The sequence below is a fragment of the Streptomyces chengmaiensis genome, assembly GCF_029846775.1.
In the GTDB taxonomy this organism is placed as follows: Bacteria; Actinomycetota; Actinomycetes; order Streptomycetales; family Streptomycetaceae; genus Streptomyces; species Streptomyces chengmaiensis.
In genome coordinates this window covers 111436-168291 of sequence record NZ_JARWBG010000008.1, presented here as the reverse complement: position 1 = coordinate 168291, position 56856 = coordinate 111436, and the positions used below count along the sequence as shown (strand labels likewise).

The 56856-nt window shown below is 71.7% G+C and carries 49 protein-coding genes and 2 pseudogenes (2 of these 51 cut by a window edge); 19 read left to right on the top strand and 32 right to left on the bottom strand.

All coding sequences use genetic code 11. The features are described 5' to 3' along the window. A protein-coding gene (gene ppc, locus QCN29_RS10180) for a phosphoenolpyruvate carboxylase (protein WP_279927448.1) crosses the window boundary here: on the bottom strand, window positions 1–1919 show its 5' portion. The gene continues 829 nt to the left of window position 1, outside the view; only the first 1919 of its 2748 coding nucleotides appear in the window; it begins with the start codon at window positions 1917–1919; its stop codon lies off the left edge, out of view. Between the two features lie 248 nt (window positions 1920–2167). Between ppc and QCN29_RS10175 the strand changes: the two genes are divergently transcribed. Beyond that, on the top strand, window positions 2168–3205 hold the full coding sequence (locus tag QCN29_RS10175) for an acyl-CoA desaturase (protein WP_279927447.1): 1038 nt from the start codon (window positions 2168–2170) through the stop codon (window positions 3203–3205). Beyond that, window positions 3202–3873 carry a TetR/AcrR family transcriptional regulator gene (locus QCN29_RS10170; RefSeq protein WP_240140113.1) on the top strand — a complete coding sequence of 224 codons (672 nt, stop codon included), beginning with the start codon at window positions 3202–3204 and terminating at the stop codon, window positions 3871–3873. Before QCN29_RS10175 ends, QCN29_RS10170 begins: the two co-directional genes overlap by 4 nt. Before the next feature lie 398 nt (window positions 3874–4271). On the opposite strand, the gene QCN29_RS10165 is transcribed toward QCN29_RS10170, so the two are convergent. Further along, window positions 4272–5093, bottom strand: coding sequence for a trans-aconitate 2-methyltransferase (locus QCN29_RS10165; protein WP_279927445.1), 822 nt, complete (start codon window positions 5091–5093; stop codon window positions 4272–4274). 132 nt (window positions 5094–5225) lie between these two features. On the opposite strand from QCN29_RS10165, the gene QCN29_RS10160 reads away from it, so the two are divergent. Further along, the gene (locus QCN29_RS10160) at window positions 5226–5723 is read left to right on the top strand and encodes a MarR family winged helix-turn-helix transcriptional regulator (protein ID WP_240140115.1); all 498 of its coding nucleotides are present in this window, start codon (window positions 5226–5228) and stop codon (window positions 5721–5723) included. Here the strand turns inward: QCN29_RS10160 and QCN29_RS10155 are convergent. The 14 genes and pseudogenes from QCN29_RS10155 to rsmI all read right to left on the bottom strand — a co-directional run bounded on the left by QCN29_RS10155 (window position 5682) and on the right by rsmI (window position 23714). Continuing rightward, entirely contained in the window at window positions 5682–6581 is a 900-nt protein-coding gene (locus QCN29_RS10155; RefSeq protein ID WP_279927444.1) for a response regulator transcription factor, read from the bottom strand. The genes QCN29_RS10160 and QCN29_RS10155 overlap by 42 nt on opposite strands. A 349-nt stretch (window positions 6582–6930) precedes the next feature. Then, window positions 6931–7908, bottom strand: coding sequence for a UDP-glucose 4-epimerase GalE (gene galE, locus QCN29_RS10150; protein ID WP_240140118.1), 978 nt, complete (start codon window positions 7906–7908; stop codon window positions 6931–6933). Then, a pseudogene (locus tag QCN29_RS37070) lies at window positions 7905–8836 on the bottom strand (galactose-1-phosphate uridylyltransferase). The gene galE and the pseudogene QCN29_RS37070 overlap by 4 nt, the downstream one beginning before the upstream one ends. A 112-nt stretch (window positions 8837–8948) precedes the next feature. Then, the gene (locus QCN29_RS10140) at window positions 8949–9674 is read right to left on the bottom strand and encodes a helix-turn-helix transcriptional regulator (protein ID WP_279927442.1); all 726 of its coding nucleotides are present in this window, start codon (window positions 9672–9674) and stop codon (window positions 8949–8951) included. A 254-nt stretch (window positions 9675–9928) separates the two neighbouring features. Then, window positions 9929–11860 (bottom strand): outer membrane protein assembly factor BamB family protein, encoded by a 1932-nt coding sequence (locus QCN29_RS10135; protein WP_279927441.1) that lies wholly within the window; start codon window positions 11858–11860, stop codon window positions 9929–9931. A gap of 46 nt (window positions 11861–11906) precedes the next feature. Then, window positions 11907–13799, bottom strand: coding sequence for an outer membrane protein assembly factor BamB family protein (locus QCN29_RS10130; RefSeq protein WP_279927439.1), 1893 nt, complete (start codon window positions 13797–13799; stop codon window positions 11907–11909). Window positions 13800–14069: 270 nt separating this feature from the next. Further along, on the bottom strand, window positions 14070–15890 hold the full coding sequence (locus QCN29_RS10125; RefSeq protein WP_240139920.1) for an ABC-F family ATP-binding cassette domain-containing protein: 1821 nt from the start codon (window positions 15888–15890) through the stop codon (window positions 14070–14072). Window positions 15891–16293: 403 nt separating this feature from the next. Next, window positions 16294–17649 carry an acyltransferase family protein gene (locus QCN29_RS10120; RefSeq protein WP_279927437.1) on the bottom strand — a complete coding sequence of 452 codons (1356 nt, stop codon included), beginning with the start codon at window positions 17647–17649 and terminating at the stop codon, window positions 16294–16296. A gap of 124 nt (window positions 17650–17773) precedes the next feature. Then, window positions 17774–18667, bottom strand: coding sequence for a 4-(cytidine 5'-diphospho)-2-C-methyl-D-erythritol kinase (locus tag QCN29_RS10115; protein WP_279927435.1), 894 nt, complete (start codon window positions 18665–18667; stop codon window positions 17774–17776). Further along, window positions 18664–19500, bottom strand: a complete 837-nt coding sequence (rsmA, locus tag QCN29_RS10110; RefSeq protein ID WP_279927473.1) for a 16S rRNA (adenine(1518)-N(6)/adenine(1519)-N(6))-dimethyltransferase RsmA — start codon at window positions 19498–19500, stop codon at window positions 18664–18666. Before rsmA ends, QCN29_RS10115 begins: the two co-directional genes overlap by 4 nt. Window positions 19501–19691: 191 nt before the next feature. Beyond that, window positions 19692–21032, bottom strand: coding sequence for a resuscitation-promoting factor (locus tag QCN29_RS10105; protein ID WP_279927434.1), 1341 nt, complete (start codon window positions 21030–21032; stop codon window positions 19692–19694). 246 nt (window positions 21033–21278) lie between these two features. Next, a complete protein-coding gene (locus QCN29_RS10100) occupies window positions 21279–22148 on the bottom strand; it encodes a TatD family hydrolase (protein ID WP_279927433.1) in 870 nt (289 codons plus the stop codon). A 45-nt stretch (window positions 22149–22193) separates the two neighbouring features. Further along, complete coding sequence (locus QCN29_RS10095; RefSeq protein ID WP_279927432.1) at window positions 22194–22682, bottom strand: hypothetical protein; 489 nt, start codon at window positions 22680–22682, stop codon at window positions 22194–22196. Between the two features lie 153 nt (window positions 22683–22835). Continuing rightward, window positions 22836–23714 carry a 16S rRNA (cytidine(1402)-2'-O)-methyltransferase gene (gene rsmI / locus QCN29_RS10090; protein WP_279927430.1) on the bottom strand — a complete coding sequence of 293 codons (879 nt, stop codon included), beginning with the start codon at window positions 23712–23714 and terminating at the stop codon, window positions 22836–22838. Window positions 23715–23843: 129 nt separating this feature from the next. On the opposite strand from rsmI, the gene QCN29_RS10085 reads away from it, so the two are divergent. Further along, a complete protein-coding gene (locus QCN29_RS10085) occupies window positions 23844–25568 on the top strand; it encodes a dolichyl-phosphate-mannose--protein mannosyltransferase (protein ID WP_279927429.1) in 1725 nt (574 codons plus the stop codon). Between the two features lie 142 nt (window positions 25569–25710). Beyond that, a complete protein-coding gene (locus tag QCN29_RS10080) occupies window positions 25711–27357 on the top strand; it encodes a penicillin-binding transpeptidase domain-containing protein (RefSeq protein ID WP_279927427.1) in 1647 nt (548 codons plus the stop codon). 65 nt (window positions 27358–27422) lie between these two features. Here QCN29_RS10080 and QCN29_RS10075 read toward each other — a convergent pair whose 3' ends face one another. Beyond that, window positions 27423–27800, bottom strand: coding sequence for a hypothetical protein (locus tag QCN29_RS10075; protein WP_279927426.1), 378 nt, complete (start codon window positions 27798–27800; stop codon window positions 27423–27425). Beyond that, window positions 27797–28384, bottom strand: coding sequence for a TetR/AcrR family transcriptional regulator (locus QCN29_RS10070; RefSeq protein ID WP_240138020.1), 588 nt, complete (start codon window positions 28382–28384; stop codon window positions 27797–27799). The genes QCN29_RS10075 and QCN29_RS10070 overlap by 4 nt, the downstream gene beginning before the upstream one ends. A 91-nt stretch (window positions 28385–28475) precedes the next feature. On the opposite strand from QCN29_RS10070, the gene QCN29_RS10065 reads away from it, so the two are divergent. Then, window positions 28476–28763 carry a hypothetical protein gene (locus QCN29_RS10065; RefSeq protein ID WP_279927425.1) on the top strand — a complete coding sequence of 96 codons (288 nt, stop codon included), beginning with the start codon at window positions 28476–28478 and terminating at the stop codon, window positions 28761–28763. Continuing rightward, complete coding sequence (locus QCN29_RS10060; RefSeq protein WP_279927424.1) at window positions 28760–29617, top strand: DMT family transporter; 858 nt, start codon at window positions 28760–28762, stop codon at window positions 29615–29617. Before QCN29_RS10065 ends, QCN29_RS10060 begins: the two co-directional genes overlap by 4 nt. 79 nt (window positions 29618–29696) lie before the next feature. Here the strand turns inward: QCN29_RS10060 and QCN29_RS10055 are convergent, their stop codons facing one another. After that, the gene (locus tag QCN29_RS10055; RefSeq protein WP_279927423.1) at window positions 29697–30854 is read right to left on the bottom strand and encodes a GDSL-type esterase/lipase family protein; all 1158 of its coding nucleotides are present in this window, start codon (window positions 30852–30854) and stop codon (window positions 29697–29699) included. Window positions 30855–31136: 282 nt separating this feature from the next. On the opposite strand from QCN29_RS10055, the gene QCN29_RS10050 reads away from it, so the two are divergent. The 3 genes from QCN29_RS10050 (at window position 31137) to QCN29_RS10040 (ending at window position 32444) form a co-directional block, all read left to right on the top strand. Beyond that, window positions 31137–31370: a hypothetical protein gene (locus QCN29_RS10050; RefSeq protein WP_240138024.1), complete on the top strand. Its 234-nt coding sequence runs from the start codon at window positions 31137–31139 to the stop codon at window positions 31368–31370. A gap of 82 nt (window positions 31371–31452) precedes the next feature. Further along, complete coding sequence (locus QCN29_RS10045; RefSeq protein WP_279927421.1) at window positions 31453–31581, top strand: hypothetical protein; 129 nt, start codon at window positions 31453–31455, stop codon at window positions 31579–31581. Between the two features lie 80 nt (window positions 31582–31661). Beyond that, the gene (locus QCN29_RS10040; RefSeq protein ID WP_279927420.1) at window positions 31662–32444 is read left to right on the top strand and encodes a DUF817 domain-containing protein; all 783 of its coding nucleotides are present in this window, start codon (window positions 31662–31664) and stop codon (window positions 32442–32444) included. Here the strand turns inward: QCN29_RS10040 and QCN29_RS10035 are convergent. The 5 genes and pseudogenes from QCN29_RS10035 to QCN29_RS10015 form a co-directional block, all read right to left on the bottom strand. Then, window positions 32377–32652, bottom strand: a pseudogene (locus QCN29_RS10035) (SDR family oxidoreductase); the annotation flags it as partial. The gene QCN29_RS10040 and the pseudogene QCN29_RS10035 overlap by 68 nt on opposite strands. 43 nt (window positions 32653–32695) lie before the next feature. Then, the gene (locus tag QCN29_RS10030) at window positions 32696–33898 is read right to left on the bottom strand and encodes a serine hydrolase domain-containing protein (RefSeq protein ID WP_398859167.1); all 1203 of its coding nucleotides are present in this window, start codon (window positions 33896–33898) and stop codon (window positions 32696–32698) included. A 44-nt stretch (window positions 33899–33942) separates the two neighbouring features. Continuing rightward, a complete protein-coding gene (locus QCN29_RS10025) occupies window positions 33943–34731 on the bottom strand; it encodes an energy-coupling factor ABC transporter ATP-binding protein (protein WP_279927419.1) in 789 nt (262 codons plus the stop codon). Continuing rightward, the gene (gene cbiQ, locus QCN29_RS10020) at window positions 34728–35492 is read right to left on the bottom strand and encodes a cobalt ECF transporter T component CbiQ (protein ID WP_279927418.1); all 765 of its coding nucleotides are present in this window, start codon (window positions 35490–35492) and stop codon (window positions 34728–34730) included. The genes QCN29_RS10025 and cbiQ overlap by 4 nt, the downstream gene beginning before the upstream one ends. 9 nt (window positions 35493–35501) lie before the next feature. Further along, window positions 35502–36707 (bottom strand): energy-coupling factor ABC transporter permease, encoded by a 1206-nt coding sequence (locus tag QCN29_RS10015; protein ID WP_279927417.1) that lies wholly within the window; start codon window positions 36705–36707, stop codon window positions 35502–35504. Window positions 36708–36962: 255 nt separating this feature from the next. Between QCN29_RS10015 and QCN29_RS10010 the strand changes: the two genes are divergently transcribed. Beyond that, a complete protein-coding gene (locus QCN29_RS10010; protein WP_240138028.1) occupies window positions 36963–37310 on the top strand; it encodes an SsgA family sporulation/cell division regulator in 348 nt (115 codons plus the stop codon). Window positions 37311–37442: 132 nt separating this feature from the next. On the opposite strand, the gene QCN29_RS10005 is transcribed toward QCN29_RS10010, so the two are convergent. Further along, entirely contained in the window at window positions 37443–39692 is a 2250-nt protein-coding gene (locus QCN29_RS10005) for an MMPL family transporter (RefSeq protein WP_279927416.1), read from the bottom strand. 128 nt (window positions 39693–39820) lie between these two features. Continuing rightward, a complete protein-coding gene (locus QCN29_RS10000) occupies window positions 39821–40396 on the bottom strand; it encodes a TetR/AcrR family transcriptional regulator (RefSeq protein WP_279927415.1) in 576 nt (191 codons plus the stop codon). A gap of 1265 nt (window positions 40397–41661) precedes the next feature. Between QCN29_RS10000 and QCN29_RS37065 the strand changes: the two genes are divergently transcribed. Next, entirely contained in the window at window positions 41662–44148 is a 2487-nt protein-coding gene (locus QCN29_RS37065) for a S41 family peptidase (protein ID WP_398859169.1), read from the top strand. Between the two features lie 141 nt (window positions 44149–44289). Here QCN29_RS37065 and QCN29_RS09985 read toward each other — a convergent pair whose 3' ends face one another. The 4 genes from QCN29_RS09985 to QCN29_RS09970 all read right to left on the bottom strand — a co-directional run bounded on the left by QCN29_RS09985 (window position 44290) and on the right by QCN29_RS09970 (window position 47989). Further along, window positions 44290–44481 (bottom strand): hypothetical protein, encoded by a 192-nt coding sequence (locus QCN29_RS09985; protein ID WP_240138032.1) that lies wholly within the window; start codon window positions 44479–44481, stop codon window positions 44290–44292. Window positions 44482–44583: 102 nt separating this feature from the next. Beyond that, window positions 44584–45486 carry an SDR family oxidoreductase gene (locus QCN29_RS09980; RefSeq protein ID WP_279927414.1) on the bottom strand — a complete coding sequence of 301 codons (903 nt, stop codon included), beginning with the start codon at window positions 45484–45486 and terminating at the stop codon, window positions 44584–44586. After that, entirely contained in the window at window positions 45483–46439 is a 957-nt protein-coding gene (locus tag QCN29_RS09975) for an alpha/beta fold hydrolase (RefSeq protein WP_279927413.1), read from the bottom strand. The genes QCN29_RS09980 and QCN29_RS09975 overlap by 4 nt, the downstream gene beginning before the upstream one ends. Beyond that, window positions 46436–47989, bottom strand: coding sequence for a flavin-containing monooxygenase (locus tag QCN29_RS09970; RefSeq protein ID WP_279927412.1), 1554 nt, complete (start codon window positions 47987–47989; stop codon window positions 46436–46438). Before QCN29_RS09970 ends, QCN29_RS09975 begins: the two co-directional genes overlap by 4 nt. A 178-nt stretch (window positions 47990–48167) precedes the next feature. Here QCN29_RS09970 and QCN29_RS09965 point away from each other — a divergent pair, with 178 nt between their 5' ends. Next, window positions 48168–48794, top strand: a complete 627-nt coding sequence (locus QCN29_RS09965) for a MerR family transcriptional regulator (protein WP_279927470.1) — start codon at window positions 48168–48170, stop codon at window positions 48792–48794. Window positions 48795–48989: 195 nt separating this feature from the next. Here the strand turns inward: QCN29_RS09965 and QCN29_RS09960 are convergent, their stop codons facing one another. Continuing rightward, the gene (locus QCN29_RS09960) at window positions 48990–49559 is read right to left on the bottom strand and encodes a DUF4291 domain-containing protein (RefSeq protein ID WP_279927411.1); all 570 of its coding nucleotides are present in this window, start codon (window positions 49557–49559) and stop codon (window positions 48990–48992) included. A 419-nt stretch (window positions 49560–49978) separates the two neighbouring features. Here QCN29_RS09960 and QCN29_RS09955 point away from each other — a divergent pair, with 419 nt between their 5' ends. The 3 genes from QCN29_RS09955 to QCN29_RS09945 all read left to right on the top strand — a co-directional run bounded on the left by QCN29_RS09955 (window position 49979) and on the right by QCN29_RS09945 (window position 52184). Then, complete coding sequence (locus tag QCN29_RS09955; RefSeq protein ID WP_279927468.1) at window positions 49979–50506, top strand: SMI1/KNR4 family protein; 528 nt, start codon at window positions 49979–49981, stop codon at window positions 50504–50506. Window positions 50507–50723: 217 nt separating this feature from the next. After that, window positions 50724–51905 carry a helix-turn-helix domain-containing protein gene (locus QCN29_RS09950; RefSeq protein ID WP_279927410.1) on the top strand — a complete coding sequence of 394 codons (1182 nt, stop codon included), beginning with the start codon at window positions 50724–50726 and terminating at the stop codon, window positions 51903–51905. Between the two features lie 78 nt (window positions 51906–51983). Then, window positions 51984–52184 (top strand): hypothetical protein, encoded by a 201-nt coding sequence (locus QCN29_RS09945; protein ID WP_279927409.1) that lies wholly within the window; start codon window positions 51984–51986, stop codon window positions 52182–52184. 254 nt (window positions 52185–52438) lie between these two features. Here the strand turns inward: QCN29_RS09945 and QCN29_RS09940 are convergent, their stop codons facing one another. Then, a complete protein-coding gene (locus QCN29_RS09940; protein WP_279927408.1) occupies window positions 52439–53236 on the bottom strand; it encodes an exodeoxyribonuclease III in 798 nt (265 codons plus the stop codon). A 64-nt stretch (window positions 53237–53300) separates the two neighbouring features. On the opposite strand from QCN29_RS09940, the gene QCN29_RS09935 reads away from it, so the two are divergent. The 3 genes from QCN29_RS09935 to QCN29_RS09925 form a co-directional block, all read left to right on the top strand. Further along, window positions 53301–53786 (top strand): GNAT family N-acetyltransferase, encoded by a 486-nt coding sequence (locus QCN29_RS09935; RefSeq protein WP_279927407.1) that lies wholly within the window; start codon window positions 53301–53303, stop codon window positions 53784–53786. Between the two features lie 297 nt (window positions 53787–54083). Beyond that, window positions 54084–55091 carry a trypsin-like serine peptidase gene (locus QCN29_RS09930; RefSeq protein ID WP_279927406.1) on the top strand — a complete coding sequence of 336 codons (1008 nt, stop codon included), beginning with the start codon at window positions 54084–54086 and terminating at the stop codon, window positions 55089–55091. Between the two features lie 617 nt (window positions 55092–55708). Further along, window positions 55709–56856, top strand: partial view of an RNA-guided endonuclease InsQ/TnpB family protein gene (locus tag QCN29_RS09925; RefSeq protein WP_279927466.1) — the 5' portion only. It continues 76 nt past the right edge of the window; 1148 of the gene's 1224 nt are visible here — the first part of the coding sequence; it begins with the start codon at window positions 55709–55711; its stop codon lies off the right edge, out of view.

Below are 56856 nucleotides of genomic sequence, written 5' to 3'. Positions count from 1 at the left end.
TGCTCGGTCACCTTGATCTCGCCCTCCAGCGTGCCCCAGGGCTGCGCGAGGATCGCGTCGTGCGTGGGGCCGCCGCCGCGGCCGACGGTGCCGCCGCGGCCGTGGAAGAGCCGCAGCCGCACACCGTACCGGTGGGCGACGTCCCGCAGCCGGCGCTGGGCCCGGTGGATCTCCCACTGGCTGGTGGTGATGCCGCCGAACTTGGAGGAGTCGGAGTAGCCGAGCATGACCTCCTGCACATCGCCGCGCAGGGAGACGAGCCTCCGGTAGGAGGGGTCGGCGAGCATCCCGTCGAGGATGACGTCCGCGGCGCGCAGCTCGTCGGTGGTCTCCAGCAGCGGCACGATGCCGATCTTCGCCCAGCCGGCGTGCAGATCGATCAGCCCGGCCTCGCGGGCCAGCACGGCGGCGGCGAAGACGTCGTCCGCGCCCTGGCACATGGAGATGATGTACGACTCGATGACCTCCGGGCCGAACCGCTCGAAGGCCTCCTTGACGGTGTGGAAGACGCCGAGGGTCTTGGCGCCTGCGGCGTCCAGCGGCGCGGGGGTGGGGGCCAGCGGGCGGCGCGAGCGGAGCTCCTTGGCGAGCAGCCTCTGCCGGTACTCGCGCGGCATGTCCGCGTATCGCCAGGACTCCTCGCCGAGCCGGTCGAAGAGCTGCCCCAGCGCGTGGTGGTGGGCGTCGGCGTGCTCGCGGACGTCCATGGTGGCCAGCTGGAGGCCGAAGGCCGCGAGGGTGCGGATGGTGCGGTCCAGCCGGCCGTCGGCGAGCAGCCCGCCGCGGTGCTCGCGCAGCGACGTCTGGATCAGGGTGAGGTCGTGCAGCAGCTCGGCGGTGCCCAGGTAGTCGCGGCCAGGCTCGTGGACGGTGCCCCTGGCGAGCCGCTCGCGGGTGTTGACGAGCTTCTGCCGGACGCAGGTGGCCTTCAGCCGGTACGGCTCCTCGGCGTTGAGCCGCTTGTAGCGGGGGCTGATCTCGGGGAGCCGCTCCAGGTCGCTCTGCAGCGAGCTGAGCAGCTCCTCGGTGGCCCCGGCGTAGCGGATGGAGTTGGACAGCAGCCCGCGCAGCTCGTCGGTCATCTCGATGGCGTCGGTGATGCCGTGCTCGTGCTGGAGGATCAGCACGTCCCAGGTCACCTGGGGGGTGACGTTGGGGTTGCCGTCGCGGTCGCCGCCGATCCAGGTGCCGAAGGTGAGCGGGCGGGTGCCGGGCGGCAGCTCGACGCCGACGCGCTCCAGCTCGGCGGCGAGGTCCTCCAGGACGTCGCCCACGGCGCCCGCGTGCAGCTCGTCCAGGTAGTAGATGGCGTTGCGGGCCTCGTCCGCGGGCTCCGGGCGGACCACGCGCAGCTCGTCGGTCTGCCAGATCAGGTCGATGTTCTCGGCCAGCCGCAGATCGTGGCGGCGGCGGTCGGCGGCGTTGGTCGGCTCCTCCAGCAGCTCGGCGATGCGCCGGAGCTTGTTGAGGACGGAGCGGCGGGCGGCCTCGGTGGGGTGGGCCGTGAAGACGGGTCGTACGTTCAGATGCTTGACGGTCTCCCGCAGATGGTCGGGGTCGGCGTCCTTGAGCCGGTCCGCTGTGCGGGCGAGGAGTCCGCCCTCGGCGGCGCGGCGGCGGCGCATTTCATGGCCGCGGTGCACCTGCTCGGTGACGTTGGCGAGGTGGAAGTAGGTGGAGAAGGCGCGCACCAGCTTGGCGGCGGTCTCCAGGCCGGTGTCGCCCAGCAGCGCTGCGGCTGCTTCGCCGTCCTCCCGGGTCAGATGGCGGACCCGTTCCACGAGCTCGAGCAGCTCGTGCCCTTCCTGGCGGACGAGTGTCTCGCCCAGCAGGTCGCCCAGTCGGCGGATGTCGGCGCGCAGTCCGGCGTCGACAGCGGGGGTCTCGGAGGCGGCGGAGGTCTGGTCGGCACTGCTCACAGGTGCGGCTCCTTGCAGTGTTCTAGCACGTCTGGAGGGGTACTGGAGGCTTGCGGACCGCGCTGTCCGACGTCACCCAGGATAGGTGTCCATTTCCCCGACGTTATCCACAGGTCTCTTGCCCGCGTCCTGCGCGCTGACATACTTACGACGGCGTAGGTTACGGAACCGTAGCCAGGACACCCGTATGTCTCTCGGGTGTCTTGCGCCCCGTCCCCCGCCCGTTCGCACCCCACAGGGGATTCTTCATGACGACAAGTCCCGAGCTGCTGGACGACGCCTCGAAGCCTCCGTCGGCCGCCGCCGCGCCACCGAGCGGCGGCACACCCCTCCCCACCGCCACCCTGGGTGGGGACAGCAAACGCTCCATCGAGCAGATCGCTCTGCTGCTCTTCATCACCGTGCCCTTTCTGGCCCTGGTCGCGGCGGTGCCGCTGGCCTGGGGCTGGGGGGTGAGCTGGCTGGATCTGGGCCTGCTGACGGCGATGTACTTCATCGGCTGCCACGGCATCACGATCGGCTTCCACCGCTATTTCACCCATGGCTCCTTCAAGGCGAAGCGGCCGCTGCGGATCGTTCTGGCGATCGCGGGGTCGCTGGCGGTGGAGGGCCCGCTGGTGAGGTGGGTGGCCGATCACCGCAAGCACCACAAGTTCTCGGACGCGGAGGGCGACCCGCACTCCCCGTGGCGGTTCGGCGAGACGGTGCCGGCGCTGCTGAAGGGGCTGTGGTGGGCGCACATCGGCTGGATGTTCGACGAGGAGCAGACGCCGCAGCAGAAGTACGCACCGGACCTGATCAAGGACCCGGCGATCCGGCGGATCTCGCGTGACTTCGTCTTCTGGACGGTGCTGTCCCTGGCGATCCCGCCGCTGGTCGGCGGTCTGGTCACGATGTCGTGGTGGGGCGCGTTCACGGCGTTCTTCTGGGGGTCGCTGGTGCGGGTGGCGCTGCTGCACCATGTGACCTGGTCGATCAATTCGATCTGCCATGCGGTCGGCAAGCGTCCGTTCAAGTCGCGGGACCGCTCGGGCAACGTGTGGTGGCTTGCGGTGCTGTCGTGCGGCGAGTCCTGGCACAACCTGCACCACGCGGACCCGACCAGCGCCCGGCACGGGGTGCTGAGGGGCCAGGTGGACTCCAGCGCCCGGCTGATCCGCTGGTTCGAGAAGTTCGGCTGGGCGTACGACGTGCGCTGGCCCGACGCCTCACGGATCGACTCGCGACGCGTCGAGGCCCCCGCCGGGCAAGCCCGGGGCAGGAGCGAGGCCGCCGACGCGGCATGATGGAGGACGTGGCGATCGACGGCAGTACCAGCAGCGAGAAGCCCCGGCGGGGGCGCAGGGTCCGGATGACGGGCGCGGAGCGCCGTGAGCAGCTGCTGGACATCGGCCGCACGCTCTTTGCGGAGAAGGGCTTCGAGGGCACGTCGGTGGAGGAGATCGCCGCGAAGGCGGGCGTCTCCAAACCGGTGGTGTATGAGCACTTCGGCGGCAAGGAGGGGCTGTACGCGGTCGTGGTGGACCGGGAGATGCGCCAGCTGCTGGACATGGTGACGGGGGCGCTGACGGCCGGGCATCCGCGGGAGCTGCTGGAGCAGGCGGCGTTCGCGCTGCTGGACTACATCGAGACGTACACCGACGGCTTCCGCATCCTGGTCCGCGACTCGCCGGTCGCCCAGTCGACGGGCACGTTCGCCTCGCTGATCAGCGATATCGCCACGCAGGTCGAGGACATCCTGGGCCTGGAGTTCAAGGCCAGGGGATTTGACCCCAAGCTGGCCCCGCTGTACGCCCAGGCGCTGGTGGGCATGGTGGCCCTGACGGGTCAGTGGTGGCTGGACGTCCGCCGTCCGAGGAAGGCGGAGGTGGCGGCGCACCTGGTGAATCTGGCGTGGCACGGCCTGGACGGCCTGGAGCAGAAGCCGCGTCTGATAGGCCACCGCAAGAACTGAATCCGGGGTCTCCGCCCCCGGCCCCCGCGCCTCAATCTCCCCCAGCTACCTCCCCCAGACTCCTCCCCCAGACTTCGTCCGGGGGTGCCCCCACGGAGGTGCCACCAGGGGTACCACCACGGAGGTACCCCCAGGCAAGACTGGATGAGGCACTTCGTCCTCAATCGCCGGGCGGGCTGGATTTTTCAGCCCGCCCGGCGATTGAGGACCGGGGGTCCGGGGGCAGAGCCCCCGAAAGCGCGGGCCCGCGGGTGCCCCTGGTGACGAAAGACCACCGGCGCCAGACCACCGGCGCCCCGCCGCGCTCGTATGGGCGGCGGGGCGCCTCTTATGTCCTCACCGGCTGCGGGGCCGCCGGCCTCGGCGGCGGATATGGCCGCGGCGGCTAAGCCGGCCAATCAGGCCGCCTTCCGCGCGATCGCGAAAACACGGCGGAAGGGGAACACCGTGCCGTGCGGGCCCGGCGGATACGCCTTGCGGAGCAGATCGCGGTACTGCGCGAGGAATTCCGCCTCCGCCGCCGGGTCGTCGGCCAGTTCGGTGAGCACGGGCCGCAGGGCGGTGCCCTTGACCCAGTCCAGCACCGGGTCCTCACCGGTGAGGAGCTGGAGGTATGTGGTCTCCCACACGTCCGTCTCACAGCCCAGGTCGGCCAGCCGCATCAGATACTCCGCCGGCTCCAGGATGTGGACATAGCGCCGCCCGTGGCCGCTGAGGCGGGCCCGCCACTGCGGGGCCTCGCAGAGCTCGCCGAGCAGCGCATGGCTGGGCGAGGTGAAGTTGCCCGGCACCTGGAAGGCGAGCGTGCCGCCGGGGGTGAGCCCGTCGATCCAGTCGGAGAAGGATTCGGGGTGGTTCGGCACCCACTGCAGTGCGGCGTTGGAAATGATCAGGTCATAGGGCTCGTCTGGTCTCCAGTGGGCGGCGTCGGCGGGCCTGAAGTCCATCCAGCCGCCGCCGGCCGTGGTGCCCGCCTGCTCCTTGTCGGCCAGTGCGAGCATTTCCGGCGACAGGTCGAAGCCGGTGATGTGCGCGGCGGGCCAGCGTTCGGCGAGCAGCGCGGTGACGTTGCCGGGGCCGCAGCCGACATCGGCTATACGTGCCGGCTTGCCCTGGTCGGGCAGTTCTCCTACCCGGGCAAGGAGATCCAGGAACGGCCGGGTCCGATGACCGGCGTGGCGAAGGTACTGATAGGGATCCCAGATCGGGACGGAATGCATGTTCGAGCCCCCTTGCAGGAACGGGCCTGCCGAAGCGGAATAAGGTTCCGGCCCGACCATGCCCATGCCGAGACTGGAATATATCTTGACTTCAAGAGACTTCATGTCGACAGACCCTCTACACTGATCGATATGGAGGACGAGGTCGATCGACTGGTCGCAGCATGGCGCCGTGAGCGCCCCGACCTCGACGTGGAACCGCTCGAGGTGCTCAGCCGCGTCTCCAGGCTGGCCCGCCATCTCGACCGGGCCCGCCGTCTCGCCTTCTCCGAGCACCAGCTCGAGCCCTGGGAGTTCGATGTGCTCACCTCGCTGCGGCGGGCAGGCGCCCCCTATCAGCTGTCCCCCGGCCAACTGCTCACCCAGACCCTGGTGACCTCGGGCACGATGACCAACCGCATCGACAGGCTGGCCAAGAAGGGCCTGGTGGAGCGGCTGCCGGACCCCAGTGACCGGCGCGGGGTGCTGGTCCGCCTCACCCCCGAGGGCCGGGACCGCGCAGATCAGGCGCTGGCCGGCCTGCTCGCCCAGGAGCGGGCGATCCTGGCCCAGCTGTCGCATGCCCAGCGCGGGGAACTGGCGGATCTGCTACGCCAGCTGACCGCCCCGTTCGACAACATCCCCGGCTAGGTCGGCGGGGCCGACCCCCGCCCTGCGCGCCAGCGCGACCGCCGCGAGCGTGGAGTGCACACCGAGCTTCCCCAGCACGTTCTGCATATGCGTACGGACGGTATGAGGCGAAAGGAAAAGGCGCTCGGCGACGGCCTTGCGCCCCAGTCCCGCGACCATGCAACGCAGCACCTCCCGCTCGCGCGGCGTGAGCGACTCCACGAGCCGTTCACTCTCCGTGCGGTGCTTGCGCGCCGCGGTCAGCTCACGCAGAACGCCGGTGAGCAGCGCCGGCGCGACATAGGTCTCATCACGCAACACCCCGCGGATCACGGCGAGGAGCCGCTGCAGCGAGCAGTCCTTGGCGACCCAGCCGGAGGCGCCGGCCTGGAGTGCGAGGGCGGCACGCCGCGGGTCGTCCTTCTCCGCGAGCACCACGGCACGCACCCCGCCCTGGCCCGAGCGGACGCCCGCGACCAGGGAGATGCCGTCGACGGCCCCCTCCAGGGCTTTCGCGCCCGCCGTGCCGTTCTCCGGCGGGGGAGGAGAGTGCGGGGCAGAGTGCGCGGCGGAAGCCGTACGCGCGCCCGGCACGCTGGGGACCCCCTGGACGCTCCCCCGTGCGCCCTGCGCCGTGCGGGCGGCCCCCTGCCCGCCGCCCGGCCCGGCCCCCGGGGCGGTCAGCGCGCCCAGATCGGCGTCGACGAGCAGGACGTCAAACCTGCGCCCCTCCGCGGCCGCCCGCTCCAGACAGCGCATCGCCGCCGGGCCGCTGCCCGCGGCCGCCACGTCGACATCGGGCTCCGCCGCGAGAGCCGCCGCGAGCGACTCGGCGAAGATGCGGTGGTCGTCCACCACCAGCACACGGATACGAACCACAGACACCCCCAGTGTCGGAGGATGGAACAACTCGGGTACGACGCCCGGGTCATGGGGTGGCACAGCGCTCGCTCGGCATCCGCCGTGCTGTTGCTGATACCCCGCCCCGGGCCTCGTACCCGGCTGTCTCGCCCCCTGATCGACACCGGCCCCCACCGGTGCTGAGCATCAGCGTACGGACGAGGGCCCACACGGGAAGGGTCTTTGCAGAACTGACTGGCCAGGGTGTTTTCCGTGTGCCTGGTGTTCACGGGGAGGCGGAAGACGACAGAGATCGACAATCCGCCAGGCCGGAATCGATCACTCCGAGAATGGCCGGACCGGATCGCCGCCCACACCCCCTCCTCCATCAGACGTCGTCCCCCTCGCGGGCGATCCGGCGGGCGAAGTCCCAGGCGTCGGAGACGATCCCGGCCAGGTCCGCACGGCTGGGCCGCCAGCCGAGCCGCTGCTGGGCGAGGGCGGCGGAGGCGACGAGGACGGCCGGGTCGCCCGGCCGGCGGGCGGCGGTGACCTCGGGGACGGGATGCCCGGTGACCTTGCGGACGGTCTCGACGACCTCCCGCACCGAAAAGCCGTTGCCGTTGCCGAGGTTGCAGATCAGGTGCTCGCCGGGCGCGGCGGCGTCGAGTGCCAGCAGATGCGCTTCGGCGAGGTCGGCGACATGGATGTAGTCGCGGACGCAGGTGCCGTCGGGGGTCGGGTAGTCGTTCCCGTACACCGAGATCGCCTCTCGCCTGCCGAGGGCGACCTGGAGGACGAGCGGGATGAGGTGCGACTCCGGGTCGTGGCGCTCGCCGCAGCCGCCGTACGCACCCGCCACGTTGAAGTACCGCAGGGAGACCGCGGCCAGCCCGTGGGCCGCCGCCTCCCCGCCGATCATATGGTCGACGGCGAGCTTGGACGCGCCGTAGGGGCTGGTGGGCGCGGTGGGGTCGGTCTCGGCGATCGGCGTCGAGACGGGCTCTCCGTAGGTCGCCGCGGTGGAGGAGAAGACCAGGGTCCGCACCCCCGCCGACCGCATGGCCGCCAGCAGTTCCATCGTCCCGCCGACGTTGTTCGCCCAGTACTTCCCGGGCTTGGCGACGGACTCCCCGACCTGCGAGAAGGCGGCGAAGTGCAGCACCCCGTCATAGGAGGGGTCGAGGTGCCGGGCCGCGTCCTGGACACGGCCCTCGACGAACCGGGCCCCGTCCGGGACGCCCTCGCGGAAGCCGGTGGAGAGGTCGTCGAGGACGGTCACCGTGTGCCCGGCTTCCAGCAGGTGCTGCGCCACCACGCTGCCGACATAGCCCGCGCCACCGGTGACCAGGTACTTCTTGCTCACTTGCTCGCTACCTCTCGCAGTCGATGGGCCGCGGTCTCGGGCGGCACGTCATTGATGAACACGCTCATACCGGATTCGGAACCCGCGAGGAACTTCAGCTTGCCGGAAGCGCGGCGGACGGTGAAAAGCTCGAGATGGAGTCCGAACTCCCGTCTGTCCACGGCCTCCTTGTTTGCCGCCTCCTCGTTTGCCGCCTCCCTGTTCCCCGCCTCCCTGTTCCCCGCCTCCCTGTTCGCGGCGCCGCCGTCCGGACCGGCGACGGGGGCCTGGTGCCAGGCGGCGACAAACGGCCCGTCTGACCGCCGCTCCGGAGGCGCAGAGAACTCCGGCGCTTCGCGCCTCCGGGCCAAGGATGCGCATCACCTCCGCCCTAAAGAACGGAGCACTGCGCAAGATCAGAGGTAGATCTGGCCGTGGGGGTGGCCGAGCGTCACCCCGATCTCCGCACCCCGGTTCTCGAAGCAGAAGACCTGCTCGACGTGCGGGAGGGCGGCGAGTTCCGCCGTGCGGTCGGTCCATGCGGCGAGCACGAGGCCCGCGCGTTCCTCGGTGAGGGAGGCGAAGGAGGCGTCGTGGTCGGGGGTGAAGCAGACGACCTCGCAGCGGCCCGCGTCCCTGCTCAGGGAGGGGAAGCGGTTTTCGAAGACGACGACCTCGTAGTCCGGGGCGGGTATCTCGGTGAGGCGGCCGTCGCGGGACGGGCACAGGGGGCACTCGTCCGCGGGCGGATGGCAGGTGCGGTCCTGCCGGTGGGAGGCGATGGCGACGGCGTCGCCGAGCAGGGGATCGAGGCGGACGGCCGTGGTGGGGGCCGCGGTGGCCTTGGGTCGAGCCGCCGGCGGTCGCGCCGGTCGCGTACGGCGCCGTCCGCGGAGTCGTAGTACAGCAGTTCGCGGCCGCCGGCGAGCCTGGTAGACGTCTTCTTCACCGTGGAAGCCCCTTGTCCGCACGTCTGCGTCGTCCCCGGACAGTCGAACACAAGGAGTCACGTGGACGCATGCCCAAGACGCAGGCTCAAGACGCAGGCTCAAGACGCAGGCTCAAGGCGCAGGCTCAGCGGGGGAGCCAGGCTCCCGGCCTGCCGGCGCTGGGGAGGGCGCGGCGGCAGGTGCGCGGTCCAGCAGGCCGGTGCGGGCGGCGAGCGCCGCGGCCTCCAGCCGCGAGCCGACGCCCAGCTTCATCAGCACCCGCTGCACATGGGTGCGGGCGGTGCTGGGCGCGATGCCCATGCCCGCCGCGATCAGCCGGGTGTCCTCGCCCTCTGCGACCCTGACCAGCACCTCGACCTCGCGCGGGGTCAGCATCCGCAGCAGCCGCTGCCCCTCGTCGTCGGGCTGGGCGGCCGGGTTGAGCAGTTCGGCGAAGGCCCCCTGGAGCAGTTGCGGGGCGACCACCGCCTCACCGGCCCGTGCCTTGACCATGGCGCGCTCGACGCCCTCGATGCGTTCGTCATGGCGGACATACCCGGAGGCCCCGGCGGCGAAGGCCGCGGCGATCCCCCGGGGGCTGGGCACCGGTCCGAGGACCACGACCGCGACCTGGGGGCGCTCCCTCTTGATCCGTACGATCGGATCAAAGGCGCCGGGCTCCGCGGGCGTGGCGGTGCCCAGCAGACACACTTCGGGTGAGCGGCTCACCACCAACTCGGCCGCTCCGGCGGCGGGTGCGGCCGCCGCGAGCACGCGGTGCCCGCGCAGCTTCAGGGCCGAGGCGAGCGCCTCGGCGAGCAGACGGTGATCGTCGACCACCATGAGCCGCACGCCCATAGAGAGAAACCCCCATCCCCGCCGGACCCGGCCTGGCCCCCCGGCCCTCCTGCCCTGCGTCCTGTCTGCCCCTGCCTCCTGACCCGGCAACGTACACGCTTGTTCGACGTCGCGCGCCCCTAACTCGGCAGAAGCCCCCCAGAATGCCGAATTCTTCGTGAAACAGGGCTACTTAACGGGCGGAAGCGGGTAAAGGTGTGGCCCGACGCAGGGAGCGCCGGGCCACATGCCTGCCCACTCAGCAGGCGGAACAGTCAGTTATTCGTGGTGAAGACGACGGCGAGGTACCGCTTTCCGGAGGAGGACGAAGTGGACAGCCGGTCCGCGGAGACGTAGAAGGTGCCGTTCCGGTACAGGTACTCGGTGCCGTTGACCGAGCGGCTGGTCTCCGCCTCACGGATCGTCCTGTCCGCGGGGTTCTCCAGCAGCACGGTCTGCTTGAACGTCGCCCCGTCGATGCTGACGATCTGTCCGCCCTTGTTGTACGGGGGGTACTTGTAGGCGATCAGGTTTCCGCCGTCCATGCGCAGCGGGTAGAGCGTGTACTTGGGGCCCGCGTCGGCTCGGTCGGCGGTCGCCTTCCCGGTGGCGAGGTCGAACGAGACGATCTCGTTGGTGCGGCCGTAGTCCTCGCCCGGCGCGTCGTGCTCCTCGGTCGGCAGATAGATCCTGTCGTTGCCGACGGCGACGAACTGGCAGCCTTCGACGCCGTCGCTCGCCGAACAGCGCGCCAGGTACTTGTCACCGGGCGCCACGATCTTGGCGCGCAGCTTGCCGGTCTTGCCGTCGATGGAGAAGAAGTCGGAGATGCCGAAGGTTCCGGTGTCGCCGACGTCGGCGGCGACGACCAGCGGGTCGCTGGAGACGATGCGCGCGTCGTCGACTCCGGCGGGCAGGTCGTACGACCACTGGGGGCTGCCGTCCGGCTTCAGCATCTGGATGCTGACCTGGGAGTCGTCGTAGGAGCCGCATCGGCGCACCGCGACCAGCGCGGGGCCGCCGCCGTAGCCGATGTCACGGCACTGGTTGGTGTCGACCTTCGGCTTCCACAGCACCTTGCCCGAGTCGAGGTCGAAGGCCGCGCCGCCGGACAGGTCCCCGGCCGCGACGATCTTTCCGCTGAGCGTGACCTCGGAGAACCGTGCCTTCTCGTCACCGGAGGAACCGCCGGTGACGGACTTGCTCCACAGCAGCTTGCCGGTGCTGAGGTCGATCACGCCGATCTCGGTGCACTGCTGGTAGTTCTTCGGCGGGGTCCGCTTCTCGGCCTCGAAGGCGATCGCGGTCTTGTTGTCCTCGGTGACATGGCGGGAGGCGGCGCAGATCTGTCCGGGCAGCGGCAGCTTCCACAGCTCGTTGCCCTTGGCGGGGTCGTAGGCCGAGATCGACTCGACGCCCGGCTTGATGAACGCCTTGTCCGTGACCCAGGAGCCCACGACGTCGGTGAGGTCCTTGATCTCGGGCTGGGGCAGCTGGAACGCCACCTTGGCGGCCGTGCTGTCGGGGGCCTTCTCCTTGCCGGGGCCGTCGGGGGCGTTGCCCCCGCCGTCCTCTCCGCCGCCCTTGGCGCCGCCGTCGGCGCTGTTCTCGGCCTCGTCCTTCTTGCCGCCGCCTGCGTCGTCCTTGAGCAGCGAGTAGGCGACGCCGCTGCCGATGATCAGCACGATGGCGACGGCCGCCGCGATGATGATCTGGACCTGGGCGCTGAGCTTCCTGCCGCCGCCGGGCCCTGCGGGGCTGCCGGACCCGGCCGGCTGGGGCGGCATCGGCTGGGTGGGATAGCCGTAGCCGTACGGCGCCTGGCCGGGCGGCTGCCCCGGCACCTGGCCCTGGCCGGGTGCCTGGGGGTAGCCGTAGCCGGCGGGCTGGCCGGGGGCCTGGGGGTAGCCGTAGCCGGCGGGCTGGGCGGGCGGCTGCCCCGGCGCCTGCGGAAAGCCGTAGCCGGGCGCGCCCGCAGGCGGACCCGCGGGCGGAGTCCCCGGGGCCTGCGGCGGGTTCTGCGGAGGCGCGCCCTGCCCAGGCGGAGGCGTCGTCTGCGGCGCGCCCTGCGGCGGGCCCGCGGGCGGCTGCGGAGCCCCGCTCGCGGGAGCCGGAGGAGCCGGGGGGTGGTTCGGGGGGCCGCTCGGAGGGTTCTGAGGGGTTCCGAAGCCCCCCTGCGGCGGTTGCTGGCTGGGCGGCTGAGTCATGGCCTGCTTACCTCTGGTGACATGGAGAACGGACGGGGGGAGCAGGTCAGTTGCCGAAGGCCATCATGGTCTTCGTCTCCTTCTCCTCTTCGTCGTTCCTTGCGCTGACCCGCCCGCTCGCGATGAAGAACCGGCCGTCCGCGTACGCCATCTTGGGCGAGTAGAAGTTGTTCTCGATCTTCGCCGTGGACGTCGGGTGCTGGAGCAGCACCTTCGGGTCGCCGCCGCTCGCTTCGATCGCGGCGACCGCGCCGCCGCGGTCCCAGGAGGCGGGCATATAGGCGATGACCTTGCCGCCGTCCGTCTTCAGCACCGTCATCGTGCGCTCCGGTCCGGCCTTGGAACGCCACTTGGCCTTGCCGGTGTTCAGGTCAAAGGCGACGACCTCGTTCGTGCCGCGGGTGAGCTTGGTCGGCTTGGTCGACATATAGAACGTCGAGGCGTCGGCGGCGACGCCGGTGCAGCCCTCGAGGTTCTGGCCGAAGACGACGAAGGAGCCGCCGCAGCGGACGTCGTACTCATCCCCGCCGCCGTCGATCTGCGAGCGCAGCTTGCCGTTGTCGTCGAGCGCGATGACGGACCACTTCTTGTCCTCGCGGTGGGTGACGGAGACGACGAGCGGGCTGACCGAGTAGACCTTGTTGACCTCCCAGCCCTTGGGGGTGTTGTACGTCCACTTGGGCTTCCCGGTGGCCGGGTCGACGCTCTGGACCTGCTGCTGGGGCACCTTGTAGTCGCTGGTCTTGCAGCTGGCGGCGGCGATCAGCTTGGGGCCGCCGGCGAACGCGTAGGGCTTGCAGCCGTCGGACGGCTTGTCCCACAGCTTCTTGCCGTCGGCCAACGAGAAGCCGTACGAGGCGCCCGTGCCGACCGCGGTGACCGTGTTGCCGCTGATGGCCAGCGTGAAGTCGGAGAACGAGAAGAAGCCGGTGCTCTTCGGGATGTCGGCCGTCCAGCCCTTCTTGCCCGTCTTCAGGTCGATCATCTGGAGCTTGTTGCACTTGGCCTTCTCGCCGAGCGAGTCGTTCACCGCGATGACGATCTTGCCGTCGTCGGAGGTCTTCACCGGCGCGGCGCACAGCTCGGTGTCGAACGGCACGCTCCACTTCTTCTTGCCGTCGGCAGCCGAGTAGCCGGCGACCTCGCGGTACATGCCCTTGGCGACCGTGTCGCCGACGGTCCACAGGCCGTACACGTCCGCGCCGTTGCGCGGCAGGTCGACATCGTTCTTGGTCAGGAACAGGACCTTGGCCTCGCCGTCCTGGCGGCCGGCGTTGAGGTCGTCGTCCGCCTCACGGCCGGTGCCCTCGCCATCGCCCTCGTCGACGGCGTCGTCCGAGCCGCTGGGCTTCGCGGCGTCGTCGGACTTGCCGGCGACCGGCTTGTCGTCCTTGGCGTCGTCGCCGCCGCTGACCACGAAGTAGGCGCCCGCGCCGACGACGAGCAGCGCGGCGACGGCCGCGGCGATGAGGACGGCGGGCTTGCCCCTGAGGAACCCGCCCTTGCCCGAGCCGGGCGGAGTGGGTGCGCCGGGGTACTGCGGCTGGGTCGGGTAGCCGCCGTAGGGTCCCGGCTGCTGGCCGTAAGGGCCCGGCTGCTGGTACGGGCCGGGCGGCTGCTGGGCGTACGGGCCGGGGGCCTGGGGGTAGCCGTAGCCGGCGGGCTGGGCGGGCGGCTGGCCCGGCGCCTGCGGATAACCGTAGCCGGGCGGGCCCGCGGGCGGAGTCCCTGGAGCCTGCGGCGGGTTCTGCGGAGGCGCGCCCTGCCCAGGCGGCGGCGTCTGCGGCGGGCCCTGCGGAAGCGGCGGCGTCTGCGGCGGGCCCGCGGGCGGCGGACCGGCGGGCGGCTGGCCCGCCGACGGCTGCGGAGCCCCGCTCGGGGGGTCCTGAGGGGCTCCGAAGCCCCCCTGCGGCGGTTGCTGGTTGGGCGGCTGAGTCACAGCCCCTCCCCCTTCGTACGGATCCGCTGGCCGACCGGCCTCCCCCGCTGTTCCGGCGAGCGGCGAGAGGCCGGGGCCGGAACGGAGCGATTCGGACAGTGGACTTCCGCTGTATCACGTCAGTCGAGCGGGGTCTCTTTCTATCACCCGCTAGCGCACACGCCCGGGCCGGTCCTGCCCTGTTCCAAAGGGAGGACCGGCCTGTGATGGGGTTGTTACGCGCTTTGCACGGCGTCTCTACGAGCTGTCCGCGCTCTTCTCACCGGGCCCTCAGCCCTGGGCGTCTTCGGCGAGTTCCAGCCAGCGCAGTTCCAACGTTTCCCGCTCGGCGGCGAGTTCCCGGAGTTCGGCGTCCAGCTCCGCCACCTTCTCGAAGTCGGTGGCGTGGTCGGCCATGGCGGAGTGCAGCGCGGACTCCCGGCCGGAGACCTTGTCGAGCTGCCGCTCGACCTTCTGGAGCTCCTTCTTGGCGGCCCGGGCGTCTGCGGCCGATCTGCCCTTGGCCGCGGGGGCCGTCTCGGCGGACTGCGCGGCCGGCGCGGGCGCCGCGGCCTCCACCATCTTCTGCCGCCGCTCCAGATACTCCTCGATGCCCCGGGGCAGCATGCGCAGGGCGCCGTCGCCGAGGAGCGCGAACACCCGGTCCGTGGTCCGCTCGATGAAGAATCGGTCGTGCGAGATGACGACGAGCGTGCCGGGCCAGCCGTCGAGGAGGTCCTCCAGCTGGGTCAGCGTCTCGATGTCGAGGTCGTTGGTCGGCTCGTCGAGGAAGAGGACGTTGGGCTCGTCCATCAGCAGCCGCAGCAGTTGGAGCCGACGCCGCTCGCCGCCCGACAGATCGCCGACCGGGGTCCACTGCTTCTCCTTGGTGAAGCCGAACCGCTCGCACAGCTGACCCGCCGTCATCTCGCGGCCCTTGCCCAGATCGACGCGGTCGCGCACCCGCTGTACGGCCTCCAGCACCCGCAGTTCCTCGTCGAGTTCGGCGACCTCCTGGGAGAGGTACGCCAGCCGTACGGTCTTGCCGACAACGATCCGTCCGGCCGCGGGCTGCGTGTCGCCGCCGGTGCGCGCGGCCTCGGCGAGCGCCCTCAGCAGCGAGGTCTTGCCCGCGCCGTTGACGCCGACGAGACCGATGCGGTCCCCGGGCCCGAGCTGCCATGTCAGACGCGTCAGCAGCGCCTTGGGCCCGGCCTGGATGCCGACGTCCTCCAGGTCGAACACCGTCTTGCCGAGCCGGGCGCCCGCGAACCGCATCAGCTCGGAGGCGTCCCGGGGCGGCGGCACATCGGCGATCAGCTCGTTGGCCGCCTCGATGCGGTAGCGCGGCTTGGAGGTGCGCGCGGGCGCGCCCCGGCGCAGCCAGGCCAGTTCCTTGCGGATCAGGTTCTGCCGCTTGGCCTCCTCGACGGCGGCGATGCGTTCGCGTTCGGCGCGGGCGAAAACGTAGTCGCTGTACCCGCCCTCGTACTCGTACACCGTGCCGCGCTGCACATCCCACATCCGGGTGCACACCTGGTCGAGGAACCAGCGGTCGTGGGTGACGCAGACCAGTGCCGAACGGCGCGCCTGGAGATGGCGGGCGAGCCAGGCGATGCCCTCGACGTCGAGGTGGTTCGTCGGCTCGTCGAGGACGATCAGGTCCTGCTCGGCGATGAGCAGCTTGGCGAGGGCGATGCGCCGCCGCTCGCCGCCGGACAGCGGGCCGATGACGGTGTCCAGCCCCTGCGGGAAGCCGGGCAGGTCGAGGCCGCCGAAGAGTCCGGTGAGAACGTCCCGGATCTTGGCGTTGCCCGCCCACTCGTGGTCGGCGAGGTCGCCGATCACCTCGTGCCGGACGGTCGCCGCCGGGTCGAGCGAGTCGTGCTGGGTGAGCACCCCGAGACGCAGCCCGCCGCTGTGCGTGACCCGCCCGCCGTCGGGCTCCTCCAGCTTGGCGAGCATCCGGATGAGGGTGGTCTTCCCGTCGCCGTTGCGTCCGACGACGCCGATGCGGTCCCCCTCCGAGACACCGAGGGAGACGCCGTCGAGCAGGGCACGGGTGCCGTACACCTTGCCGACCGCCTCGACATTGACCAGATTGACCGCCATCTCACTCCATGCCATGCCGCCGTCGTGCTGAACCGGCTCCCAGCCTAGTGCCGCGGCCGCGGCGTCCGGCCGGCAAGGGCGTCGTCCGGCGGCCGGAGCGCCTCCCGTGCCCGAAGGGCCGCGGGGAAAGCGTGTGTGCGGGCGGGGCGGCGCGACGGCACACGGCTTGCGGGAGGCGGCTCGGCGGCCTGGTGAAGTCCGGCTCGGTGCGGCAGCGCCCCGAGGGGCGCGGGGCGCTGCCGGTGCGCGGCTCCGCATCGGTGCGCGTCTCCGCCGCGTGGGCGCGACCGGCTCACGGCACACCCCGGGGTCGCCCCAGGCGGCGGCTCCGCCGCGTGGGCGCGACCGGCCGCGATGCCCCGCACACACCCGACGGGCGGTCGCGGGCTCTTCCCGCAGAACCTCAGTCGCGCGCGACCAGCCACCAGCCCGCCAGCGCCATGGCAACGGCCGCGGGCGCGCTCACGTCGACGGCGACGAGGGTCGCGGTACGGCCTTCGAGGAGTCCGGCGAAGCCGACCATGGACAGGCCGAGGATGCCGAACAGGCAGAGGACGACGCCGAGGGCGGCCGGGGCGGCGCTGCGGTCGCGTATGCCCGGGGCGGGCGAGGCGGCCGGAACGGGCAGGGCTGCCGAGGCTGCCGGGTCGGGCCTTTCCAAGCCGCGGAACACGGCGACGAGCAGGGCGGTGAGCACGGCGGCGGCCCCCAGCCGCAGCGGGGCCTGCGCCCACCAGGCGGCGGAGGCGGGTGCGGGCAGCCGGGCGCCGGCGGCGAGCAGCGCGCCGTACACGCCCAGCATCGCCGTCAGATGCCACAGGAACGCGGTCATGGCGACGCCGTTCGCGGCGATGACGGCCCGCCATGCGCGGGGCCGCGCGACCAGCCGGCCGCCCGGCCCCCTCAGCAGCTCGACCGCGCCGACGAGCCACACGCCGTGGCAGAGCAGGGCGAGCGTGGGCGGGGCCATGTTGGAGACCTTCTCGCCGGGCATCCCGACCATGCTGAGGGGATACGGCCCGAACGCGACGAGCGTCGCGGCCCCGGCGAGACCGGCGGCGGCCAGAGCGGCGGGCACGCCCGGCGTGCGGAGCCGTCCATCGGCGCGGAGGAAGCCAAGTTGGTGGACGGCCAGCCAGACGAAGGCGAAGTTCAGGAACTCGACGTAAGGCGTGCCCGCGGCAAAGCGGAGCAGGTCCACGGCCGCGGCGGCCCCCAGCAGCGCGGCGAACGCGCCCCATCCGTACCGCTCGTGGAGCCGCAGCAGCGGAGGGGTGAGCGCCGCCATCGCCAGATAGATCCCGATGAACCACAGCGGCTGTGCGACCAGCCGCAGCGCCGTCCCGCCCAGCCCGCGCGACGCCGCGTCCCCCACGACCGCCTGCACGGCGAGCGCCCCCGCGCCCCATACGCCGATGAACGCCATCGTGGGCCGCAGCAGCCGCCGCAGCCGGGCACGCAGGAACACCGCGTACACGCCTGTCCGGGACCCGGGGTGCTTGCGCTGCAGCGACCGGTAGGACAGAGCGTGCGAGAACCCGCCCACGAAGAAGAACACCGGCATGATCTGCAGCACCCAGGTGAGCGGCTGCAGCCCGGGCACGACGGCGAGCAGATTCCCGACGCCGTCCCCGGTGACGGCGGCCATCAGCCAGTGCCCGAGGACCACGGTCCCCAGGGAGACGACCCTCAGCAGGTCGACATACCGGTCCCGTGTGCCGGGTGTGGTGGCGGCGAGCTCACGAACGCTGGTTCCCATGCGCGTACGGTGCCGGGGCGGAGCGGGCTTGGGTCAGCGCGCTCCTACTCATTCCGCGCCTGAGTACGGCCCGCCCCCGCCCTAGACGCCCGCCCCGGCGGGCCCCGGGGCGGGCGGTCACACGTCAGCGCACCGTCGCGCCCGCCGCGGGTGAGGACGCCGTACGGGCCGTGCGGCAGGTTCCGGAGGAGATCAGCGCCCGGGCGATGGCCTCCGCCGCGGTCGGGTCCTCGGCGAGGAAGGCCGTGGTGGGCCCGGAGCCGGAGACGAGGCCCGCGAGGGCGCCTGCGGCGAGGCCCGCGGAGAGGGTTTCGGAGAGGGCGGGGCGCAGGGACAGGGCCGCGTGCTGGAGGTCGTTCGAGAGGGTTTCGGCCAGTGCGCGCGCGTCGCCCGTGCGCAGCGCGTCGAGCAGCGCGGGCGAGGGCTGGGGCGCCGGGATGTCCGCACCGGCGGCGAGGCGGTCGAACTGGGCGTAGACCGCCGGGGTGGAAAGACCCCCGTCCGCCACCGCGAACACCCAGTGGAAGTCGCCGCCGACCGGCAGCTCGGTGAGCTGCTCACCCCGCCCGGTGCCCAGCGCCGCCCCGCCCACCAGGCTGAACGGCACATCGCTGCCCAACTCCGCGCACAGGGAGAGCAGTTCCTCGCGAGGCGTGGCCAGACCCCACAGCGCGTCACACGCCAGCAGCGCCCCCGCGCCGTCCGCGCTGCCGCCCGCCATTCCGCCCGCGACGGGGATGTCCTTGTCGATGTGGATGTGGACGGCGGGCTCGAGGCCGTGGCGCGCGGCGAGCAGCTCCGCGGCCCGCGCGGCCAGGTTCGTACGGTCCAGCGGCACCTGTCCCGCGTCCGGCCCGCTGCAGGTGACCTTCAGTTCGGCCGCGGGGGCGACCGTCACCTCGTCGTACAGCGCGACGGCGAGGAAGACGTTCGCCAGGTCGTGGAAGCCGTCCGGCCGCGCCGCGCCCACCGCCAGCTGGACGTTGACCTTCGCCGGCGCCCTTACCGTCACGCTCACGCCTTGGCCTCCGCGATCCGTGCGAACTCTTCGACTGTGAGGGATTCCCCTCTGGCCTGCGGGGAGATCCCCGCGGCGGTGAGCGCCGCCTCGGCCGCCGCGGGCGACCCGGCCCATCCGGCGAGCGCGGCCCGCAGCGTCTTGCGGCGCTGGGCGAAGGCCGCGTCGACGACGGCGAAGACCTGTTGCTTTGACGCGGAGGTGTCGACCGGCTCGGCGCGCCGCACCAGGGAGACCAGTCCCGAGTCGACGTTCGGCGCGGGCCAGAAGACATTGCGTCCGATGGCGCCGGCCCTCTTGACGTCCGCGTACCAGTTGGCCTTGACCGACGGCACGCCGTACACCTTGTTGCCGGGCCGGGCGGCGAGCCGGTCGGCGACCTCCGCCTGGACCATGACGAGTGTCCGCTCGATCGTCGGGAAGCGGTCGAGCATATGCAGCAGCACCGGCACGGCGACGTTGTACGGAAGGTTTGCGACGAGCGCGGTCGGCGGCGGCCCGGGCAGCTCCTCCACGAGCATCGCGTCGGAGTGGACGAGCGAGAAGCGCTCCGCGCGCTCGGGCAGGCGAGCCGCGACGGTGGCGGGCAGGGCCCCGGCCAGTACGTCGTCGATCTCGACGGCCGTCACCCGGTCCGCCGCCTCGAGCAGCGCCAGCGTCAGCGAGCCGAGCCCGGGGCCGACCTCGACGACCACGTCGTCGGGCCGCACCTCGGCGGTGCGGACGATCCGGCGGACGGTGTTGGCATCGATGACGAAGTTCTGGCCGCGCTGCTTGGTGGGGCGTACGTCCAGCGCCGCGGCCAGCTCGCGGACGTCGGCGGGGCCGAGCAGTGCGTCCTGCCCGGCGCCCTGAGATCCGGCGCCCTGAGGTCCGGCATCCGTCGGTCCAGGGTCCGTTGATCCGGCATCCGTCGCCCCGGGGTCCGTCGGTCCGGCATCCGTCGCCCCGGGGTCCGTCGGTCCGGCATCCGTCGCCCCGGGGTCCGTCGGTCCGGCGGCGCGGTCGTGGTGGTCAGTGGTGCTCACCGATACAGCCTACGGCCGCAGTGCGGCCAGGGAGCCGCCCCCCGCTGTACGTACAGCTTCTTCGCCCGGCGGGTCTGCTCCTCCGAGGAGGCGTCCTGCGCCACGCCCTCGCCGCCCAGCGTCCGCCAGGTCTGCCGGTCGAGCTGGTACAGCCCGCCGTACGTCCCCGAGGAGTCCACCGCTCCGGGACGGCCGCCGGACTCGCACTCCGCAAGCGCCTGCCAGTTCAGCCCGTCCACATCGGCGATCGAAGTGGGGCGCGGTCTGGTCCCCACCCGCACCAGCTGGGCGACCGGTGCGCGCACCACCTCGTCAGAGAGCTTGCGGGGCTTCTGCAGGACGCCGTTGACGGTGCGCAGGGCGTAGGTGACGCGGCGCGCGCCGGGTCTGCCCTGGCGTACGACGGCTTCGGTGCCGGCGAACAGCGTGTCGTCGAGGGTTTCGACCGTCTGGAAGGGGATGGCCTCCTCGCGGACCTGCCGGGAGCCGGTGATCCGCATCACGGTGATGGTCTGGCCGTCTCGCGGGAAGCTGTCGAGCGGCGCGGAGGCGGTGTCCTCGCCGCGCAGCACGATCCCGGCGGCGGCCAGCGCCCCGCGCACGGTGGCGGCGTTGGTGCGGACGGTGCGCTCGCGGCCGTCGGCCATGAAGGTCACGGCCCGTTCGGTGCGGACGAGCAGCGTCATCCCCTCGCGGGAGATCGGAGCGGAGCGCGAGGCGGACAGATACGCGCCCTCGGCCCGCACCCCGAGCTGGCGCAGCGCGCCGTCGACCGTGCGGGCGGTGGTCCAGACGCGGCGGCGGCGTCCGTCGAGGGTCAGGGTGAGGGGGCGGCCGTAGCGGACGACCACCTCGTCGCCGTCGGCGAGCGGTTCGCCGACGGCGGGCGAGACGAGGTCATGTGCGCCGGTGACGACGCCTTCGTCCGCCAGCAGCTCCGCGACGTCGTCCGCGTAGGTGTGCAGGGTGCGCGGTGTGCCGTCGACGCTGAGCCGGACCGCCTTGTCGCTGGCGACGAAGGCGGCGGCGCCGCCGGCGAGGAAGGCGACGACGAGAGCCTGGGGCACGAGCGGGACGAGCCGGTTCCGGCAGCGGATGCCGGCGCTGCCGCCGCCCGACTGCCCACGTCGGCGCGCGGCGTGCCGGGCGGCGGCGCGTCCACCCGCCGCGGGCGGCGGGGGCGACAGGGGCACAGGAAGCGGGGCGACCGCGGTCGCCGTGGCGGTGACCGCGTCGTACAGATCGAGGTCGTACGCGGTGTAGGCGTCGGGCGGCGGCTGAGCCCCCGGGACGCCGGCGACGGGACTGGCGCGGTGACTGCCCTGGGAATAGCTCACGACGCTCCGCTCCGTAAGGTCCGGTCCGTACCGGTCGGCCGGACGGACCGGACGGCATCGGGGACAGTTCGGGGGACAGTAACGGAGCGAGGGTCACTCTCCCAAGCCGTTCGACCACTCAGCGTTGTGTTCGCCGGACTTCCGCCCAGGATTCGAAAGCGCTCAGCAATCGGCGCTCAGCCATCGGCGCTCAGTAATCAACGCCCAGCAATCAGCGCCCAGTAGTCAACGCTCGGCGATGAGCGCTCAGTAGTCGAAGGCGCGGGCCGTGTTGCCGGCGATCGCGGCGGCCAGCGTTTCCTCGTCGAGCCCCTTGACCCGGGCCATCGCCCTCAGAGTGAGAGGGATCAGATAAGGCGCATTGGGCCGTCCGCGGTAGGGGACGGGCGTCAGGTAAGGGGCGTCGGTCTCGACGAGGACAAGCTCCGCCGGGGCGAGTGCCAGCGCGTCCCTGAGGGGCTGTGCGTTCTTGAAGGTCACATTGCCGGCGAAGGACATGAAGTAGCCGTTCGCCGCGCACTCCCGGGCCATGTCCGCGTCGCCGGAGTAGCAGTGGAAGACCGTGCGCTCGGGAGCGCCCTCCTCGGCGAGGATGCGCAGCACATCGGCGTGCGCCTCCCGGTCGTGGATGACCAGGGCCTTGCCGTGCCGCTTGGCGATCTCGATATGGGCGCGGAACGAGCGATCCTGGGCCGCCATGCCCTCCGGCCCGGTCCGGTAGTAGTCGAGGCCGGTCTCGCCGACGGCCCTGACCTGGTCGAGCCCGGCCAGCCGGTCGATCTCGGCGAGCGCGTCGTCGAGCGCCGCGTCCCCGCCTGCCTCCCGCGCGCCCTGTCGCGACCGGCCCTCGGGGTCCCCGTGCACGATGCGCGGGGCTTCGTTCGGGTGCAGGGCGACCGCCGCGTGCACGCTGTCGTACGCGGCGGCGGTGTCCGCGGCCCACTGCGAACCCTTCAGATCGCAGCCGACCTGCACGACGGCGGTCACACCGACCGCCGCGGCCCTGGCCAGCGCCTCCTCGACCGTGCCTTGCTGCATGTCGAGGTGGGTGTGCGAGTCGGCGACCGGCACGGTGAGCGGTTCGGGCAACGGCGGCGGAACGGACTTCGAACTCATGGGCGTGATCCTACGAGGGCCGAGTCGAGGGTCCCGCCCCGGCGGCTACGTCCTCTTCCTGCCCTGGAAGGGCTTCAGAAGGGCGGACAGGTGCCAGTGGACCAGCTCCGGCTGGGTCTCCGGCCGTGACGCCTCCGGAGCCGACGCCGCGGGCGCGGACGCCGCGGACCTGGCTGGGCGATGGGTCTCGGCGGCCCGCACCCGGGACGTCGGCAGCGGGCCGACGGTCGACACCGGCATCTCGTCGACGGGTCCTGTCGTGTCGGGCGCGGACTCGAAGAGATGGCTGAGCGAGGCCGAGGAGACCTGCCCCGCCTTCATGATCCGTATGACATGTCCTCCGCAGTTGGAGCAGTTCGGCCGCGAGAGGGGCGACGGAACCCGCCGCCCGCCGGACTTGTAGACGACGAAATCCTTCCCGGACGGGTCGGAGTGGTGCTCTATCTCGTACGACTGCTCCCAGCCGTGGCCGCATCCCATACAGGCGAAGGCGTATGACTCCCGGACCCCGGCGGCGCCTGTGATCTCACTCATGCCAGCTCCTCTCCACTGCATCCAGTGGACGCCGTTTCCGGCCGGAGCGCATCACGCCTGTCGAGAAATGGTGCGGCCTTGGGCGTCGCCATGCAAAAGGCAGTGCTGAAAGCCGGATGACACGGTCTGCGCTTTGCCTTTCACGATAGACCTTTACCGACCCGTGGGTGTCGGCCCCGCTGAGGCGTTCTTCGCCGCCACGACCGCGTCGAACACCTCGCGCTTCGGCAGCCCCGCCGCGGCGGCGACCGCCGCGATCGCCTCCTTGCGCCGCTCCCCCGCCTCCTCGCGCACCCGCACCCGGCGCACCAGCTCCGCCGCGTCCAGCTCCTCGGGGCCGGCCTCGGGGGCGCCGGCGACGACGACGGTGATCTCACCGCGTACTCCCTCGGCGGCCCAGGCGGCCAGTTCGCCCAAGGGCCCCCGCTTGACCTCCTCGTATGTCTTGGTCAGCTCACGGCACACGGCGGCGCGCCGCTCGGGGCCGAACACCTCGGCCATGGCGGCGAGCGTGTCGTCGAGCCGGTGCGGGGCCTCGAAGTAGACCAGCGTCCGGCGCTCACCCGCGACCTCCCGCAGCCGGCCGAGCCGCTCGCCCGCCTTGCGCGGCAGGAAGCCCTCGAAGCAGAAGCGGTCCACCGGCAGCCCGGACAGGGCGAGGGCGGTGAGCACAGCCGACGGGCCGGGCACCGCGGTGACCCTGACGTCCTGCTCTACCGCGGCGGCGACCAGCCGGTAGCCGGGGTCGGACACGGAGGGCATTCCGGCGTCCGTGACCAGCAGCACCCGCGCGCCGCCGGTCAGCGCCTCGACGAGTTCAGGGGTGCGGGCGGCCTCGTTGCCCTCGAAGTAGGAGACGACTCGCCCCTTGGTGTGCACGCCCAGGGCCTGGGTGAGCCGACGCAGCCGCCGGGTGTCCTCGGCGGCGACGATGTCGGCGTTCTCCAGCTCGGCGGCGAGGCGGGGCGGGGCGTCCGCGATATCGCCGATGGGGGTGCCTGCGAGTACCAGCGTTCCTGTCACACCGGACATCCTCGCAGGCGCGCGCACCGGGGCGGCCGCACCCGCCGCGGCGCGACCACGACGTCGTCGGGTCACCCTGCGGCACCCGTCGCACCGCTGCGGCGCTCCCCACACAGCCGCGTTCCCTACGATGGCGCGGTGACCAGTACCGCGCCACCGACCCTCAAGGGCATGGACGCCGGGCCGCCGCAGCCCGGCTGGCAGCAGCGGCTGCGCCGATTCGGCTATGCGCCCGGGCCCGTGATCGGCCTCCGGGAACGGCTGGCGCCCCCTTACGCCCGCCCGTCAGAACGGCTGTGGCCGGTGCTCGGCATCCCCCCGGCGGTCGCGGACCGACTGGTGCGCGCGTCCGCATGGGGCGGGCCGCTGCTGGTGGCACTGGTCGCGGGGCTGCTTCGGTTCTGGAACCTGGGCAGCCCCAGGGCGGTGATATTCGACGAGACCTACTACGCCAAGGACGCCTGGGCCCTGATCAACCAGGGGTACGAGGGCAGCTGGCCGAAGGACGTCGACAAGTCGATCCTCGCCGATCCCTCGAGCGTGGAGATCCCGGCCGACCCCGGCTATGTGGTGCATCCGCCGGTCGGCAAATGGGTCATCGGCATAGGCGAACAGCTCTTCGGCTTCACGCCGTTCGGCTGGCGTTTCATGGTCGCGCTGCTCGGCACCCTGTCGGTGCTGATGCTGTGCCGCATCGGCCGCAGGCTGTTCCGCTCCACGTTCCTCGGCTGTCTGGCGGGCGCGCTGCTGGCAGTGGACGGGCTGCACTTTGTGATGAGCCGCACTGCGCTGCTCGACCTGGTGCTGATGTTCTTCGTGCTGGCGGCGTTCGGCGCGCTGCTGATCGACCGCGACCGGGCCCGCGCCCGGCTGGCGGCGGCGCTGCCGGCCGATGCGGACGGGGTGCTGCGCCCCGACTCCTCGGTGGCGCAGAGCCTGCGCCTGGGCTGGCGGCCGTGGCGGCTGACCGCCGGCGTACTGCTGGGCCTGGCGGCGGGCACCAAGTGGAACGGCCTGTTCATCATGGCCGCTTTCTGTGTGATGTCCGTCCTGTGGGACGTCGGCGCACGCCGCACGGCGGGTGCGGTGCAGCCGTACAAGGCGGTGCTGGTCAAGGACCTCAGCCCTGCCTTCCTCGCCACGGTGCCGGTCGCCATCGCCACCTACATCGCCTCCTGGACCGGCTGGATCGTCACCGACAAGGGCTACTACCGCGACTGGGCGGCCACGGAGGGCAGGGACAGCGCCTGGAGCTGGCTGTTCCCGGACTGGTGGCGGAGCCTGTGGCACTACGAGGCCAAGGTCTTCGACTTCCACGTCGGGCTCACCTCGGGCCACACATACGAGTCCAACCCGTGGAGCTGGCTGGTGCTGGGCCGCCCGGTCTCCTACTTCTACGAGGACCCGGTCGCCGGCACGGCCGACTGCCCGGCGGACGTCGCCGACAAGTGCGCCCGCGAGGTGCTGGCACTGGGCACCCCGCTGCTGTGGTGGACGGCGTGCTTCGCGATCTGCTTCGTGCTGTGGCGCTGGCTGTTCCGCCGCGACTGGCGCGCGGGCGCGATCGCCTGCGCCATCGCGGCGGGCTGGGCGCCGTGGCTGCACTACCAGGAGCGGACGATCTTCCTCTTCTACGCCGTGGTGTTCGTGCCCTTCCTGTGTCTGGCGGTCGCGATGCTGATCGGCGCCCTGCTCGGCCCGGCGGGCTCCGACGACCGCCGACGGGCGATCGGGGCAATCGGCTCGGGTGTGCTGGTGCTGCTGATCATCTGGAACTTCATCTACTTCTGGCCGCTGTATACGGGGACGCCGATTCCGATAGAGGAATGGCGCAACCGAATGTGGCTCGATACGTGGGTGTGACTTCTCACCCATCGGTTCCGGTCCGGTAACACCCGTCTCATTCTTCGCTGCTGTCCCGTAGAGTTCCCCGGGCTCATTGCTTGAACATGTTCAAGTTATGCAACGGGGTTGAGCGAAGCTCTAGCGGAGGGGGAACTGCCAGATGCACGACGGAACCAAAATCGCCATCATCGGGGGCGTGTTCGCGGTCGCGACCGTGGGGATCGGATACGGCGCGTACGCGACGTTCCTGGACGGCGGGGCGAACGACGGCGGGAGCGACGGGGCGAGGACCACGTCCCAGTCGGCCCCCGGAGCGTCCGGGCCGCCCACGGCGGACGAGATCGAGAAGACCGCCGCGGACTTCCTCGCGGCCTGGGCGGACGGCGAGGCCGAGAAGGCCGCGCAACTGACTGACAACGCAGTAGCCGCCCAGCCGCTGCTGGCCGGCTACCGGAACCGTGCCCATGTCTCCGAGGCAGTGATCACACCGGGGAAGCCGACCGGCGCGAAGGTGCCGTTCACGGTCGAGGCGACGGTGTCGTACGACGGCCGGAGCAAGCCCTGGTCATACGCCTCCGAGCTGACCGTGGTGCGCGGCGTGACGACCGGCAGGCCGCTGGTCGACTGGCAGCCGACGGTGCTCCACCCGAAGCTCGCCGAGGGCGCGGAGCTGACGACGTCGGAGGCCAAGGCCCCGCCGATCGAGGCCGTGGATCACGCGGGCGTGGAGCTGACGAAGGAGAAGTACCCGTCGCTGGGCCCGATTCTGGACCAGCTCCGCAAGAAGTACGGGGAGCAGGCGGGCGGAACGGCCGGCGTGGAGCTGGCCGTCACGTCGTCCGATCCGAACTCCGCCGACCAGACGCTGCTGACGCTGACCGAGGGCAAGGCGGGCACGCTCCGGACGACGCTGGACGCGGGCGTGCAGGCGGCGGCCGAGCAGGCGGTGAAACGCTACGGCGGGGCCTCGGTCGTCGCCGTCAAGCCGAGCACCGGAGAGATACGGGCCGTTGCCAACAGCAAGCCGGACGGCTTCAACACGGCGCTGCAAGGCGGGCAGGCGCCCGGCTCCACGATGAAGATCGTGACCGCGGCGATGATGATGGACCGGGGGCTGGTGAACGGTCCGGGGTCGAGGGTGGAGTGCCCGGCGACGGTCTCCTGGGAAGGTGTCGTCTTCCACAATCTGAACGACTTCGGGTACCCGACCACCTCCTTCAGGAACGCCTTCGCCCAGTCCTGCAACAGCACCTTCATCAAGCCGATCAAGCCGCTGGGGGCGAGCGCACATACGGCGCTCGGCGAGACGGCGCGCAAGTACTTCGGCATCGGCGAGGTCTGGAACACCGGAGTCGCCACGTTCGACGGCGACGTCCCGGTCTCCGCTGGGGCGGAGACCGCCGCCTCGTACATCGGCCAGGGCAAGATCCGGATGAACGCCCTCAATATGGCGTCCATCGCGGCGACCGCCAAGAGCGGCTGGTTCAAGCAGCCGGTCATCGTGGCGAAGTCGCTCGACGACCGCGACATCGCCACCGCTCAGCCGCTGCCGCACTCGATCGCGCAGTCGCTGCGGACGATGATGAAGAGCACGGCCGTCTCCGGGACGGGCAAGGCGGCGATGAGCGGCGTGTCCGGCAACAAGGGCGCGAAGACCGGCTCCGCGGAGGTCGACGGACAGGGCTCGTCCAACAGCTGGTTCACCGCGTACGCCGGCGACCTCGCCGCCGCGGCGGTCGTCCAGGCGGGCGGGCACGGCGGGGACGCGGCAGGACCGGTGGTGGCCTCCGTGCTCAACGCCCGCTGAGACAAGCCGAGGAGGCGGCGGCGGAGAAAGCGGAGGAGGAGGCGGGCCGGTCGGGGCCCGGGGCTTCAGACCGCGCCGGCCGCCGTCAGCGCTGCCACCGGCAGCAGCAGCGTCCACTGTGGCAGCCGCAGCAGCGGCTTCGACCAGTCGGCCGCCAGCGTCACCGCCAGGAAGGCGGCCGCGTAGACGACGAAGTGAGCGGCTATCAGCCAGCCCATGGCGTCGCCGCCGGGCCGGTCGGACAGTGCCAGCCAGATCAGCGCGGCGGCGGCCAGCACCAGATCGGCGCTGACCATATGCCATACGGCGTGCAGGGTCCGGCGCGGCTCGGCGTTGATCGCGCCGGCCAGGAGCGGCCGGACGACGTCGCGTCCGCCGGCGACGATGTGCACCGCCGCGACTCCCGCGGCGGTGACGCCCGCGGTCAGATACCAGCCGTTCATCGAGCCTCGATTCCCCGGCCGACGATGGCGGCCAGTTGTGCGGCGAGCTGCGGACCGGCGGGTTCGCCGAGGAGCCCGGTGTGGAAGAAGACGGCCCCTGCGAGCGTGTCGAGCACCAGGTCGACCGGGAGGTCGGGGTCTGCCTCTCCGCGCTGCACCGCCCGCTCGAACAGCTCGACCAGACGCGACTTGGCAGGAGCCAGGAACTGCGAGCGGATACGGGCCCGCAGTTCGGGACGGGCGGCGAAGTCGGCCAGCAGGCCGGGCAGGGCGGCCGCTGCGCCCGGAGCGGTGAACTCCCGGACCAGGGCGTCCAGAAGCACGGTGAGGTCGCCCCTCAGTGTGCCCGTGTCCGGTACGGGGACGGCCTCCGTCTGGGTGAACACCGCCTCGTACACCAGCTCCGCTTTGCCGGACCACCGGCGGTAGACGGTGTCCTTGCCGACGCCGGCCCGGGCCGCCACCGCGCCGATGGAGGTCGCGGCATAGCCTGCCTCGGCCAGCAGTTCGGCCGTGGCGGTCAGGATCGCTTGATGTGCGCGGCTGTCGCGCGGCCGTCCGCGCGGTGCATCAGGAGCTGCCATGACAGTAACCATACGGGACGACCCGTATGGTTACCAGCTCTGACAGGAAAGCGGGTCGCATGGCCACTACAACGACCGCTAGCGTGCGCCCATGAGCGATGCGGAGTCCCCGGCCAACGCCCACCCACGGTTCACCGCCGCGCTGCGCGAGCCGAACCCGGACGTCGGGGTGCGGCGGCTCCCGGCCGCCACCCGGGCCGCCACCCGGACCGGTGCCCGGACCGCGGCGGCCACGGCCGTCGGCAGCAAGGCAGGCCAGACCGGCCAGACAGGCGAGACGGGCGGGGCCGTCGAGACGGGCGAGACGGGTCAGATCGTCAGGTCGCTGATCGCCCACGTCGGCGGGACCCCCCTGGACCTGCGCGAGCGCACGGCGTGACGCCGCTCGTCGCGGCGGCGGTGCTGCTCGCGGCGTTCACACACGCCGCCTGGAACGCCGTCGCCCACCACATCAAGGACCAACTGGTCGCCTTCACGCTGATATCCGGCGGCGGGGCGGTGCTCGGCATGGTGCTCGCCTGCCTCACGCCCCTGCCGGCGGCCGCCTCCTGGCCGTATCTGGTCGCCTCGGCGCTGCTGCACGTCGGCTATCAGACCCTGCTGATGCGGTCGTTCAGCCTCGGCGACTTCGGACAGATGTATCCGATCGCCCGCGGCACCGCCCCGCTGGTCGTCACCGTCCTCGCGGCCGTCTTCGTCGGCGAGACTCTGCACGGCTGGCAACTGGCGGGCGTCGCGGTCGCCTCGGCCGGTCTGGTGGGCCTCGCGCTGTGGGGCATCCGGGGCCGTGCGGGCGCGGCCCGCCCGCACGGCCCTGCCGTACTCGCCGCGCTGGCGACCGGCCTGATGATCGCCGCGTACACGGTCGTCGACGGCGTCGGGGTGCGCGCCTCCGGCACCCCGCTGGGCTTCATCGCCTGGCTGATGGTCCTACAGGGCCTGCTGATCCCGGCGTACGCCTTCTGTGTCCACCGCGGCACGCTCCCCGGCCTGCTCCGCCCGCACGCGGGCCGCGGCCTCCTCGGCGCGGCCCTGTCGATCGCCGCGTACAGCCTCGTCCTGTGGGCCCAGACCCGCGCTCCGCTGGCCCCGGTCGCGGCGCTGCGCGAGTCCTCCATCATCGTCGGCGCGGCGATCGGGGCCGTGTTCTTCAAGGAGCGCTTCGGGGTCCACCGGATCGCCGCGGCGAGCGTGATGGCCGTGGGCATCGGCCTGATGCTGCGCTTCGGCTGACTTCCGTTCGGCTGACTTCCGTTCGGCTGCCCGCCTTCAGCTGATCCCCGTTCCACTTCCCCCGTTCACACGCGGCCGCTCAGTACAGCCCGGTCAGATACATCCCGGAGGCCCCGTAACCCGCCGTGTTGCGACAGGCGTGGTTCCCGCTCGGCCGGCCCTGGATGAGCGCCAGGCACCGCTGCTGGGCCAACTGGCCGTAGTGGTTGGGGTGCATGGACTCCTGGATGGGCCCCTGGGTCTCATTGCTGTCGATCCACCGGACCCATTCGCTCGCCGCCGCCGACGGCGGCTGGCTCGCACTCACCAGGCGGCTGGCCTTGGCGCAGACCTCACGCCCCTGGAGCATGTCCCGCAGATCCAGGAACTGCGCGCCCTTGGCCGCGGCCACCGCCCTCAGCCGGTCGGCGAGCTGCGGAACCAGCCCGTCACGCGCCCAGTCGGCGTCCTTGTTCCAGAACGGGCAGCCGCCGGTGTGGACTCTGGACCAGCCGCTCTCCGAGTAGCGGTTCTCGCTGCCGCGCGGGATCGGGGAGGGGTACGACTGGAGGACGATCCGGTACGCGGAGGAGCTGTAGCCCGCCCCCGACATCACCGCGCGGATCTCGTCGACGGCCTTGCCGACGTCCGCCATCACCGCGTCGATCTTCGAGTCGACCACGGCCTGCTGGTCGTCGTGGCAGTACGAGTACCAGATGATGTAGTCCTTGGCGCACTTCTCGATGATCGACGCGAAGCCCAGGTCATTGCCGCCGATGGACAGCGCGATCGTCTCGACGTCGTAGGAGGCGGCGACGGCCGCGAGCTGATCGGCCTGCGGAGCCTCGCCCTTGAACCACTGACCGCCGTTCGACGCCCGGAACACATTGCGCGTCGTCGCGCCCGAGCAGGCGAGGTTGACGACCGTGTCGGCCGCGCCCGCGGCGCCCTGCACCTCGGCGGAGTCGGAGCGGTGGCATCCGTTGGCCGCGGTCTGGCCGTACACCCGGCTCGGGTCGTATCCGCTCCCGGTCCACGCCCGGTCGGTGCCGGCCCGGCTGCCGCTGTTGGTCAGGCTGTTGCCCCGCCAACGGCCGGCCTCGCCGGAGATGTAACTGTCCCCCATGGACACGACGGCCGTGGGCCCGTACCCGGGACTGGCCGCGGCCGTCCCCGCCAAGCCCTGACCGAGGGCGGCGAGCCCCACGCCGACCGCGAGAGCCGCCCGGACCCAGGCGCGTCCGCGGCGCGGAACCAATCTGCTGACAGTGCGAAATCCGGACACGGCGGAACCCCATTGTTCGACCACGCCAGAGGTCGCAAACAGGACACCTCTGACGTCAGGCATACGGATATGACGAGGCCGCCGGCCGGTGGCATGCGGGAATCTCGCACGCCATGGCTTGTTACCGCTAGGTACAGCAAGGTCTCTTTTCGGTCACGCGGGCTGCCGTGCCCTTTTGCCGACGGGCGCGTTCCACCTTGCGGAAGCACGTGTGTGAAATCGTTCGGATACGGCTCGACTGCAAGGAGGCCACAGGTGGCAGGTTTTTTGGACCGGGCTAAGGAACAGGCTCAATCCGCCCTGAACCAGGGCAAGCAGAAAGTCGACGAGGTCCAGGCGCAGCGGGCCGGAAACGACCTGCTGAAGCGCCTCGGAGCCGCCTACTACGCGGAGAAGAGGGGCAACGGCGCCCCGGACGCCACACAGCAGGCATTGAGCGCCCTCGAGGCCCACATCGCGACGCACGGGGACGGCTTCCTGCGCGGCTGACCCGCCCCCGCCCGCCCCCACTCGCCGCGGCGGCGAAACGACCGCCGCCCTGCCACAGGAAGGCCCTCACAGCGTCATCGCTGTGAGGGCCGACTCGTCAGCCGTCCCAAAGGCGATCAGCGACGACGACTTCGCCGAGCAGGAGGTCGCCCGGCTCGTCGCGCTCGGCATCCGCTGCCCACCCCGCGGCGGCGCGGTCCCATCCCCTTGACGAAAGAGATAGGGGCACCCCCCGCACCCCCGGCCGCGGGGAGTGAACCGCTGACCGGCCGCCGCGCGTCCCTGCTCAGCATGGGGACGGTCTCGTACTGGACGCGGCAGCTGCTTCGCTTCGGGTGGATGCAGGCGCGGTGCTGTGCTTTCGCCGTGGCGCTCGTCGGAGGGATCGCCGTGTCGGGGGTGTTGCCCGAGATGCCGGTGGCCCGGTACGACCTCGTCCTGGTGTACGGGATCGGGCTGAGCCTGCTGGCGTGGAAGGTGGGGTGGGACGAGGCGCGCGATCTCGCCGTCATCGGCGGGTGTCATCTGATCGGGCTGCTCTTCGAGCTGGTCAAGGTGCGGATGGGATCGTGGAGTTATCCCGAGGAGGCGTGGACCAAGGTCGCCGGGGTGCCGTTGTACGGCGGGTTTCTGTATGCGGCCGTGGGGAGTTATGTCTGCCGGGCGTGGCGGCTGTTCGAGCTGCGGGTCGACGGGTACCGGCCGCGGGTGATGGCGGTGCTGGCCGCCGCCGTGTATCTGAACTTCTTCACGCATCACTGGCTGCCGGACGTCCGCTGGGTGCTGGCCGTGCTGCTGCTGGCCGCGGCCGCCGGGACATGGGTGCGGTTCACGATGGGGGCGCGGGAGTACCGGATGCCGCTGGCGCTTTCGTTCGTACTGATCGGGTTCTTCCTGTGGGTGGCGGAGAACGCCGCGACGTATGTGGGCGCGTGGAGCTATCCGCACCAGCTCGGCGGCTGGCAGCCGGTGTCGGTGGCGAAGTTCGGGGCGTGGGCGCTGCTGATCAGTGTGACGTTTGTGCTGGCGGCGGGGTCGGGGGCGCGGCGACCGACTGGGCGAAGCCCGTGTTGACGGCGCGCAGGCCGCCGTCAAGGCGGAGTGTGGCGCCGGGGATCCAGGCGGCGTCGGAGGAGGCGAGGAAGGCGACCGCCGCGGCGATGTCGTCCGGTTCGCCGCCGCGGCCGAGGGGATAGAGGCGGGCTCGGCGAGCAGCACCCTGGCCCCTTCCGACGCCAGCCGGCGCGCGATCGCCTCCCCCGATGCCCCGTGCCCCGTGCCCCGTGCCCCGCCGGTGATGACCGCCCCGCGTCCCTCGAAACGTCTCACAGGGTCGAACGTACTGCCCTGATCAGCGCCTGCGCACGGGGATCGGCGGTAACGGACTGACGCATGCCGTTGGTTGTGTAGCCGAAGGCGATGCCTGACTCGGGGTCGGCGAAGCCGAGGGGGCCGCCGCGGCCGGGGTGGCCGAAGGAGCCGGGGCCAAGCAGGGGGGAGGCCGGGCTGTGGAGCATATAGCCGAGGCCGAAGCGGGTGGCGACGACCAGGACCCGGTCCGGGCCGGCGGACTCCTCCGCGCGGGCGAGGGCGAGGGTCGCCGGGGCGAACAGCCGCGGCCCGCCGTCCGCCTCGCCGATTGTGGCGGCGTAGAAGCGGGCGAGGGCGAGGGCGGTGGAGATGCCGTTGGAGGCGGGGAGTTCGGCGGCGCGGTAGGCGGGGGTGTTCTCGTCGGGGAGCGGTTCGACGGCGGCGAAGGCGCGCCGGGTGAGCGAGTCGGGGTCGCGGTAGGCGTCGGCGACGGAACGCTTGGGGCGCAGCCGCAGCCCGCCGCCGTCCGCCGCGGCGGGCTCGGCGACGGGGCCGATGCGGCCGACGCGGTGCGCCTCGCCGTCCGGCAGGCCGATCCAGAAGTCGAGGCCGAGGGGGGCGGCGATCTCCTCGGCGACCCAGGCGCCCAGGGTGCGTCCGGTGACGCGCCGTACGAGTTCCCCGAGCAGCCAGCTGAAGGTGTGGGCGTGGTAGCCGTGTTCCGTGCCCGGCTCCCAGGCGGGCGGCTGTGCGGCGAGCGCGGCCGGGCCGCTCTCTCCGTCGAGCGCCTCGGCCACGGTGAGCGGGCGGTCCGGGGCGGGCAGCCCGGCGCGGTGGGTGAGCAGATGCCGGACGAGGACCCGCTCCTTGCCCGCGGCCTTGAATTCCGGCCAGTACGTGCCCACCGGCGCGTCCAGGTCGATCTGACCGCGCTGGTGGAGCAGGAGGAGTACGGCGGCGGCGACGCCCTTGGTGGCGGAGTGGACGATATGAGCGGTGTCTGCGGTCCACGGCTCGACGCCGTCGACGTCGCGTGTGCCGGCCCACAGGTCGACGACCTTGCGGCCGTGCCGGAAGACGGCGACGGCCGCGCCGCGTTCGCCGCGCTGCTGGAAGTTACGGAGGAAGGCGTCGCGGACGGCCTCGTAGCCGTCCGCGAAAGTGCCGCATATGTCCGCTGTGTCCGTGATGTCCATGGGGGTCGCCGTACCGCTCATCAGACCATGGTGCATGCCGTCGCAGACCGCCCCTCGCCGGGGGCTCAGCGGACGGCCGCCCTCGGGTCGAAGCCGAACGGCAGCTCCAGCCGGTGCCCGCGCATCAGCTCCTCGTCGGCGAGCAGGTCCCCGGTCCGGCCGTCCGCCGCGATCACTCCGTCGCTGAGGATCGCCGCGCGCGGGCACAGCTCCAGCGCGTACGGCAGGTCGTGGGTGACCATCAGCACGGTGACGTGCAGGGACCGCAGGATCTCGGCGAGCTCGCGGCGCGAGGCGGGGTCGAGATTGGAAGAGGGCTCGTCGAGGACGAGGATCTCCGGCTCCATGGCGAGCACGGTCGCCACCGCGACCCGGCGGCGCTGCCCGAACGACAGATGGTGCGGGGGCCGGTCCGCGTACGCGTCCATGCCGACCCGGCGCAGCGCGGTCGTCACGCGCTCGTCCAGCGCCGCGCCGCGCAGTCCGGCGGTCGCGGGCCCGAAGGCCACGTCCTCCCGGACGGTCGGCATGAAGAGTTGGTCGTCCGGGTCCTGGAAGACGATCCCGACGCGGCGGCGGATCTCGGCGAGATGAGCCTTGGCCACGGGCAGTCCCGCGACCGTGACCGTGCCGACGCCTCCGCCGAGGATGCCGTTGAGGTGCAGGACGAGGGTGGTCTTGCCCGCGCCGTTGGGGCCGAGCAGGGCGACCCGCTCCCCGCGCCCGATGGTGAGATCCACGCCGAACAGGGCCTGGTGGCCGTCGGGGTAGGCGTAGGCGAGGCCCTTGACCTCAAGGGACGGCGCGTCGGCCGTCGATGCTTCCGCCGTCGATGCTTCGGTCTTACGGGTCATAGCGTGGTCCAGCCCAGCAGACAGACCGCGAGCGCGGTCAGCGGAAGCGCCGCGGCCCCGGCCCACTGGGCCCGGCTCACGGCGGTGTCGTCGGTCAGCGGCATGGTCCCGGTGTAGCCCCGGCTGACCATCGCCAGATGCACCCGCTCGCCGCGTTCGTAGGAGCGGATGAAGAGCGCGCCCGCCGTCTTGGCGAGCACGCCCCAGTGCCGTACTCCGCGCGCCTCGAAGCCGCGCGAGCGGCGGGCGATCGACATCCGGCGCAGCTCGTCGGCGATCACGTCGCCGTAGCGGACCATGAAGGAGGCGATCTGCACGAGCGTCGACGGCAGCCGCAGCCGCTGCAGCCCGAGCAGCAGTTCGCGCAGTTCGGTCGTGGAGGCGAGGACGACGGACGCGGCGACGCCGAGGGTGCCCTTGGCGAGGATGTTCCACGCGCCCCACAGGCCGGGCACGCTGAGCGCGACTCCCAGGAACCGTGTCTGCTCGCCCGGCACGACGAACGGCATCAGCAGCGCGAAGGCGACGAACGGGATCTCGATCAGCAACCGGCGCAGCAGGAAGCCGGGCGGGATGCTCGCCGCGGCCGCGACCGCGGCGAGCAGCGCCGCGTACACCCCGAACGCCCACACCGCCTCGCGCGGCGTGGAGACGACGACCAGCACGAAGCAGAAGACGGCGACGAGCTTGCAGTGCGCGGGCAGCCGGTGCACGGGCGAGTGCCCGTGCCGGTAGAGCTTGTGCGTATGACCCGCTCCCATGTCAGGCGGTCACCGCGCTTCCGGTACGCGGACGTCGGCGGGGCCGGCCTCGGCCGAACGGCGGCGGCGCACGGCCCAGAAGATCCCGGTGCCGGCGGCCACGGTCGCGCCGACGCCGATGACTCCGGCGAGGCCGCCGGAGAGCCGGGCGTCGTCGACGTCCTTGACGCCGTAGTCGGCGAGCGGCGAGTCGGCGGCGGCATGTTCCTCGGCCGAGGCGTCGAAGCCCTTGTCGGAGGCGACCTTCTCCAGACCGTCGGGGTCGCCGGAGGCGTAGAAGGAGACGACCCCGGCGAGGACGAGGGAGGCGACGAGGCCCGACAGCCAGAACGTACGCGTACGGGCACGGGGCCTGGCGGCAGGCGCCGCGGAGGCGGCCGCCACCCCGGTCCCGTGGGCCGTGCCCACGGGAGCGTCTGCGCCGTCCGCGGCGGAGACGGGGCGGACACCCGGCCCGGCCACGGCGGGCGCGTCACCGGCGGCTCCCGCGGCGCCGGACGCCGGGCGCGCGCGGTCCGCGTCGACCAGTTCGCCGCCCACGCGCAGCTTCAGCGGGACGGCCAGATCCCGCGCCCCGTACACCAGGTCGGGCCGCACCGCGAGTACCGCGCCCACCGTGGCCATGGTGATCAGGGCTTCGCCGATGCCGATCAGGACATGGACGCCGACCATCGCGGTCAGCACCGAGCCGACCGGCACCTCGGTGACCCCGCCGATCGCGTACAGCAGGGTGAACGCGGCGGCGGAGGCCGGTACGGACACCAGGGCCGCGGCGAAGGAGGCGGCGGTGACCGAGCGGCGGGTGCGCGGCAGGACCCTGACCAGCCCGCGGAAGAGCCCGTACGCCACGACGACCGTGACCACGCCCATGACGGTGATGTTCACTCCGAGGGCGGTCAGCCCGCCGTCCGCGAACAGGACGCCCTGCATCAGCAGGACTACCGCGATGCACAGCACGCCCGTGTACGGCCCGACGAGGATCGCGGCGAGCGCCCCGCCCAGCAGATGGCCGCTGGTGCCCGCCGCAACGGGGAAGTTCAGCATCTGCACGGCGAAGACGAACGCGGCGACGAGCCCGGCGAGGGGCGCGAGCCGGTCGTCGTCACCGCCCAGCTCGCGGCGGGAGCCGCGCAGGCTGACGGCCACGGCGCCGGCGGCGGCGACCCCGGCCGCCGCGGACACGGGCGCGTCGATGAATCCGTCGGGTACATGCATGGCGGGCTCCGCGGTGGGACAGACGCGTGGGGACAGACGAGTTTCGGACAGCAGACGGCAGGCAGCCGGGCAGGCGGATGCCCGGCTGACCGTTCGATGATGAGGCTACCTGCAAATACTTTGCAATAGCGGGGTGGTTACGAATAGGCCGGACTTGGGCCCTCCGGACCTGCTACCGGGCCGTCCAGACCAGGAGTAAAAACGTCGAAACATGGAAGATTAGGAGCAAATAAGGTGAGCGTGAGGAGGCGGTCCATGTCCCCCACCGTCGAAGAACACGCCAGAGCCCGGATCGTCACCGACGCTCCCCAGTACCGTCAGGTGCGCGTCACCCTGGGCTATGACCCGTCCGACCACCCCTCCGAGGTGCGCTTCTCCTTCCCCTCCGGGCGCGCCTGGGAGTTTCCGCGCGATGTGCTGGAGCAGGGGCTCCGCGGGCCTGCCCGCAGCGGCGACGTGGAGGTCTGGCCATGCGGCCGGGTGCAGACCGTGGTCGAGTTCCATACCCCGGACGGAGTAGCGGTGGTGCAGTTCGACTCCTCGGAGTTGAAGCGCTTCCTGCGCCACACGCGCGAAGCGGCCGGGTCAGTCACCCGAGGGTGACGGACCCGGCTGCCGTGCGCGCCGGCCTGCGCCGCAGGATCAGCTGGGGGGGCGGCCGTGTGACCGGCTCCGTGATCAGTCGCCTCCGAGAGGCCGCCTCCGAGACCGGCCGGATGATCAGCCGACGGGGGCTCAGACCCGTGCCAGCTCGCGCTCTTCGTCCGGATCGTCCTGCTGACGGCCGGAGTCCGCCAGCTCCCTGTGCAGCTTCTCGCCCTCGACGTCCACATTCGGCAGCGCCCGGTCCAGCCAGCGCGGCAGCCACCACGCCTTGTGACCCAGCAGCGCCAGCACCGCCGGCACGATCGCCATGCGGACGACGAACGCGTCGAAGAAGACCGCGATCGCGAGGCCAAATCCGATCATCTTCACCATCTGCTCGCTGGAGCCGATGAAGCCCGCGAAGACGGCGATCATGATGACGGCCGCGGCGGTGACCACCCGCGCCCCGTGCTTGAAGCCGGTGACGATCGCCTCGCCGGGCCGCTGCCCGTGGACGTACGCCTCCCGCATCCGGGTGACCAGGAAGACCTCGTAGTCCATGGCCAGTCCGAAGACGACGCCCACCATGAAGATCGGCATCATCGACATGATCGGGCCGGTCTGCTCAACGCCGAACAGCGAGCCGAGCCAGCCCCATTGGAAGACGGCGACGACCGCGCCCAGCGCCGCGACGACGGAGAGCAGGAAGCCGAACGCCGCCTTGAGGGGCACGAGCACCGAGCGGAAGACGACCGTCAGCAGCAGGAAGGCGAGTCCGACGACGAGCGCCAGATAGGGCACGAGCGCGTCGTTCATCCGCTGCGAGAAGTCGATGTTCATCGCGGTGGCGCCGGTGACCAGAACATCGTCGCCGTTGGCGTCCCGGATGGTGTGGACGAGCTCCTCGGTCTCGGCGGAGGACGGCCGGTCCTTGGGAACGACCGTGATCATCGCGGTGTCGCCGGCCTCGTTCGGGGTCGGCGGGGTGACGGCGGCGACGCCGTCCAGCTTCCGGATCTCCTCGGCGGTGCGGTCGGCCGCGGCCCGGTCACCGTCCACGACGACCAACAGCGGACCGTTGAAGCCCGGCCCGAAGCCCTCGGACAACAGGTCGTACGCCCGGCGCTGGGTGGTGCTGGTCGGCTGCGAGCCGTCGTCGGGCAGGCCCATCTGCAGCGAGGAGACCGGTACGGCGGCGGCGCCGAGGCCGACGACGGCCAGCAGCAGCACGGCGACCGGACGGCGCAGCACGAACCTGGACCAGCGGGTGCCCATGTTCGGCTTCCCGGCCTCCTGCCGGGAAGCCTTCTCAAGGGACGGCTTCCCGGCCGCCTCGGCCCCTTCGGCCCCCTCGGCCGACTTGGCCGACTCGGCCGCCTTGCGCGCCTTGCGGCCCACGACGCGCTTGCCCGCGAAGCCGAGCAGCGCCGGGATGAGGGTGAGCGCGATCAGCACGGCGATCACGACCGTGCCGCCCGCCGCGACGCCCATCTTCGTGAGCATCGGGATGTTGACGACCGCGAGGCCGACCAGGGCGATGACGACGGTCAGCCCGGCGAAGACGACCGCGGAGCCCGCGGTGCCGACCGCCCGGCCCGCCGCGTCCTCGCGCTCCCGGCCCTCGGCCAGCTCGGCGCGGTAGCGGGAGACGATGAACAGGGCGTAGTCGATGCCGACCGCCAGGCCGATCATCATTGCGAGCGTCGAGGTGGTGGAGCCCAGGTCGAGGACACTCGCCAGCGCCGTGATGGTGGAGACGCCGATGCCCACACCGATGATCGCGGTGAGCAGCGGCAGACCGGCCGCGACCAGCGAGCCGAAGGTGATGACGAGGACGACCGCCGCCACCATCACACCGATGATCTCGCCCACGCCGGACTCCGGGACGGTCTGCAGCGCGTCGCCGCCGATCTCCACGGTCAGCCCGGCGTCGCGCGCCTCGGTTCCGGTCTCCTTGAGGGCCTCGCGGGTGTCGTCGGTCAACTCCATGGAGTTGACCTTGTATGTGACCGACACATAGGCCGTGGAGCCGTCCTGGGAGACGGCCTTGGCGGCGTACGGGTCGGTGACGGAGGCGATCTGGTCGGAGCCGGACTTCAGCTCCTCGACCGCCTTGTTCACCTCGGCCTTGTGGCCGGGTTCCGTCATCTTCCCGCCGTCGGGGGCCTTGAAGACGACCCGGGCGGTCGCGCCGTCGGCGCTGGCGGCCGGGAAGCGCTCTTCCAGCAGGTCGAAGGCCTTCTGGGCCTCCGTGCCCGGTATGGAGAAGGAGGCAGAGGTCGCGACGGGCGCGGTGGCCGCGCCGACCCCGGCAAGAACGAGGAGCGCCACCCACAGCAGGGCGACGAGTCGACGCCGCCGGAAGGCGGTCCGTCCGAGTCTGTAGAGGAACGTGGCCATGAGGGCTTACTCCCGGGTGTGAGGTGAACAGGGCATGGGGAGCCGGCCCGACGACGAGAGCGGCGCGCGTCAGGTGCTGTGCGATACGGGGAGGTACGGGTGGTGCGGATAGTGCGGTGGTGCGGGGTCTAGGCGCCGAGGGCGGGGAGGACCACGGCGTCGAGATAGTCGCTGAGGAATTCCTGGTCGGGGTCGCGGTCTTCGATGAGCTGCCGGGCGATGAACGCCCCGACGAGCATGTGCGGCACGAAGTCCAGGGCCCGGTTGTCCGCGCTGACCTCGCCCCGGTCCACGGCCCGCTTGAGCATCGCGTCGAGTCCGGTGATCTCGGGCGCGATCAGCAGCTCCCGCAGGGCCTTGTGGAGATCGGGATTCTGGTGGATGGCCTGGGCCAGACCCCGCATCAGCGCGGAGTCCTTCTCCAGCTGGCAGTCATCGGTGCGGGCGAGCATCGCATGGAGGTCGCTGCGCAGGGCGCCGGTGTCGATGTCGTGCATGTTCACCGGCTTGTTGTGCCGCAGCGCCGTGACGACCAGCTCCGGCTTGCTCCGCCACTGGCGGTAGAGCGTTGCCTTGCTGGAGCGGGTGCGGGCCGCGACGGCGTCCATCGTCAGCGCGTCGTACCCCACTTCGCGGAGCAGATCGAGCACGGCCTCGTACAGCTCCGCCTCGCGTTCGGGAGTGAGCCGGCTTCTGACAGTCATGGCGGCTTCTCCTCTCCGGCCTGTGTGCGGCGATTGACGAACGAAACGGTTTCGTACACCGACTGTACTCCGACCCGCCAGCGAAACGAAATCGTTTCGCTTGTGGTCTCGGTCACGGCCGTTCCGGCCACGGCGAGCGGACGTGCCCGAGTTGCCGCGCCCGGCGCGCGTGGAAAGCATTGACAGGTGAGCCATGACGTCGCGTATCTCCGCTTTCCGCATCTGCACGGCGACATGCTGTGCTTCGCAGCCGAGGACGACCTCTGGATCGCTCCCCTGGCGGCCGAGGACACACGGCCGGGCCGCGCCTGGCGGCTCACCGTCGACCGGACGCGGATCGGCCACCCCCGCTTCTCCCCGGACGGCCGCCGGATCGCCTTCACCACCTGGCGCAGCCTCGACCCCGAGGTGCATCTCGCGCCGGTCGACGGCGGCCCGGCGCGGCGGCTCAGCTACTGGGGCTCGACCGACACGCGGGTGTGCGGCTGGACCCCCGACGGCCATGTCCTTGCCGTCTCCTCGCACGGCCAGCCGTTCTCGTACTTCTCCTGGGCGTACAGCATCCCGCTGGACGGCACGCCCGGCGGGCAGCTGCCGTGGGGCCCGTGCTCCGACATCGCGGTCGCCGACGTGGACGGCGTACGCAAGACCCTGCTGCTCACCGGGAAGCCCCCGCACGAACCGGCCTCCTGGAAGCGGTACCGGGGCGGGGCGACGGGACGGCTGTGGCTGCACGGCGAGCGCCTGCTGCCGGATCTGGACGGCCATCTGGACTGCGCGATGTTCGTGTCCGGCGCCAGGGCCGGCCTGCGGATCGCGTTCCTCTCCGACCACGAGGGCGTCGGCAACCTCTACTCCTGCCTCCCCGACGGAAGCGATCTGCGGCGCCACACCGATCATGACGCCTTCTATGCCCGCCACGCCTCNTGCGGCGCCACACCGATCATGACGCCTTCTATGCCCGCCACGCCTCGAGCGACGGTCGCAGGGTCGTGTACCAGTGCGCGGGCGATCTGTGGCTCGTGGACGACCTGACCGTCCCGGACGCCCGCCCGCGCAAGCTGGAGGTCCGGCTCGGCGGGCCGCGCGCCGGACGCCGCCGCTACCAGGTGCCCGCCTCCGGCCATGTGAACGCCCTCTCCGTCGACACCACCGGGCGCGCCAGCGCCGTCTGCGTACGCGGCAGCCTCTACTGGCTCACCCATCGCGACGGGCCCTCCCGCACCATCGCCGACACACCCGGGGTGCGGGTCCGGCTGCCGGAGATGCTGGGCGTCGGCGGCCAGGTGGCCTATGTGACGGACGCGGAGGGCGAGGACGCCGTCGAGATCGCCTATCTGCCGCGGGCCAGCGGGGACCGGCCGCCGCGGCGGCTGGCCTCCGGGCGGCTGGGCCGGGTGCGGGAGCTGGTGGCCGACCCGGACGGGGAGCGGCTGGCGATCGCCTCGCACGACGGGCGGCTGCTGCTGGTCGACGCCGCGGAGGAGTCCGCCGGGGAGGTGACGGAGCTGATCCGGTCCGTCAACGGGCCGGTGCGGGATCTGGCGTTCTCGCCGGACGGGGGCTGGCTGGCCTGGTCGCAGCCGGGCGTCGGGCGCTCGCTGCGCCAGATCAAGCTGGCCCGGATCGCCGACCGGACGATCGTGGACGTCACGAACGGCCGTTTCGAGGACGAGAATCCGGTCTTCACCCGCGACGGCCGCTATCTGGCGTTCCTGTCGTGGCGCGGCTTCGACCCGGTGTACGACGTGCACACCGGCGATCTGTCCTTCCCGTTGGGCTGCCGCCCGTATCTGGTGCCGCTGTCGTCGGCGACGCCCTCGCCGTTCGCGCTCTCGCCGGAGGGGCGGCCCGCGGCCGGCGGGCTCGATCCGCTGGGCGCGCCGGGCGAGGGGGCGGTGACGGTGGAGACGGAGGGACTGGAGAGCCGGGTGACCCCGTTCCCGGTGTCCGCCTCCAAGTACTCGTCGCTGCGGCCGGTGGCAGGGGGCGGACTGGTCTGGCTGCGCTGGCCGATCTCCGGCGCGCTGGGTGAGACCTTCGTCAATCCGGCGGACACCTCCGGCCGCCCCACCCTGGAGCACTTCGACATCAGCAAGGCGCGGCGCACCGAACTCGTGGGCCATCTCGACTCGTTCGCCGTCAGCGGCGACGGGACCCGGCTGGTCGTCGTGGACGAGGGCGATCTGCGGGCCGCCCCGGCGACGGAGCTGGGCGACGTCGACTCGACCGTCTATCTGGACCTGCGGCGGATCATGCACGAGGTGGATCCGGGGGCCGAGTGGCGGCAGGCCTACGAGGAGGCGGGACGGGTCATCCGCGCGTACTTCTGGGACCCGGGGATGTGCGGGATCGACTGGGACGAGGTCCTCGACCAGTACCGGCCGCTCGTCGAACGGGTCGCGTCGCCGGACGAGTTCGCGGATCTGCTGCGCGAAGTGCTGGGCGAGCTGGGCACCTCGCACGCGTACGTCACTCCCGCACGGCGCAACGAGGGGCCGCCGCACTACCAGCGGGCGATCGGGCTGCTGGGCACGAACCTGGCGTGCCGGGACGGCCGGTGGACGGTGAAGCGGATTCTGCCCGGCGAGTCCTCCGACTCCAAGGCGCGCTCGCCGCTGGCGGGCATGGGGGTGCGGGAGGGCGCGGTCCTCACCCATGTGGACGGTCGTCCGGTCGATCCGGTGACCGGCCCCTATCCGCTGCTGGCCGGCGCGGGCGGCACAACGGTGGAGCTCACCTTCCAGGCGGCGGAGGCGGCAGAGGCTGTGGAGGCGGCAGAGGCGGCGGAGGCTGTGGAGGCCGCGGAGGGCGGGGAGGGCGGGGAGGCCGCGGACCGCGGTGGAGGCGGGAGAGCCGCAGACGGCGGTGAACGCGGGAGAGCCGCGGACGGCGGTGAACGCGGGAGAGCCACGGACGGCGGGGAGGCCGCGGACGGCGGTGAACGCGGGAGAGCCACGGACGGCGGTGAACGCGGGAGAGCCGCGGACGGCGGGGAGCGCGTGGGACGGGCGGGGCGCTCCCGGCGGGTGGCGGTGGTGCCGCTGGTGGACGAGCGGCCGCTGCGGTACCAGGACTGGGTGGCCAAACGGCGGGCCGTCGTACGGGAGCTGAGCGGCGGCAAGTGCGGCTATCTGCACATCCCCGACATGGGGGGCTCGGGGTGGGCGCAGTTCAACCGCGATCTGCGGCTGGAGGTCTCCCGGCCCGCGCTCATCGTGGACGTCCGCGGCAACGCGGGCGGGCACATCAGCGAGCTGGTGATCGAGAAGCTCACGCGGAAGATCCTCGGCTGGGACCTGACGCGCGACGCACAGCCCGTCTCCTACACCTCGAACGCGCCGCGCGGGCCGGTGGTCGCGCTCGCCGACGAGGCCACCTCGTCCGACGGCGACATGATCACGGCGGCCTTCAAGCTGCTGGGGCTGGGACCCGTGGTGGGGAGCCGGACATGGGGCGGGGTGGTGGGGATGACCGGACGGCACCGGCTGGGGGACGGAACGGTGATCACGGTGCCGATGAACGCGGCGTGGTTTGACGCGTACGGGTGGTCGGTCGAGAACCGGGGCGTGGAGCCGGACGTGGAGGCGCTGCGGACGCCGCTGGACTGGGCGGAGGGCCGCTATCCGGTTCTGGCCGAGGCGGTGCGGATCGCGCTCGGCCTGCTGGCCGAACACCCCGCGGCGGAGCCGCCGGGCTACGACGCGCTCCCGGACCGCCGCCGGCCGAAGCTGCCGGGGCGCGGGGGGTAGGTCTTCATTACAGCCCCTCCGGACAGCCCCTCCGGCGTCTGAGGAGCGGGGTCCGGGGCGGCTCCCCGGCTTTCGGGAAGGGGCGGGGTGGGGGAAACGCCCCCGCCCCCGCCTCAGGCGTCGTAGTCCATGTTCAGGGTCTCAGGCGTCGTAGTCCATGTTCAGGCGGTCCAGTTCCTCCTGCATCGCCCGCCGCGTCTCGTCGTTCTCCTGCTGCTGTGGCTTCCGCTGCCGCCGCTGTTCCTGCTCCCGCGCGCCGCCCTTCGTCTTCTGCGCGCGTTCCTTCCGTTCCTGCTCCTTGCCCCGGGACCGGGGCTCAGGCTGGTCCTTCATGCCCATGAGGGTTCACTTCCTACACGAGTGGGGGGAAGCCGCAGGGCGACACGTCCCGCGGCGGGACCAGCCTGGCATGTAGCGTCATACCGCGCATTTCGATCATTCGCGCTGGGTACGAGTGCCTCCCGCGGCTCCCCGCGCCGCCTCGTCCGCCGCGCCTCCCGCCCCCACGAGCCCGGCCCGCACCGCCCCCAGCCGTGGCTCAAAACGCCGCATCTCGCGCTGACCGGCCAGGCCGACGAGCGTCGGCAGATATCCGCGCACGGACTGCATCCCGCGCAGCCACCACTGCCCGTACACATGCGCCGAGCGGCGTTCGATCCCGGCGACGAGCCGGTCGACTGCCGGTCCCAGGGGGTAGGTCCGGTTCGAGGGCCACGGCAGCCGCTGCCGCAGTTCGCGCATCACCTCGTACTGGTCCGCCCCGCGCACCATGTCGGTGTCGGTCCAGGACAGATAGCCGACCCCGACGCGGACGCCCTTGTGGCCCACCTCCGCGCGCAGGCTGTGCGCGAACGCCTCGACGCCCGACTTGGACGCGCAGTACGCCGTCATCATCGGCGCTGCCGTGATCGCCGCCAGTGAGGCGATCTGCAGGAAGTAGCCGCGGCTCGCCGTCAGCGCGGGCAGGAAGGCGCGCGCGGTCACCGCGCCGCCGATCAGATTGACCTCGATGACCCGCCGCCATGTCTCGGGGTCGGAGTCGGCGAACGGCCCTCCCGCCGCGACGCCCGCGTTCGCCACCACGATGTCGACCTTGCCGAAGCGTTCCTTGACCTCCGCGGCGACCCGGGCCATCGCCTCATGGTCGGTGACGTCCGCGAACCAGTGCTCGCTCTCGGCGTGCAGCCGCTCCGAGACCCTCTTGAGCTCCTCCGGCTCCAGGCCGACGAGCGCCACCTTCGCGCCCCGCGCGGACAGCTTGCGGGCCAGCAGCTCGCCCACGCCCCGCGCCGCGCCCGTGACCACCGCGACCCGGCCCTCCAGGGACACCCTGCTCATACGGCTCGCTTCCCCTCTGCTTCTGCTTCCGCTCCGGACACTTCGGCGTTGGTGACATACGTGCGGACGAGGTCGCGGAGCCTGTCCGTGATCGCCTCAGGGGCCTCCACCGGCGTCATATGGCCCACTCCCGCGAGCTCTGCCAGCTCCCGGCACTGCGGCAGCGCGGCGGCCAGCCGCCGGGCGTGCACTGCCGGGGTGAGCCGGTCGGCCGTGCCCGCCACCACCACGGCGGGCGCCTTCAGCTCCCGTACGCCCGCGTCCAGGTCGAGCCCGGCGAGCACCTCGGACCAGGCGACGCGGGTCGTGCGCGGGCAGGCGTGCACGATGCGGGCGCAGGCGTCGACCCGCTCCGGCGCGGAACCGGGGCCCATGGTGGCGTACTTGAGGATCCGCCGGGAGACGGCGGTGACCGGGCCCATCGGGGCGCGTGCGCCGAGGACCAGACCGGTGAGCCGGGTCCGCAGCCGTCCGGGGCGCAGCGGCAGCACCCGTGACTCGTCGACGAGGCGCGAGCTTCCGGTGCTGCACAGCAGCACCGCCGCGGCGTGCTCGGCGAAGGCGGGCCGCCCGGCCGCGGCCATCAGGGTCATGCCGCCCATGGAGTGGCCGCCGAGGACGGCTTTCTCGCCCGGCGCGAGGGCGGTGCGCAGCACTGCCTCCAGATCGTCCGCGAGGGCTTCGACGCCGACGGCAGAGGGCGCCGTACGGCCGTGCCCCCGCTGGTCGTAGGCGATGACCCGGCAGCCGTCCGCGGCCAGGTCCCGTATCTGCGCGGCCCAGAACCGAGTCGAGCAGGTCCAGCCATGGGCCAGCACGACGGCCGGCGCGCCCTCGGGGCCGTGCACCTCGACATGTATCCGCGATCCGTCGGCGGAGAGGGCCGTCAGCTCCCGCCGGGGAATCGGCTCCGGCCGCGGAGTCGGCTCCCGCCTCGGAGTCGGCTCGCTCATGCCACGGCCTCCGAGGCCTTCCGCGCGGGGGCGCCGGACTGCCGCGGGCCCCTCAGGACCTCGTACTCCGTGAGGTCCACGCGCCGGGTGGCGTTGCGGAACTCGGTCGTGGTGCCCGGCCAGAGGGTGGTGTTGCGGCCGTTGGCGTCCAGGTACCAGCTCTTGCAGCCGGTGTTCCAGACGGTGCGTTCCATCCGCCGCTGGACGGTGCGGTTCCAGGCGTGCACGGCGGAGGGGCGGGGGGCGAGCGCCGCGCGGCCGCCGAGGACGGTCAACTGCCGCAGGTAGTCCGCCAGATAGTTCAGCTGGGACTCGATCATCAGGATCATGGAGGAGTTGCCGAGGCCGGTGTTGGGGCCGATCACGGTCATCCAGTTGGGGAATCCCGCGGCGGTCGCTCCGCGCAGCGACTCCATGCCGTCCTTCCACGCCTCCGCGAGCGTGATCCCGTCCGCGCCGACGACGCGGTCCGCGATCGGCAGGTCGGTGACGTGGAACCCGGTGGAGAAGACGATCGCGTCCGCCTCCGCCTGCGTGCCGTCCGCCGCGACGAGCGTGCTGCCGCGCACCTCGGCGAGGCCGGAGGCCACCAGATCCACATTGGGGCGGGTGAGGGCCGGGTAGTAGTCGCTGGAGAGCAGGATGCGCTTGCAGCCGATGCGGTACGACGGCGTCAGCCGGGCCCGCAGGTCCGGGTCCTTCACGGTTCTGTTGATATGGGCCTTGGCGAGCGCCTCGATCAGACCGAGCTGGTTGGGCCGCTTGGTGAAGGCCTGGACCTGGAGTTCGCGGATGCCCCACAGCAGTCCGCGCCTGGCGGCGGCGGTGAAGGGCAGCTGCCGGTGCAGCGTCCGCTCGGCCCGGCTGATCGCACGGTCCTGCTTGGGCAGCACCCATGCCGGGGTGCGCTGAAAGAGGGTCAGCCGGCCGGCCTGCGGCTGGATCGACGGCACGATCTGGATCGCGGAGGCGCCGGTCCCGATCACGGCGACGCGCTTGCCGCTCAGGTCGTAGTCGTGGTCCCAGCGGGCGGAGTGGAAGACCTTGCCGGGGAAGCCGTCGAGGCCGGGGACGTCCGGGACCCTGGGGTCCGACAGCGGCCCGGTGGCGGAGACCACGACGTCCGCCGTCAGCTCCCCGCGCGAGGTCTCGATCTCCCAGTGCAGTGCGTCGCGGTCCCAGCGCATCATCAGCACCTCGTGGCCGAGCCGCAGATGCGGGCGCAGTCCGAAGGTGTCCGTGACGTGTTCCAGGTAGGCCCGGATGTGCTCCTGGCCGGAGAAGGTGCGGGGCCAGTCCGGGTTGGGCGCGAAGGAGAAGGAGTACAGATGCGACGGCACATCGCAGGCGCATCCGGGGTAGCCGTTGTCGCGCCAGGTGCCGCCGACGGCGTCCGCGCGCTCCAGTACGACGAAGTCCGTGATGCCTTCGCGGCGCAGCCGGACCGCGGCGCCCAGCCCGCCGAACCCCGAGCCGATCACCGCGACGCGCACATGCCGCGTCCGCCCCTGTTCCCGCACTTGCCCTCGTCCGTCCTCGTGCTGACTCATGCCGCCTCCCAACGATGCCAGCAATCACTGGCACTGTTCATTGCTCGGAGCGTAGAGCAGTCGTATACCGAGCGGTAGGGGTGCGACCACCGAAGTTACCGGCAGTACGTCGGCACGGCATAGGCTGGCCGCCGTGACCGATGAACACCCAGGTGACCGGGCAGGCCGCGAGTACCGCATGGAAGAGCTGGCCAAGGAAGCCGGCATCACGGTGCGCACCCTGCGCTTCTACCGCGAGCGCGGGCTGATCCCGCCGCCGCGCCGGCAGGGGCGCATCGCCTGGTACGACGAGCACCATCTGGCCCGACTCCGCACCATCGCCGCGCTGCTGGAGCGCGGGCACACGCTCAACGGCATCGCGGACCTGGCCGCCGCGTTCGAGAGCGGCCGGGACGTCGGCGAGGTGCTGGGCCTGGGCGAGCCCAGCGAGGAAACACCCGTACGGCTGACCCCTGAGGCGCTCGCCGACCACTTCGAGGGCGAGGTCACCCCGGAGAATCTCGCAACGGCGCTCGATCTGGGCTATCTCGCCACCGACGGCGACGAGATCGTCCACATCAGCCGCCGGCTGCTGGACGTCTCGGCCGCGCTGGTGCGCGAGGGCGTGCCGCTGGCGGCCGTCCTGGAGGCGGGCCGCGCGGTCCGCGAGCACGCCGAGGCGCTCGCGGAGCTCTTCACCGAGATGCTGCGCACGCACACCGCCGAGACGGACGCGGACCGGCTGCGCCCGCTGGCCAAGAGCGTCGTGGACGCGGAACTGTCCCTGGCCCTGGACCGCCGGCTGCGCCGCGACGCCTCACCGTGAGCGCGGCGGGCGGGCACGCCGGCCGCGGGCGCAGCGGCCCGACCCGGACCCACGCCAAAGGCGGCCGCGGACGCGCCCCCGCCGGCCCGACGCACGCCGAGGACAGCCCGCGGGCACGCCCCCCGGCCGCTGCCGTGCGCTCCAACCGACCGAACCCACGCCAATGCGGCCCCGCGGGCACGCTGCCGCGGCCCTTCACCCGCCCGGCGAGAGGATGCCCTCCAGCGCCGCGGGCAGCGGGTAGACCCGCTCTGCGGGGAACAGCCGCTGCGCCGCCTTGGCGGCGCGTCCGGTCCGCACCAGGTCCGCGGCCTTGCGGACCGTGGGGGTGAGGTCGGTGAGACCGACGACCCAGTCGTCCGCGAAGGTGCGGATCAGATCGCGGCCGATGCCGACCTGGATGCTGTAGTGGTTCAGCGCCGCTCCCCGCGGCGAGCGCTCCGGATCCCACTGGACGTGCACGGCCGCCTGCGCCACGTCCGCCGGGCCGGCGGTCGTCAGCACCGCCCGGGACAGCGCGTCCTCCCAGCCCTCCCGGGTCATCCGCACCGCCAGGACGCGTTCCTGCCCGGGCTTGCGGGCCCAGTTGCTGCGGTGCATCAACCACAGGAACGACGGCTTGATCCATGTCATCCGGCGGAACGAGAACGGCGCGACGAAGCGGCCCGCCCGCAGCGCCGCGTCCGCGACGGCCGGCGCGTAGGCCTGGTAGACGGTGATCGTGTGAGCGTCGTAGTCGGCACGGATCTGGTACTGGGGCGCCATGCGCCGGCACCCTGCCAGCTCCGTGCCCGCACCGCGAGCCGTTTTCCCGCGCCGCGCACGGGCGGCCGTCACGGGCGCGAGGCGTCGTCGGCGGTGCGGAGGCCCTCGCCCGCACGGCCGCCGCGCCGGTGCCCCCGGGGTGCGGGTAAGCGCGCCCGCCGCGCCCAACAGATCGAACACAGCCGTCACGGGCGCGTGGTCATTCCAGCGCTCCGCATGGCTCGCGGCCCGCTCCACACACGCCTTGACCGCCCGGGCCGCGAGCCCCGGCGTCGCCACCTGGCAGTCGTTGCGCCACCCCATTGACCGGGAGGCACAACGGCGCGCACCCCCCTTCCGCCGTCCGCCTGCGGGGCATCCTCCGTCAGGGACCTTGGCTGTTTGCCAGCGGTGTCTGACCCCACCGTTAGCGTGTGCGGATGACGCTTGCTGATGACCGGCAGTTCCCCGCCGCGCTAGCCGCTGCGATGGCCGCCTCGTTCGACTACGCAGGTGGCGAGGGGGTCGACTTCTTGCCCCTCACAGCCTTCCTGCCCGCCGATGAGACCACTGACTGGTTCCGGGCATGGACCGGAAACGGCGAACTGTGCGGGGACGACTTCCGCGTGTTCGGCCAAGACGGCTCGGGCGGGTTCGCGGCCTTCTGGCTGGTCCGGCCAGGGCTGCTCCTCGCCGATCAACCTGTTGTCTTCCTCGGATCCGAAGGGGAGACCGGTGTCGTCGCACGTGACTTGGGAAGCTTCCTCTGGGTGCTGGCAGACGGCTACGGCCCCTGCGAGGCAGCTACCTCGTACGAACCGGACTGGACTCCGCGCCCCAATGCCGAGCTGGCGGCCATTGCCGAGCGGTTCGCCCCCGACCAGCGGCAGCCAGCAGCCGCTGTGATCGAACAGGCCGCAGCGGAGTTCCCTGACTTCGACGACATCATCATGGAACTCTGTCGCTGAACCGGACGATCGGGACCTCTGCACCGGTGACGGACAGTCTTTCTCGTGCCCGGACCCCGGGGGCAAGCGTGATCAAAGTTCGGGGGCTGTCGTGATCAGGGACCGGAACGTGGCAGCAGCGCTGACCTTGTACGAGTTTCGGGGTGCGCTTAGCCAGCTGTCACGCTCAAGGGTCAAGCCCTCTGCGGCACCATACGCGCGGGCGTACTCTCGGCTCATGCCTGCCAACTTGGGTGACCGGCTTAGGGACGTTCGCAAGCGTCGGGGGATGACCCAACAGGAACTCGCCCGTGAGTCCGGTGTGTCCGTATCGCTGATCCGCAAGCTTGAACAGGGCGAGCGGCAGGACGCTCGCCTGGAGACCGTGCGTCGGCTCGCCGCGTCGCTCAGGGTGCCCACCATGCGCCTTGTCGCGGAGTCAGCGGAGGACGGGGCGAGCCCCGCCACCCTTGACCAGTGGGCAACTGTCAGAAAGGCACTGACAGCCCCCCTGAGGGACATTGCCGAACTGGACGAGCCGCCAACTCCGGAAGGGGTGCGCGACGCGCTCAGCGCTGCCGTGCCTCTGTTCTCCGGCGACCGGTTCACGGAGTTGCGGGCAGTCCTGCCGCCACTGCTGCGGGACGCCGACACGGTGGCTCGGCTCGGCCCCGAGGGGCGTGCCGTCCGCGTACGTCTGTTGCAGCTCACCGGTTGGCTGCTGACGCAGACTCGGCAGTTCGAAGCGGCTGAATGGTGCTTGGGGGCTGCCCTGGACGGCTCTGCGGACCGGCTGCAAGGTGCGTCCACGGTCAACACGATGTGCTGGCTGCTGCTGCGGCAGGGCAAGCTCAGTGAAGCGCGGGAGTTGGCCAGCCAGTGGGCCGACGACACGGAACCCCGGCTCTCACGGGCCACCCCGGATGAACTCAGCGCGTGGGGGTGGCTGCTGCTGCGTCTGTCGGCTGCCGCTGTGCGGGACAACCGCGCTGAAGAGGCTGAGGACGCGCTGAGGCTGGCGCACTCTGCCGCCGTGGCCTTGGGGCGGGAGTTCGCGCCCGGTGACGACTTCCTGCGGGCGTACGGCCCGGTCACGGTGACGCTCAAGCGAACCGAGAACGCCATGGTTCTGGATCGCCCGGACGTGGTGCTCAAGCTTGCCGCGAAGATCCCGGCGGGAGGATTCCGCCCCACGTCGAACAACCGCAACCGTCACCTCCTCGACGTGGCCAACGCGTACGCCAGGACACGGCAGTACGGACACGCCGTCGACACCTTGGCCAGCATCCGCGACGCTGCCCCGGAGTGGCTGCCGAACCAGCGTTACGCCCGTGACATTCTCGGCCGCATCGTGGCCCATCGACGGACGCTGACGGGGGAAATGCGTTCCCTCGCTGACACGGTGGGACTGCCCGTGTAACGCCTTGTGACACTTCCTGTTGATCTTGAACAGAACTGCCATTGTTGCTGGTCGGGCTGATCTCTAGCGTCGGATGGCATGACCACCGAACCCACGCGCTACAGCGCTCCCCCGCTTGAACTGCCGTTGCGGCTGTCTCATGAACCGACCCCGGTTGAGGGGTGCCCCGGCTGCACGGAGCTTGCCGCCCTACGGGACCGTGCCCGCGCTGGGGGCGACATGACGACGATCTCTGACTGCAACGTCCGTCTGCGCCGACACCCGGAGGGGCACCGATGATCCCCCGCGACACCGAAGGCGCCCCTGTGGACAATGGACGGCCGTTACTCACCTTGCGGGTGTCTCGGGACAGCGGGCGCACCTGGGGCGCTGAGACGGTCGTCCGCAGCACAGAGGACCTGACTCCGATGCTGTCCTCCGCGTGGCCCCTATGCCAGTGCCCGAAGTGCGGCAAGCGCCCGTAGCGCCCACCCAGCGGCCCCGTCCGGTGACGGCGAGCAATAGAGCCGGGCGGGGCTCTCCGCCGCCGGTTCCTACAGGTCGAACACCGCCGTCACGGGCGCGTGGTCACTCCACCGCTCGGCATGGCTGGCGGCCCGCTCCACATACGCCTTGACCGCCCGGGCCGCGAGCCCCGGCGTCGCCACCTGGTAGTCGATGCGCCACCCCGAGTCGTTGTCGAAGGCGCGGCCGCGGTAGGACCACCAGGAGTACGGCCCTTCCTGGTCCGGGTGCAGGGCCCTCACCACATCGGCGTACTCCGCCTCGTCGAAGACGCGGGTCAGCCACTCGCGCTCCTCCGGCAGGAAGCCGGAGTTCCTCTTGTTGCCCTTCCAGTTCCTGAGGTCGGCCTCCTGGTGGGCGATGTTCCAGTCGCCGCAGACCACGACCTCGCGGCCGTCCGCTGCCGCCCGCGCCTTCAGTTCCTTGAGGTAGGGCAGGAACTCGCCCATGAAGCGCATCTTCTCGTCCTGCCGCTCCGTGCCGACCTCGCCCGAGGGGAGGTAGAGGCTGGCGACCGTGACGCCGGGCAGGTCCGCCTCCAGATAGCGGCCGCTGCCGTCGAACTCGCTCGATCCGAAGCCCGTCCGCACCCGGTCCGGCTCACGGCGCGTGTAGAGGGCGACGCCCGCACGCCCCTTCGCGGCGGCGGGTGCGAACACCGTGAACCAGCCGTCCGGCTGCCGAACCGCGTCGGGCAGCTGATGGACCTCGGCCCGCACCTCCTGCAGGCACACCACATCCGCGGAGGTGCCTGCGAGCCACTCCACGAAACCCTTCTTGGCTGCGGCGCGGAGGCCGTTTACATTCACGGTCGTCACGGTGAGCATTCCGGCACCATACGACACCCTTTTTCAGCCCCCGATAGCGCCGCATAGATGTACGATCGATGGCATGATTATACGCCCCACACCTTTCGACCACCCCGACGCCGTCAAGCTCAACGACCAGGTGCAGCTCGAATACGCCGAGCGGTACGAGTCCGACGGCGACGCCACCCCGCTCGACCCCTCGATGTTCACACCGCCGCGCGGTCTGTACCTGCTGGCGTACGACGGGCAGGGTCGTCCGGTCGCGACGGGTGGCTGGCGTGCCCAGGACGCGAACCCCGAGGGCTATTCGGACGGCGACGCCGAGCTGAAGCGCATGTATGTGATCCCCGAGGCCCGCGGCATCGGCCTGGCGCGCCGCATCCTGGCGGTACTGGAGGAGGACGCGCGGGCGGCCGGACGGATCCGGATGGTGCTGGAGACCGGCGACAAGCAGCCGGAGGCGATCGCCCTGTACCTGTCGAGCGGCTATGAGCCGTGCGCGAAATTCGGCCACTACCGCGAGTACGAGGAAAGTCGCTGCTTTGCCAAGATGCTCCCCCGTAATTGACGCGCCCCTGACATAGTCACGTCTTCCGTGGCACCCTGCCTCACGCACGCCGATCCGCACCGCCGCCTTATCCCCCACCCATGCCCGCGCACGGCCGCCGCACGGCCCGCGGCTTACGGCTTACGGCTTACGGCTTACGGCTTACGGCCCACGGCTCACGGCCCACGGCTCACGGCTCACGGCTCACGGCTCACGGCTCACGGCTCACGGCTCACGGCTCACGGCTCACGGCTCACGGCTGAACGCGTAAGCCCTGCGGCCCAACGCACGGGCATGGCACGGCAGAAGGAGACATGCGTGAGACGCCATCGCACCGCCGCCGCCGGAACCGTCGCCGTCGCCGGAGCCCTGCTCGCCGGCGCACTCTCGGCCACCGCCGCCGGAGCCGCGCCCGCCGAGGCTTCCGCACCCGGGGTCGCATCCTTCACCCAGAAGCAGACGCAGCGGCAGGCACAGGACTTCTGGACCCCGGAACGAATGCGCAACGCCGCTCCGCTCGACGCGCTTGTGCTGGACGGCGACGCGCTCAGGGCCCTGAAGACCCCCAAGGCGCCCCGGGCGCAGGCCGAGACGACTGCCGTGCCGCCCACCGCCCCCGCCTCCCGCACCTTCGGTCCCGCCGCCTTCCCGCAGGCCGGCGGGCCCTGGAACGGCGGCGGCGCACTCGTCAAGACCTCCGGCCGGGTGTTCTTCACCTTCCAGGGCCGTACCGCCTCCTGCTCCGGCAACTCCGTCACCAGCGCCAACGGCAGCACCGTCATCACCGCCGGGCACTGTGTGAAGTACCAGGGGACCTGGCACACCGATTGGATCTTCGTACCCGCGTACGACAACGGCCAGGCCCCGTACGGACAGTGGGCCGCCACTCAGACGCTGGCCATCGACCAGTGGGCGTCCAGCGAGAACATCAACTACGACGTGGGCGCGGCGGTCGTCGCACCGCTGAACGGCAAGACGCTGGCAGAGACGGTGGGCGCACAGGGCCTGGAGTTCAACGCCGGCTACAACAAGCGCATGTACGCCTTCGGCTTCCCGGCGGCCGACCCGTACGACGGCTCAAAGCTGATCTACTGCAGCGGCAACAGCAGCAAGGACTGGCTGTTCTCGCAGGACCACAGCCTGGGCTGCAACATGACGGGCGGCTCCAGCGGCGGCCCCTGGTTCACCTCGTTCGACGAGGCGACGGGCACCGGGCTGCAGACATCCGTGAACAGCTTCGGCTATGTCTTCCTGCCGAACCGGATGTTCGGGCCGTACTTCGGCGATGAGGCCAAGGCCCTGTACGACAAGGCCCAGGTTTCGTAAACCAACCCGACAGAGCCCGGTGGGGGCGACCCCCTCAGCCCCCGCCGGGCTCGCCCGGCACGACTGCGGGCAACGCCCCTGCGCCCGCGAGCAGTTCACTGACGGGGGCGAAGTTCAGCCATATGCGGCTGCCCGATGGAACGGCCGAATGGCATGCGGTCCTCCGCGCCCCCGCAGGTGTGCGCCACCCGGCACCCGTGGCCGAGACGCATCGGCGTTCCCGGCCGCCGGCACGATCCGATCCCCACGCTGCCGAACGCCGTCGACCCCGCGTCCGTGCTCCACCACGACCCCGCCGAGCTGACCATTCCGCTTCGCTCTCCTCCTTCACCTCGTTCTTGCGAGGATGCTCCGGCGTTCACGCCGGGGTGGAATCGCGTCCCGGTGTTGCGGTGCGGAGCGCCGCCGCTCCTGGACCGTGGGCGCGGAGCGCCCGCATGGCTGCCGGTGGAGCCGGGTGGATGCGAACGCGCGTGCCGGTGGTCGCCGGTTGGAGTGGTGATCGCGTAATCGGGGTACGGGCGTGCGGCTGTCGTGCGTACGGTCTCGTCACAAGGCGTCGGCAGGCTGCGGACTTTCGGTCCGAGGGGTGTGGAGGGGGCGTGGGTGTGGCGGGAATGGGGGCGGTCGCGGAGGAAGCCGGGCATGCCCGGTGGACGTTCCGCCTGCGGGTGTCGTCGACCGCGCTCGCCGTGCTGATGGCGGAGTGGGACCGGTGCCGTTGGCTGTGGAACGAGAGTGTGGCCAAGTCCCGGCAGGTCTACGCCCGGAACAGGACCCGGCCCGGGGACGCCGGCAAGGAGAGGTGCGGTCCGGCCCGGCTGGACAGGATGCTGACCGAGGCCCGCGCCTGCACGCCGTGGCTGCGGGAGGGCAGTTCGGTGCCGCAGCAGCAGATCATCCGCGACTTCGGGAAGTCCAGGGCGAAGGCGCACAAGGACATCCGCGAGCGCCTTCCTCAGCGGCAGCGGGCCGGGATGCCGAGGTGGAAGAAGAAGCGCGAGGCACTGCCGAGCCTGAACTACACCAAGCGCGGCTTCCGGCTGAAGGACGGCTGGCTGCACCTGGCCGGGGGCATCGTTCTGACCGTGGTGTGGTCCCGCGAGCTGCCTGCCGACCCGTCCAGCGTGCGCGTTTACCAGGACGCGCTGGGGCACTGGTATGCGAGCTTCGTGGTCTCGGCCGAGGTGCAGCCGCTGCCGGAGACCGGCCGGGTGCTCGGCATCGACTGGGGTGTGCGCGAGACCGCGACCACCACGTCCGACGCCCACGACCTCCCGCACCCGCAGCACGGCAAAAAGGCCCAGGCCAGGCTGACTCGGTACGACCGGATGATGGCCCGCCGCAAGCCGAAGAAGGGGCAGGCCGCCTCGAAGGGCTACCGGGAGGCGAAGAAGGGCCGGGCGAAGACCTACGCGAAGATTGCCCGGCAGCGGCAGGACACCGGCCGCAAGTGGGCCAAGCGCGTCGTGACCGACCATGACGCGATCGCCGTCGAGGACTTCAAGCCCAGATTCCTCGCGAAGTCGGCGATGGCCCGCAAGGCCGCCGACGCGGCGATCGGCGCCACCAAACGGGCGCTGACCGAGATGGCCCGCAAACACGGCCGGATCGTGCACCTGGTGCACCCGGCCCACACCACGATGGACTGCGCACGGTGCGGAGCGAGAGCCAAGCACGCCCTGCCGCTGTCCGAACGTACCTATACCTGCACCGCGTGCGGAGCCGTGTCCGCCAGGGACAAAAACTCCGCCCGCGTGATGCT

Bases quoted from the DNA above. Each gene is read 5' to 3' on its own strand.
- QCN29_RS10040 (WP_279927420.1), top strand. From the start codon at position 31,662: ATGGGGACGGTCTCGTACTGGACGCGGCAGCTGCTTCGCTTCGGGTGG.
- QCN29_RS10075 (WP_279927426.1), bottom strand. From the start codon at position 27,800: ATGAACGGCTGGTATCTGACCGCGGGCGTCACCGCCGCGGGAGTCGCG.
- QCN29_RS10140 (WP_279927442.1), bottom strand. From the start codon at position 9,674: ATGGGCGTGCGGCTCATGGTGGTCGACGATCACCGTCTGCTCGCCGAG.
- QCN29_RS10025 (WP_279927419.1), bottom strand. From the start codon at position 34,731: ATGACCCGTAAGACCGAAGCATCGACGGCGGAAGCATCGACGGCCGAC.
- QCN29_RS09945 (WP_279927409.1), top strand. From the start codon at position 51,984: ATGACCACCGAACCCACGCGCTACAGCGCTCCCCCGCTTGAACTGCCG.
- QCN29_RS09950 (WP_279927410.1), top strand. From the start codon at position 50,724: ATGCCTGCCAACTTGGGTGACCGGCTTAGGGACGTTCGCAAGCGTCGG.
- cbiQ (WP_279927418.1), bottom strand. From the start codon at position 35,492: ATGGGAGCGGGTCATACGCACAAGCTCTACCGGCACGGGCACTCGCCC.
- QCN29_RS09985 (WP_240138032.1), bottom strand. From the start codon at position 44,481: ATGAAGGACCAGCCTGAGCCCCGGTCCCGGGGCAAGGAGCAGGAACGG.
- QCN29_RS09955 (WP_279927468.1), top strand. From the start codon at position 49,979: ATGACGCTTGCTGATGACCGGCAGTTCCCCGCCGCGCTAGCCGCTGCG.
- QCN29_RS10095 (WP_279927432.1), bottom strand. From the start codon at position 22,682: ATGAGTGAGATCACAGGCGCCGCCGGGGTCCGGGAGTCATACGCCTTC.
- QCN29_RS10160 (WP_240140115.1), top strand. From the start codon at position 5,226: ATGGAGGACGAGGTCGATCGACTGGTCGCAGCATGGCGCCGTGAGCGC.
- QCN29_RS09970 (WP_279927412.1), bottom strand. From the start codon at position 47,989: ATGAGTCAGCACGAGGACGGACGAGGGCAAGTGCGGGAACAGGGGCGG.
- QCN29_RS09940 (WP_279927408.1), bottom strand. From the start codon at position 53,236: ATGCTCACCGTGACGACCGTGAATGTAAACGGCCTCCGCGCCGCAGCC.
- QCN29_RS10175 (WP_279927447.1), top strand. From the start codon at position 2,168: ATGACGACAAGTCCCGAGCTGCTGGACGACGCCTCGAAGCCTCCGTCG.
- QCN29_RS10030 (WP_398859167.1), bottom strand. From the start codon at position 33,898: ATGAGCGGTACGGCGACCCCCATGGACATCACGGACACAGCGGACATA.
- QCN29_RS10010 (WP_240138028.1), top strand. From the start codon at position 36,963: ATGTCCCCCACCGTCGAAGAACACGCCAGAGCCCGGATCGTCACCGAC.
- QCN29_RS10170 (WP_240140113.1), top strand. From the start codon at position 3,202: ATGATGGAGGACGTGGCGATCGACGGCAGTACCAGCAGCGAGAAGCCC.
- QCN29_RS09965 (WP_279927470.1), top strand. From the start codon at position 48,168: ATGGAAGAGCTGGCCAAGGAAGCCGGCATCACGGTGCGCACCCTGCGC.
- QCN29_RS09980 (WP_279927414.1), bottom strand. From the start codon at position 45,486: ATGAGCAGGGTGTCCCTGGAGGGCCGGGTCGCGGTGGTCACGGGCGCG.
- QCN29_RS10070 (WP_240138020.1), bottom strand. From the start codon at position 28,384: ATGGCAGCTCCTGATGCACCGCGCGGACGGCCGCGCGACAGCCGCGCA.
- QCN29_RS09935 (WP_279927407.1), top strand. From the start codon at position 53,301: ATGATTATACGCCCCACACCTTTCGACCACCCCGACGCCGTCAAGCTC.
- QCN29_RS10080 (WP_279927427.1), top strand. From the start codon at position 25,711: ATGCACGACGGAACCAAAATCGCCATCATCGGGGGCGTGTTCGCGGTC.
- QCN29_RS09960 (WP_279927411.1), bottom strand. From the start codon at position 49,559: ATGGCGCCCCAGTACCAGATCCGTGCCGACTACGACGCTCACACGATC.
- QCN29_RS10125 (WP_240139920.1), bottom strand. From the start codon at position 15,890: ATGGCGGTCAATCTGGTCAATGTCGAGGCGGTCGGCAAGGTGTACGGC.
- QCN29_RS10135 (WP_279927441.1), bottom strand. From the start codon at position 11,860: ATGACTCAGCCGCCCAGCCAGCAACCGCCGCAGGGGGGCTTCGGAACC.
- QCN29_RS10100 (WP_279927433.1), bottom strand. From the start codon at position 22,148: ATGAGTTCGAAGTCCGTTCCGCCGCCGTTGCCCGAACCGCTCACCGTG.
- QCN29_RS09975 (WP_279927413.1), bottom strand. From the start codon at position 46,439: ATGAGCGAGCCGACTCCGAGGCGGGAGCCGACTCCGCGGCCGGAGCCG.
- QCN29_RS10120 (WP_279927437.1), bottom strand. From the start codon at position 17,649: ATGGGAACCAGCGTTCGTGAGCTCGCCGCCACCACACCCGGCACACGG.
- rsmI (WP_279927430.1), bottom strand. From the start codon at position 23,714: ATGTCCGGTGTGACAGGAACGCTGGTACTCGCAGGCACCCCCATCGGC.
- QCN29_RS10065 (WP_279927425.1), top strand. From the start codon at position 28,476: ATGAGCGATGCGGAGTCCCCGGCCAACGCCCACCCACGGTTCACCGCC.
- QCN29_RS10165 (WP_279927445.1), bottom strand. From the start codon at position 5,093: ATGCATTCCGTCCCGATCTGGGATCCCTATCAGTACCTTCGCCACGCC.
- QCN29_RS10015 (WP_279927417.1), bottom strand. From the start codon at position 36,707: ATGCATGTACCCGACGGATTCATCGACGCGCCCGTGTCCGCGGCGGCC.
- QCN29_RS37065 (WP_398859169.1), top strand. From the start codon at position 41,662: ATGCTGGGCGTCGGCGGCCAGGTGGCCTATGTGACGGACGCGGAGGGC.
- QCN29_RS10005 (WP_279927416.1), bottom strand. From the start codon at position 39,692: ATGGCCACGTTCCTCTACAGACTCGGACGGACCGCCTTCCGGCGGCGT.
- QCN29_RS10000 (WP_279927415.1), bottom strand. From the start codon at position 40,396: ATGACTGTCAGAAGCCGGCTCACTCCCGAACGCGAGGCGGAGCTGTAC.